The sequence below is a fragment of the Paenibacillus sp. FSL H8-0548 genome (genome assembly GCF_038630985.1).
Lineage (GTDB): Bacteria > Bacillota > Bacilli > Paenibacillales > Paenibacillaceae > Pristimantibacillus.
Genome location: NZ_CP152049.1, coordinates 6,623,529 through 6,681,199, shown reverse-complemented (window position 1 = coordinate 6,681,199; position 57,671 = coordinate 6,623,529). Strand labels below are relative to the sequence as shown.

Sequence of the window (57,671 nt, the reverse complement as noted above, 5' to 3'; positions counted from 1 at the left end):
CAGGATCAGTTGATCTTGGAAGCTTTTTTTTATACGCTTAAGTTGGTAAAGTAAGCACCGGATAGCAAACAGCCAGGCAGATCATAGGATCTGCCTGGCTGTTTTTGTGTTGTTGGAATAGGGCTACTCCGTAACGCCCATCGATTTGTTGATACCTAGGTCAGCAATCCGGGAGAGCTGCAGCGCCATGAAGAAGGAAGAGTAGACCATGTTATTGCTAAACCAGTGTCGGATGATGCCGATTAGCGCAAGCACCGTGTAATCGAGCAGAATATCCATTTGAACCAGAAGCCTTTGCTCCATATCCAGGCTGATGATCCTCTGATACATGCTCTCGCGAATAATGTCGTGCAGTTTTCGGTTAAATTCGGGCAAGCTGTGCTTGAACATTAAACGGAAAAACTTTTCATGCTCCATGAGATATTGAAATAAAGCAACGAGCAAAGGATCGGCGGCATCCGCCTTATTAGGGAGCAGAACAAGTTTACCGATTTCTGGTCGCAAGGATTCGGTGAGCATCGTTAGATTATCTCCGATCATTCTCTCCAAAAAGGTATCCTTATCTTGATAGTGGGCATAAAACGTCGAACGGTTAACGTTCGCTTGCTCCGTAATATTCAATATGGTAATTTCCTCAATGGTTTTGCTCTCCAGCAAGTACAGCAAGGCCTCTTCTAAAATAAGACGCGTTCGAGTTACTCTCCTATCTTCCATTTTTAACTCCTCTCTAGTCAAAGCTGCATAATCAAAGATAATGTCGGATATCCATCATAAAATAAAATAGTGATGTTTTGAGGTATTATCAGGAAAATCCTTTCATATCAAGCCAGACGATTAAAGTAATCATGTTGAACATGAAATAAATAACCAACATAAATGGTATATTTTACACTTTAAACAACAGAATTTGATATTTTGATGGTTGTGTCTGGATTTTGAATTGATATAATGATAGCACAAACCCAAGCATGTTCATAGGAATACATAAAATAGATTTAGGAGGAAAATACGATGCCATTTGTGGATCAATTCGCAGTTCCAGCCACAAATCCTTATATAAGCAAAGCTATTGAACTCGCAGATATATTTGCTCAGGATGCGGCTGAGCGTGATCGTGTGGGAGGTGCGCCGCATCAGCAGATTCAATGGATTAAAGAAAGCGGCTTGCTTAAATTACCCATACTCAAAAAATATGGCGGGGAAGAGCAACCGTGGTCAGTCATATTGCGGGTGGTCAGGGAATTTGCAAAAGCAGACACTTCCATCGCTCATTTATATGGTTTTCATTGTCTGAACGTCATCGGCACGATCTGGAAGTGCAGCCCCGAGCAAATTGCTAGCTTACAGGGCGAGACAGCGCGGAACGACTGGTTCTGGGGTAATTCGATCAACTATCTTGACCGCCGTCTGACAGGTAAGAAAGAAGGGAGCCATTACGTGCTTAACGGCTTAAAGGGCTTCTCCTCCGGTTCACCAGTAGCGGATTATTTATCCGTATCATGGCGGGATGAGGAGAAGGATGAGCTGGTATTCGGATGCGTTCCCGTTACGAAAACGGGTTTGACCGTTCATGATGACTGGGATGGGATTGGGCAGCGGCAAACAGGCAGCGGAACAGTACAGTTCGAGAACGTCATCGTGTATGAAGACGAAATCAGTGGTTCCGACAGATTTGCGGATACAGCCTACGCGACGCTCATTCCGATTCTCTCCAAGAGCGTCATGACCAACTTGTTTATCGGGAGCATAGAAGGGGCGATCAAAGAAGCGAGGGAATACACGCTGCGGCATACTAGACCCTTTATCGCATCAGGGGTAGCCAAAGCTACTGAGGATCCGTGGATTCAGCGCCAATACGGCGAGTTATGGCTGCAATTGCTGGCTGCTGCGGCCCTTGGAGACACGGCTCTGGCAAAGGTGGATGAGGTTTGGGAGAAAGGGGAGGCGCTGACAACGGAGGAACGCGGAGAAGCAGCTGTGCTGGTCGGAGCGGCCAATGTGTTCGCGGGAAATGCCGCTTTGGAGGTTACGAGTCGTATATTCGAGGTTATGGGTGCGCGTTCGGCTACGATCAGTCATGGCTTCGACCGCTTCTGGAGAAATGTTCGCACGCATACGCTGCATGACCCGGTTGAATACAAATTGCGCAGCGTGGGCAGTTGGCTGCTAACAGGAAGCGTCCCTTCATCTGTATACGGTTGATTAGGCTATGCGAAGGAGAATCGACATTAAATGAATCATCGTGGGAAACGGTTTGTAGAGAGCCTAGAGGATGGGCGCAGTGTATGGCTTGAAGGGAAAAAGGTGGAGGGGCTTGCACAGCATGCCGCTTTCAAAGGCACATTGAGAACGATCAGCGGATTGTTCGGCATGCTTGACCGGCCAGACGAACAAGAAATAATCGGATATCGCACGACAGAAGGACATTTCGCCCACAGCGCCTTCCTCGTTCCCTATACGGCTGAGGAGTTGGCGAAAAGGACGCAAGCCTTCCATGTATGGTCGAAGCGAACGAACGGGATGATGAGTCGGCTATCCGATTACGCCCGTTCGATTATTACCGGATGGTATGGTGCACGGGTACAGCTAGGCCGGCTAGACCCGCATTTCGAATCCAAAATTAGCGCGTATTACCGAGAAGCAAGAGATCGGGATCTATTCCTAACTACGGCCATCCTTGATCCGCAAATTAACCGGGCCAGTGGGCTGGAAGAGGAGCGCATTGCTGAGAGGTTTCTCCATATCGTAAGGAAAACGGAAGAGGGCATCGTTGTTCGTGGAGCTAAGATGATTGCGACAGGCGCCCCGTACACTCATGACTTTGTTATCTTCTCGCTTTTGAAATTCGAGCAGAATCAAGAGGATCATGCTCATGTGCTTATTGTACCTGCCAATTCGAAGGGGCTCCATATCGTTTGTCGAGAATCCTATGCGGATGACAGGCCAAAGGAACATATTCTGAGCTCCCAATATGAAGAAATGGATGCCGTGCTGTTTTTTGACGATGTGCTGATTCCATGGGAGCGAGTGCTTCTGCAGGGTAACGTCGCAGCGGTTCAAAAGCTTCGTGAGTATAAGGGAGCGAACTCGCTTGCCTACCATCAGACGGCCGTCCGCTCTATTGCAAAGTTTGAATTCGTGACCGGGGTGACGATGGCTATTGCGGAATCCATTGGGGTGAAAGACTATTTGCATATTCAGGAGAAGCTTGGCGAGCTTCTCTCGCAAGTAGATGTCATCAAGGCGCTAGTCATTGCTTCGGAATCCGAGGCGAAGCTGGATGAGTCGGGCATGCTTGTACCTGAAATCAGCTACATCAATACAGCAAGGAATATAGGGACAAAATTTTATCCGAGAGCCATCGAAATTATTCAACAGGTTGGCGGCGGTGGATTCGTACAGACGCCTTCGGGGATGGAGGACTTTTATGGACCGATCTCCAAGTTTATGCATTTGTATTTTGAAGGGGCAACGGTTAGCGCAGAGAAGAAAGTGCAGCTGATGAAGCTGGCGTGGGATTTGGTCGGTAGTCCGCTGGGATCGCGGCACGAGCTTTATGAGCGGTTTTATGCTGGAGACCCGATTCGCCATTATGCTCAGCAGTATCAGGCAGCCAACAAGGCCTATTTCACCGATCCGGTGTGGAAGCTGATTCACGAAGGCGGCAAATAACGATATTGGCTGCTTTGGCCTAAGCAGAGAAGGAGAAGGTTATGAAAATATATTGGTTTATTCCAACCTCACGCACCGATGAGACCTATCTTGGTTCGTCCATAGAAGCAGTCCCTATCACTTATGACTATCTCGGCGAGCTTGCAAGAACATTGGACAAGAAAGGCTATGAAGGGGCATTAGTGGCAACGGGCAAGGTTTGGGAGGATGCTTGGGTAGTTGCTTCCTCGCTGCTTGCCCACACGTCTAAGCTGAAGTTTTTGGTGGCGATTCGGCCAGGGCTGATGTCACCGACACTAGCGGCACGGATGGCCGCCACCTTTGACCGCTTGTCTGGGGGCAGACTGCTCGTCAATGTCGTCACCGGCGGAGATAAAGCGGAGCTGGCGGGAGACGGGCTTCATTTGGAACACGATGAAAGATATGCGTTGACGGATGAATTTGTAGAGGTTTGGAAGAAAACGCTCAGTGGCGAGACGGTCAATCTGGATGGAAAGCATGTGAAGGTTGCGAATGCGGAGCTGCTGTATCGTCCAGTACAGCAGCCTCATCCTCCGTTATATTTCGGAGGCTCGTCAGAAGCGGCTATGCAGGTCGCAGCCAAGCACATTGATGTTTACTTGACCTGGGGTGAAACACCCGAAGCGGTTTCAGGAAAGATCACGCAGATGAGGGAGCTTGCAGCCCTGGAAGGCAGGCAGCTTGAGTTCGGCATCCGTTTGCATCTGATCGTTCGGGAGACGGATGAGGAAGCGTGGGAAGCGGCCGATCAATTAATCCAATACCTTGATGAGGACACTATTGCGGCAGCACAGCAAAAGATCAGAAAGGCTGATTCGGTAGGCCAACAGAGGATGACCGATTTGCATGGCGGTGATCGCGACTCGCTCATCGTCGGTCCGAATCTCTGGTCAGGCATTGGCTTGGTTCGCGGCGGGGCAGGGACTGCGCTAGTGGGAAGCCCTCAGGTAGTGGCAGAAAGAATCCGTGAATACGCGGAGCTCGGGATTACCCATTTCATTTTTTCCGGGTATCCCCATATGAATGAAGCGGTTAGGGTAGCGGATTTGTTATTTCCTTACTTGCCGATTTCATTGGAAGCCGAATAAGCCTAGCGGCGTGAAGGGTGTGATGCAGCATCGCAGCAGTTTGCCATAAGGGCCGTAGCCATCCTTTTCGAAAAGCGGATATAGATGCTCTGAACGAACTTGAGCGACTTAAGAATAGAGCAAAGCAACAGGATTAAAGAAGCAAGGTAACCAAACAACTAAGGACCAGCTCGCTTCAGAGTGCAGGTCTGTAAAATCTTGAGGAGGAAGAACATGAGAAAATCCACATTTAAAACGGGGTCGCGGCTATTGCTGCTGCTTACTTTGGCGCTTAGCGTCGTCGTAACGGGATGCCAAGCAGCAACTAAAAACAACAACGGGGTAAATCAAGCAACGGTTAGTCCAAGCGCCACTACCAGCACTGAGACGGATGCTGCCACGAACGAACCGGTGAAGGATGGTACATTAATCGTCGCATTATCTACGGACGTTACATTGCTCGATCCTACCCGCCAAGGCGGATGGCAGACATTTCTCGTCAATCGCAACATTCATGAGTCTCTCGTGAAGGAGGATTTGTCCAAAACCTCTGAGGAGGCGGCCGTTGTCGAAATTATTCCAAGTCTCGCGGAAACATGGGAAGTATCGCCGGACGGACTTACGTATACCTTTCATTTGAGGAAGGGAGTCAAGTTCCAAGACGGAACGGATTTTAATGCAGATGCCGTTGAATTTAACGTGCGACGCGCTTGGGACAAGGAATTTGAATTTTTCGATGAAGTAAGCGCAACGAATATGAGCCGGATTTATAACGATTTGAAAAGCATTCAGGCTGTAGATGCGAATACGTTCTCGTTCACCTTCAATCATCCTTTCCAAGCTTTTCTTCGACTGCTTGCGCAAGGCAGCACAGGATCGGGCCTGATTGCGAGTCCAACCGCAATTCGTGAACTCGGCAACGACAAGTACGCAGAGCATCCGGTTGGTACAGGCCCGTTTGTGTTTGTGGAACGCGTTATTGGAGATCACGTGACCGTAAAGCGCAACGATAATTACTGGGGCGATAAAGCGTATGCGCAACAATTGATCTTCCGTCTTATCGCGGACAACAATGCAAGGGCAACGGCGCTTCGCACAGGTGAGGTGGATATTATTCTCTCACCTGCGGGAGAGACGATTAGCTCCCTGAAGCAGGACGGTTTTTCAGTGCCTGCGGCGAATTTGCCATCCGTCTTTTATTTGACGCTAAATACGCAGAACGAGTATTTCAAGGATATCAAAGTCCGTCAAGCCTTTGCTTATGCCATCGACCGCGAATCCCTGTCCAAGGATTTGTTGGAGGGCAATGCAACTCCCGCTTACAGTGCCGCTCATACCGGGAATGAAGCGTACGACGCAGACCACAAGCCGTTCCCATACGATCCGGAGAAGGCGAAGCAGCTGCTTGCGGAAGCGGGTTATCCGGATGGCTTTGGAGTTACGATTCAAACCTACACCGGCAATGAAGCTTACGTGGAATGGGTGCAGCGTGATTTGGCTAAGGTTGGCATTCAATTGAAAATCGAAACGTTTGACTGGGCGACCTTTGGCGCACAGCGCTTCATGAAGCCTGAAGTTGGTGTGAATACGATGTCGTGGGGCTTCGTAACCGCCTATTGGATTTATGTGTTGGGGCACTCGGAGAGCACGGGCCGTTACGGAGGATATACCAACCCTGCGATCGATGAGGTCATTGCTAAGGCAAACAATGAGATTGATCCGGACAAAGCGCTGGCTTACTGGAAGGAAGCACGAGACATTATTGACAATGATGTCGCTATCGTTCCCCTTTTCAGCAGCAATACGTCACTAGCGCAAGGTCGAAACGTTAAAGGACTCATCGTACCTTCGCAAAACTGGTTTGATTTGACCAAGGTTTGGACAGAAAAATAATCGCAACGAAACTGGGAGGGTAGTCTGTGACTGGATATATGATCAAACGCTTGCTGGCTGTCTTTCCCGTATTGCTTGTCGTGACTTTTCTAGTTTTCCTCTCCGTGCACTTCAGCCCGGTTAATCCCGTAGAGTCACTGCTCGGAAATGAAGCCTCTCCCGAAGCTGTCGCAAAGCTCACGCATGAGCTGGGCCTGGACAAGCCTATAATGAACCAATATGCAAGCTGGCTGGGAGCTATTTTCTCAGGAGAATTGGGGGATTCGATCATCCGTCGGGTCCCTGTCGCTCCTATTCTAGAGGAGCGCTTCATAAATACTTTAATATTGGCGGCAGGCGGCCTTGTCGTATGCCTAGGGTTCGGGATAACGGTTGGTATATTTGCGGGATTGAAATCGGGGTCATGGTTCGACCGAGTTGTCATGTTCTTTGTCATGATCGGAGCGAACCTGCCTACCTTTTGGCTTGGAATCGTCTTGATGTGGCTGTTCTCGCTGAAGCTGGGCTGGCTTCCTTCCTCGGGTATGTATGACATGAGAGAAGGTAAATCACTGGCAAGCCTGCTCCAGCACCTAATCCTTCCTTCGCTGGCCATCGGCATTTCATCGGTTGCTATCGTGGCAAGGTTAATCAGGGCAAGCGTTATTGATGTTATGAACTCGGATTTTATGTTGACGCTGCGCTCGCACGGCATGTCGGCAGGCAGAATGCTGGGGAAGCATTTGCTGCGTAATATATTGGCGCCTATTCTTACAATTAGCGGACTTGAGATAGGCTATCTACTTAGCGGTGTCTTATTTGTTGAAACGGTGTTCTCGTGGCCAGGTATCGGTACGCTGCTGTATAACAGCATCATGGGGCATGATATTCCGTTTATTCAAGCGGGCGTGCTGCTTGTCGCCTTCACCTATGTACTTATCAATTTAATAACCGATATTCTTGTCGCTTTTTTAAATCCGCGTCTGAAATGATGGCAATTGGCCGGATGGGAGGCTTAGGCAGCAAATGATCACGAAAAAAAGCATGATCCCTTCATTCCTCGGCAGCAGAGGAAACGCTCAAACCGACACACGGCCAGCAATTAGCCGATTCAAGGCGATATGGCTGCGGGATAAATTTGCGCTGACAGGACTGACGATCGTCGTATTGTCCGCGCTTGTTTCCTTGCTTGCCCCCTGGCTTGCACCGTACGATCCCTATATCGGGGAAAACTTGCTTAGGCTGAAGCCGCCGGGAACGGACGGCCACCTGCTTGGATTGGACGGACAAGGAAGGGATATTTTTAGCCGATTGATCTGGGGCGGCCGCTTGTCCTTGATAGCTGGCATTGCACCGCTGGTTTTATCAGCGCTCACTAGCTTAGTGATCGGTCTTGGAGCAGGTTATCTCCGAGGTAAAATCGGAGAATTGTTGATGCGCGTCGTCGATATTTTATTCGCATTCCCTACGGTCTTGATAGCGATGATGATTGTGACCGTTTATCAAGCAGGTTTGCTCTCCATTATATTAACGATATTTATTGCAATGATTCCCCCTATGACAAGGGTTGTCTATTCTTCGGTTACGGCGGAAATCGGCAAGGAGTATATGGAAGCGGCTCGTATTCTTGGGGCATCGAGGTTAACGATCGTATTTCGGGAGCTGCTCCCGAACGTCGTTACTTCGCTGCTGGTGTATACCACCTCGATGGTTGGCAAAATGATCATTTTCTCTGCGGGTCTCAGCTTTATGGGGCTTGGCATTCAGGCTCCGCAGGCCGACTGGGGCAAGATGACCTCAGAAGGGGTCAGTGTACTAATGCAGGGAGCGCACCATGTGGCGACCTTGCCGGGGCTTGTTATTCTTATTGTTGCCTTGGGTTTTAGCTGGGTCGGGGATGCGCTTCGCAACTATTATGATCCGCACTATAAATAAGAGCGAGGGACCATGCAAGGAGGTGAGCCTAGAATGGCATTATTACATGTTCGCGATCTTAGAACGGAATTCTCGACGTCCCGGGGGACTCTTCGCGCGGTTAACGGTATTGATTTCTCCTTGGAGGAGGGTGAGGTGCTCGCCATCGTCGGAGAATCCGGCTCGGGCAAAAGTATTACCGCATTGTCCATTATGGGGCTGCTGCCCGGCGCCACCTCAAGGACGACAGGTGAGATAAGGTTCCGTGATCAGGATTTGGTGAAGATGACGCCGCAGGAATACCGCAGGGTCAGGGGAACCGATATTGCTATGGTATTTCAAAATCCGCTAACGGCACTGGACCCCGCATTTACGATCGGAAATCAATTGATCGAAATCATCGGGATGAGGACTGCCTCCTCCAGAAAGGATCGAAAGCAGGAAGCGGAGCGGGTTCTACATCAAGTCGGTATTACGGACACGCAGCGCGTGTTGCAGGCATATCCGCATGAGTTAAGCGGCGGTATGAGACAGCGGGTTGTTATCGCAATGGCAGTCAGCCGCCGGCCCAAGCTGATCATTGCCGATGAGCCCACGACAGCGCTTGACGCAACGATTCAGAAGCAAATTTTGCAGCTTCTAGCAAGAATCAACCGCGAATCCAATACAGCGATTATTCTCATCACTCATGATTTTGGCGTTGTAGCCAACATCAGTAACCGAGTTGCGGTAATGTATGCCGGGAAGATCGTAGAATACGGAAAAACGGCAGACATTATTGCCCGTCCGCTACATCCATACACCCAAGGGCTAATCGGCTCCGTACCGGATGCCGGTTTCTCCCGGAGAGAACCGGCAGCAAGGAGGCGGCTGGTGCAAATTAGCGGAGCTCCCCCCGATTTGCTGAATTTGCCGCTAGGCTGCGTGTTCTCTGAACGTTGTCCGGAGGCGAAGGCACACTGTCGTACAGCGGAGCCGCAGTTATCACTGCATGCCAGCGGCAGCAGCACGGCTTGTTTTGAACGGGAGGAGCTAAGCTATGAATCCGTTACTAGAGGTTGAGAGTGTTACAAAGTATTACTACACTTCATCCGGATTGTTTCGCAGCAAGAGCAAAGCATTTGCAGCGGTTGAGGATGTGAATCTCATTATTGAACGCGGGGAAATTGTAGGCTTGATCGGGGAGTCGGGTTCGGGCAAGTCTACGCTCGGAAGGCTAATCAGCCGACTTGCTGATCCAACGTCTGGCCGTATCCGATTTGATGGTCACGATATTACCAAGCTTGACCACCGCAGTATGATGCCCTTCTACCGCAGAATGCAGGTCATCTTCCAAGATAATACGTCCTCGCTCAACCCCCGCAGAACGATTGGCGACCAGATCGTTGCTCCTATGTTGAGGCTTGGCGCAGCTCATAACCGCAAAGAAGCAGAAGCTGCAGCTATAAATCTGCTGGAGCGGGTAGGACTCAAGCCTGAATTTTTTCATCGGTATCCGCACGAGTTTTCAGGCGGGCAGCGGCAGCGAATCGGTATTGCCAGAGCACTTGCGGTTAAGGCAGAGTTTTTGATCCTGGATGAACCGACCTCTGCACTTGATGTATCCATACAAGCCCAAATTTTAAATTTGCTGCTTGATTTGCGGGAGGAATTCGGGCTTACCTATTTGTTCATCGGACATAATTTGGCCGTTATCGAGTTTTTTTGCGACCGGGTAATCGTGATGGAGAAAGGCAGAATTGTCGAATCGCTTGCCGCCGAACGGTTGTTCCAGGATGCGCAGCATACCGTTACGCGAAGCTTGCTTGATTCCGTGCTTACTTTGAACGGGACAGCGGATTTATAACAAATTACGATGGAGTCATAGCTTGAAAAAGAAAGGAGGTCTTCTCAATGAAAGCCGCAAGCAAACAAATGAGTCTGGGTGTCTTTCTGCTCGGCGTTGGCCATCATATTGCTTCCTGGAGAAGCCCGAAGGCCGAACCGGAAAGGCTATTTGATTATAGCTACCACAAACAAATTGCGCAGATCGCGGAGCGAGGCAAGATGGATATGCTGTTCTTCGCGGACAGGCTTAGCTTGGTCGACCGCTATGAGGCTTCCATCAAAAATATGATGAATGTGCATTTAGAGCCGGTCACACTGCTGTCCTCCCTCATCGGAGCAACGGAGCATATTGGGTTGGCCATTACCGTTTCAACATCCTTTGCCAATCCCTATCATTTGGCGCGTGATATCTCCTCGCTAGACCATTTGAGTAAGGGACGAGTGGCGTGGAACGTGGTGACGACAGCCGAAGCGGAGGAAGGGCTGAACTTCCGTGAGAGCCACTTCCCTCATGCGCTGCGTTATGAACGGGCGGAAGAATTCGTTGGCATCGTCAATCAGCTTTGGGACAGCTGGGGGGAGGACGCCCGCATCGTTGACCGGGCTGCTGGACGTTATGCCGATCCGGAGAAAATTGATCGCTTTGTCCATGCTGGCAACCACTTTCGCGTCGAAGGTCCTCTTAATCTGCCGCGAACGCCGCAGGGCAAGCCGGTACTGATTCAGGCTGGAGCCTCAGAGACTGGGCAAAATCTCGCAGCTAAAATCGCCGATGTCGTATTTACCGCTTCTCATACCATTGAAGAGGCGCAGTTGTTTTATAGGAGCGTGAAATCCAAGACGCTTCTGCAGGGGAGGAGCCAAGACAGTATTAAAATTTTGCCGGGCATCTATCCCGTTATCGGGCGGACCGAGAAGGAAGCGCGCGAGAAAGCTGAATACTTTCATGAGCTAGTGCTTCCGCAGGTTGGGCTCGCATGGCTGTCGATCGTCCTCGCTTGCGATCTGACGGGCTGTGATCTCGACAAGCCGCTGCCTGAGCTGCCGGATTTGAAGGATGTTAATGCCGGAAAAGGCAGATTTCAGCTTGTATCGGATATGGCTAAGCGCGAAGGGTTGAACGTAGGTCAGCTGATTAAGCACATGATTGGTTCACGCGGGCATAAAACAGTCTATGGTACGGCTTCCCAAGTAGCGGACGTCATGCAGGAATGGTTCGAGCAGGAGGCTTGCGATGGCTTTAACTTGCTGCCGCCGGATTTTCCGGACGGGCTGGAGACCTTTGTGGATCAAGTTATTCCTGAGCTTCAGGCCAGAGGCATTTATAGGACGGAATATGAAGGTACGACGCTTCGGAACCATCTGGGGATCGAATAAGATCATGGCATTGTGATCAAGGAGGGCGTATAAAATGGGAGACAAACGATTGGATACGATGCTGTTGAGCGTTACTCTCAACGGACTTGGCCATCATGCGGCTGCATGGCAGGCTGTCCCGGCTGACGAGAACGAGCTGGATCTAAGCTTCTATAAGAAGCTAGCCGAACGCGCTGAGCAAGCCGGATTTGATTTATTGCTGATTGATGACTTGCCTGGCTTTCACGATTATGACAAAGAGGCGCTTGCGAGAATACCGTCGGCTAGGATCGAGGCGGTATCGCTGGTCTCTGCCCTCATTCCGTTTACGAAGCGGATCGGCCTCGCTGCTGCTGTGGCTGTTGCAAACAACGAGCCTTATCATGTAGCCCGCAAACTTGCGTCCATTGATCATTTGACCAATGGACGTGCGGCATGGAGTATCGCGGCGGATTATCCGGAGGCGATCAAGCGGCATTTTGGAATACCGATCGATATCCATGATGAGGAAAAAACCGAGCAAACCAAGGAATTTATAGATGTGGTACTCAAGCTATGGGACAGTTGGGAGGATGACGCGCTCATTATTGACAAAGCGTCTGGTTATTACGCCGATCCTGCAAAGTACCATCCGCTGCATCATAAGGGAAAGCATTATGTGGTTAAAGGCGCTCTTAATACGAAGCGCCCGCCGCAGGGCTATCCCGTACTGATTCATGATGCGCACTCCGCGGTCCTCTCGCCATTTGAAGCTAAGGAAGCCAATATCCTATTTACATCCCAATCTGAACTTGGTGAGGCACAGCGCTTTTACGGGGAGCTCCATGCCAAACGGCCCGTCCATACAGCGAAGGTGCTGCTTAATATTACGCCTTATCTTGGAAGAACAAATTCGGAGGCTAAAGCCAAAAAGGCAAAGTTAGATGAGGCAGCCTTCGGTTACACGGGTACGCTCGGCGGGCTTAGCGTGCGGGATGCTGTACCGATATTCGGTTCTGCCGCTGAAATCGCCGATCAGTTGGAGCAATGGTTCGCGCATCGCGGCTGTGACGGCTTTAACCTGGTACCAGCGGTTTCGTCTCAGGACCTTCAAGCCTTTGCGGAGGAAGTGGTGCCGGAGCTTCGGCGCCGCGGTTTGTTCCTCAGTGGACAAGCGGACCAGACGCTGCGCGAGCGGTTGGGTGTGCCGGTGCCAGACAATCAATTTGCTGTAAGCCGTACTTTCGCATAGTGGAAAAATCAAATGAAACCCCGCCGGATCTTAGGAACTGGCGGGGTTTTACTTGCGCTGAAACCGGATGTGCAGGATGGAAAGGGATCGTAAAATAGGTAAAAGTTAAATAAAAAAAGTTTTTGGTTTCACATGGTGTGGCTGGAGTCATGAGCTGTTCTTCATTTTTGGTATGTCTTTGTCGATATAGTTCATTGGGACTATTTGGAATAAGCATATATAAGGGAGTGCAGCTTTGATGCAGCGAGGTTGGAGTACGTGGAGAAAAAGAGGAATAGCAGCGCTATTGATAGCGTCTATGGGTTTAAGCTATGCCGGAAGCGGGGCAGCTGCCGCCGCAAATGAAACCGTCACGGTTAAAGCGGCGGAAGGCAAACCGGTTGGCGCTACAGCCGCAACGGTCAATAAGGCGGAAATCGAATATTGGCGTTACGCAGCTGAAGGAACGCTGCATCCGGCGCTGGCTTTGTCGAACGGAAACCTGTTTACCGCAGCCGCGAATGGCTGGGTGACAATCGTTAGCAGCGCGGGCAAAGAAGTGAAGCGGATCAATACCTATACGAATTTGTCAGCGCCCGTGCTGAACGGGAATCAAAAAATATTTGCTGCCGGCAAAAGCGCGCGGCTATACCAATACGATGAAGCGGGAAACGGCGGTCAGGCCGGTATCTTTTATTTTAAAGGCAAGACCGAGAATCTTCAGCCGTCAGCGACGGTAACGGATGCGCAGGGGCTTCCTTATTTCGCGTATCAGCATGCGATTCTATCGCTGGATGAAGCGGGTGAGAAGCAGGCGGCGCTGCTGCCGGAAGGCGTAAGCGTGAAGGAGCTTGCCGCGGGCAAGAGCGGCGTATACGCGCTTGGCAGCAACGGCGCGCTGTACGCGGTGCGCGGCGGAGCGGTAGTCTGGGAAGCGGCTCTGGAACAGCCGCTGCTTGGGGCTAAGCTGGCCGCCGACCGGGTTAGCGGCGGCGTTCTGCTGTTAGCGGGCAAAGCGGTCGCTGCGTATGAAGAGGACGGTAAAGTCCGATTCACGCGCGAGCTTGCGGCGGCGCCCGCAGGCGGCTGGACATCCCCGGTGCTTCTGCCCGGGGATGCGGGAGCTGTCGTTGCCGCTGAGCTTGGCGGCAACGGCATAGCTGCGTTCCGCCTCGCAGACGGGGCGGAACTATGGCGCATTAGCGCCAGCGGGGCCGGTGGCTTCGGCCCTGCGGCGCTGGCGCCGGATCCTGCAGCCGGCAGCGTGCTGGCCGGCGGGCGCTCCGGCGCTGTGTACGCGATCGACGGCTTCGCCGGGTCGATCCTGTACACCTACGGCGGCCACGCCGCGGTTCCCGCGAGCGGCGTGACGCCGCAAGGCGGCGGACGCTTCGCGTATACGTCCGCCAGCCAGCTCATCGCAGCGGGGCCGCTTCGCCCCGTCGCGATTACCTACGCAGCGGCATCGCTTAAGCTGCCGCTGGATACGAGGCTCCTGCTCACGGACAAGCTGAAGCTGTCCGCTCCCGTCGCCGTCAGCTATCGCTCTGACAATGCGGCGATCGTTCGCATTAATGATAAGGGCGTCGTTACCCCGGTTGCGGCGGGCTCAGCAAGTCTTTATGTAGATGTCACAGCGAGCGGCTACAAAGGCCAGCTAAAGCTGCCCGTTCAGGTTACCGCTCCCGCTTCTAAGCTGAAGGTGAAGCATGAAGCGAAGAAGGTTATCGTTTCGGGTAAATCCTATACGGTGCAAACGGTGGTCATTCCGAAGGGGATGCCGGTAACAGCAGGCTTGGCTAGCCGCAAGATTGGTGTCGTTCAGTCGCTTGCGAACATTGCGAAGGACTATAAAGCGGATGCAGCTATTAATGGAACCTACTTCGAAGCATATGGCGGCATTCCGGAGCCTTATGGCACTGTTATCGCAGACGGTAATGTGGAGCATATTGGCAATACGGGCACAGCGATCGGCTTTACCTGGGACGGAACGGTCGTCATGGACAATTTGCGTGTCAAAATAATAGGAGGAACTGACGGCTCCTACAAATCGCCAAACAACTGGTATGCCTATTTCCTGAACCGTACGCCTACCGCTGCTGGATCATCGGCCATTTTGTTTACACCAAAGCGAGGGACTAAGCTTGGCTTTGCACTTGGCACAGCAGTTACGGTCAGCAAGGGTGTTGTAACCAAAATAAGCAAAAAAGAAAATGTGAGCATTCCAGCCGATGGCTACGTACTCGTCTTTACTGGCTCCGAGGAGAAGCTGGCTGCACGCTTTCAGGTTGGAACCAAGGTTGAGTATAAGACAGAAATGACCAATCTCTCCAATACGCCGATTGCTTGGTCCCGCGTCCATACAGCAATTGGTGCCGGTCCAAGGCTGGTGAAGGATGGGAAGCTAGCAATTAACCCGGCAGGGGAAGGTTTTAGCAGCTCAAAAATATTAACCGATGCTGCAACACGAAGCGGAATTTTAGTCAAAAAGGATGGAACGATCCTTCTTGCCACCGTGCCCAAAGCAACGATTAAGCAATGGGGGCAAATCATGGTACAGCTTGGTGCTGTACAGGCGATGAATCTGGATGGGGGTGCTTCCTCGGGTATGTTTGCGCAAGGAAAGCTCATCAACACGCCTGGCAGACTCATAAGCAACGGTCTAGTATTTGGTACACAGCTTAAGTGGTAAGAGTGAAAAGGCCGTCCTGGTGTTGATATGCTCCCATCATAGTAGACAGTAGAAAAAACAAAACTTCTACTTCTACCATGATAGGAGTTTTTGCTTTGTCAAAAAGGAGTGCAATTTCATTAGATGTAAAACTACAGGTTGTAAAAAGATGCCTTAAACAGGATTCAAATCCTCATCATGAAGCAAAGCAACTGGGGATCGACGATATGACTGTTGTGGATTGGATAAGGAAATACAAAGCAGATGGTTATGAAGGGTTAAAGGAATCCAAAGCTTGGAAAACGTACTCACATGAGCTCAAGCAGACCGCGGTTCGTGACGTTCTATCCGGAAAGTACTCCATCCGAGAAGCGACAAACCAGCATCACATTTCAAGTAAAAGTGTTTTGACGAACTGGATTTCCAAGTATACTTGTGGGAAAGAAATTAAACCTACTCGTAAAGGAACGGTTCACATGAATAAAGGACGTAAAACCACTTTTGAAGAGCGTATTGAAATTGTGCAGTATACCCTTGCCAATCAGTTGGATGATCAGAAATCGATGAAGAAGTACGATGTTTCCTACCAACAGGTGTACGCATGGGTTCGTAAATATCATTCAGGCGGCGAGGAGGTTCTTAGGGACCGTCGTGGGCGCAGTAGACCTGAGGAAGAACTGGATGAGGCTGAACGTCTTAAACTCCGAATCAAAGAGCTAGAAGCGCGTAACGAGTATTTAGAAATGGAGAACGCCTTCGAAAAAAAGTTGGCAGAGATCCGGCGAAAACGTACACGCTAACCCTCGTTCGACACGTAGACTTGTATCAAGCGATTCAAGAACTGCACACGGAAAAGGGCTACGCGATACTAGCGTTATGCAAGCTCGCTAACGTCGCCAGATCTGCCTATTATAAATGGTTAAAATGGACGCCGTCCAATCGAGAACTTGAACGGCTTTCACTAGCAAAAGAAGTGAAGCTTCGCTATGACAAGCGAAAAGGGATACTGGGTTATCGCCAAATGCGTCTCCAATTAAACCGTAAACTGAAAAAGACTTACAACAAAAAGCGTTACTACGGGATTATGAGAGCTCTCGGATTAAAAGCAGTGATTCGGAGGAAGCGTCCAAGCTACGTGAGAGCCACGGAAACACATGTTGCCGAAAACGTCATGAACCGTGACTTTCAAGCCGCTGCTCCGAACCTAAAGTGGTGTACAGATGTCACCGAGCTGAAGTATGGGAACGGTCGAAAGTCCTATTTGAGCGCCATGATTGATGTGCACGATAACTCCGTCGTTTCGTGGGTGCTCAGCCACTCCAACAACAACAAATTGGTCATGGACACGGTAAAGAAGGCATATAGGGGAAAACGTGGAATCACGCCACTTCTGCATAGTGACAGAGGTTTCCAATATACCTCGCATGAATATAATCGCTTGAAGGTGAAATACGGTTTCACAACAAGCATGTCTCGTGTGAGTCGCTGCCTGGATAACCAGCCGATCGAGCGATTTTGGGGCACATTCAAGGCAGAAAGCTTTTATTTGAAGAAATACGATACCTACGATGAAGTTCTTGAAGATGTGAGGAACTATATTCGATACTACAACAACTACCGATATACGGAGCGACTTAACGGCTTGTCTCCCCACGAGTATCGCCGAGCTGCTTAATAAAAATAATCCCCCAGTTCTCTGTACTTGAACTGAGGGATAGGTCTAATCGTTTTTTGTTTTTTTCTACTGTCTACTTGACAGGGAGCACTTCATGTGTAGGGCGGCCTTTAGTTATATATAAGAATTTGTTTCTTCTTACTCTATATATTCTGATTGACTTTTTGTATGAGAAACATTATCATTAAATAGTCAATGATAATCGTTATCATTTTTCGTGTGAAGCGAAATAAACATATAATTTAGAAGGTGTCTGCCTCGGCAGCGGAAGGAGCGTGCATGTCCAATGATTCGTTTGACAACTTCGGGTCTTGATATTGGTTACGATGATCGCCTTATCGTTCAAAATTTAAACATTGCTATTCCACAAGGGAAAATAACGGCGCTAGTAGGAGCAAACGGTTCTGGAAAATCGACCATACTAAAAACTATGGCGCGTCTTATGAGACCATCCCAGGGTAGCGTGCTTTTGGACGGTAAATCGATTCATAAACAATCGACGAAGGAAATAGCGAAGCAATTGGCTATTTTGCCGCAAAATCCAACCGCGCCAGACGGACTTACAGTAGCTGAGCTCGTGTCCTACGGACGTTTTCCATATCAGAAGGGCTTTGGCTCAATGACGAAGGACGATCGCAGCATCGTGCAATGGGCAATCGAGGCAACAGGCATGACTGAATTTGCGGATCGCCCTGTTGATCATCTTTCAGGCGGGCAGCGTCAGCGTGCATGGATTGCAATGTCGCTAGCTCAAGAGACAGACATCCTGTTTCTTGATGAGCCGACGACTTTCCTTGATATGGCGCATCAGCTGGAGGTTCTTCACTTGCTTCAAAAGCTAAATGCAACCAGCAATCGCACGGTCGTTATGGTCGTTCATGACCTTAACCATGCTACACGTTATGCTCACCATATGATCGCCATTAAGACAGGTGTCGTTGTAGGCGAGGGTACGCCTGCAGAGGTTATGACGCCTGATATTATGCGTGAGGTCTTTAATATCGAAGCCGACATCGTTCCTGACCCTCGTACGGGTGTTCCGCTATGCTTGCCTTACGCTCTGGCTGGCCAATCTGCTGCTGAAAACGTAGTCAGTATCAATCAAGAGAAGAAGCTGCAAGCGGCAGGGGCATAGCTGCCTCTGTCTCTAAGCGATACATAAGCGGAATTAGGCAGCTTTCCGAGAGCAGATAGCGTTGTATCGCCTTGGAAGCTAGCCTTCCGTTTGTTTATCATGGGTATTCGAACTGGTAAAAACAGCTGAGCAGAAGATTTAATCTGCTCGGCTGTTTTTCGTTTTACTTATGTCTTCTTAGGTTTGCCCATGCTAGGGACCGCAAATTGGACGGTAAGGGCAGCACGATGGAGAAAATTGCACTCTATACAGGCCTGTTGATTATCTAGTAACAGGGAATGTGATTTGAAAAGAGGTCATCTTTTAGTAGACGATTCCGATTTTATAATGGTCGAGAATCACACTTACGGAAGGATCGAGCGTTTTGATGGTTTTTTTGCCCGGCCGCGGTCATTACTACGCCAATCTGTAGAAGATTGAAGCATCACAAGAGACGCCAGATGCCAATGGGGTACGGAATGATGTCGATCCTAGCGGCACCGGCTATCTCCTAGCGGAATAGGACTAATACAGAGTATTCACACAACTTCCCGCCAAATGGGCACATAATGTACTCTCTACGGTGAAATAGGTCTGATTTTTAGATCAAAACCTGCCAATTCAGCTTAAAATGCTGGAATAGATCTAATAAATAGATCTATTCACACAAGTATCCGCCAAAGACGGCACATTTTTCCTTAACCGAATAATTGGATAATCAACAGGCCTACACTCTACGCGTGGGTGTACCCACGCATAGGCTCATTTAATTGTAGAAAGTACAGTGCGAGCCAGCAGATGTGGTAAATTATTCGCACAGTTAATGATTCATCGCCTTAAATTATCTGAACTGATCTCAGCATCCAGCTGATTGGTTATAAAGCATTTTATGATGTTATTTATAAGGAGCGGGATGATTAACGCCGAAAAATAATGACGATCCGCATTATAGCAGAAACGTTGTTTTCCGCGTCATTACTGGGTTTTCATAAGCAGAGTTGGCTGTTGGATTAAGCTTTACAAAAAACTTTGAATTTTTTTTAGAAAAACAGTTGCTTTTTGTTTTCAGGGGTGATATATTATTACTTGTCGCCGCGATGTTAACCATCACAAGCGAGTGATGAAAGTAGCGTGCGGAAGTGGCTCAGCGGTAGAGCATCGCCTTGCCAAGGCGAGGGTCGCGGGTTCGATTCCCGTCTTCCGCTCCATAAATTGTGCGGCCTTAGCTCAGCTGGATAGAGCGTTTGACTACGAATCAAAAGGCCAGGAGTTCGAATCTCTTAGGCCGCGCCATTTTCCCATCATTAGACACAGTTTATTTACACTTCGGGACGTAGCTCAGCTTGGTAGAGCACCTGGTTTGGGACCAGGGGGTCGCATGTTCAAATCGTGTCGTCCCGACCATATTCATTTTATTTGCGGGTGTAGTTCAATGGTAGAACTTTAGCCTTCCAAGCTAATAGCGTGGGTTCGATTCCCATCACCCGCTCCAACTATTTAAACTCCGAAAGCCTTGCGCAGCAAGGCTTTTTTTGTGCGTTATTATAAGTGAAATTCATTGTTGAATAGTCATTAGTATTATTTCGTTGGATGAAATGTATACAGCGTTAATTAAATAAACGGATCACCTACTTGTAAAAATGGAGTATTCCTTCTATACTGATCAAGAAAATGAAAAAAAACTCTTGATGTGGAGAGTGTGGAGAGGATGCAGCGAAAATGTCCAATTGGTCACAAGAAGGCTCCAATACCTTGCTCAAGATAGGCAGTTTGTATAACTCGTTGACACGTACTGAGCAGAAGATCGCTGATATGATTAAACAAGATCCAGATGGGGTCGTTTACGGGACGTTAACAGATTTGGCCGAAAAGTCTGGCGTTGGGGATACTTCAGTTCTGCGGCTTTGCCGCAAGCTAGGCTTTCGCGGTTATCAGGAATTTAAGCTGAAGCTGGCGCAGGAATTGGTACATCCGCTTCAAAATGTAAATGGTGAAATACAAGAAAACGATGATCTAGCTACGATGGCAGGGAAAATTACGACGGAAAATATATTGTTTCTGCAAAATACGTTAGCGCTTCTTGATATGAGAGAGCTTCAACTGGTCGTTGATGCAATTGCCAAAGCGAATAAGCTCATATTTATTGGAGTAGGTTCATCGGCTATTACAGCAGCTGATGCTAGATATCGGTTTATGAGGCTTGGTTTTAATTCGGAGCTTGTCACGGATTCCCATGTTATTGCGATGACATTGGCTTTAACAGGCCCAGACGACCTCGTGTTTGCGGTATCTACCTCGGGAAGCACAAAGGACCTTGTAGATGTCGTGCGAATTGCTAAGGAGAATGGCGCGTTTTTCGTTTGTTTGACAAGCCATGCCAAATCTCCTCTTACTCAATATGCAGATGCAGTATTATTGTCGAGCTCCAAGGAATCGCCGCTTCAAGGCGGAGCATTTCGCTCCAAGATAACACAAATACATGTGCTTGATATATTAACGACAATTATTGCTATACAATGCAAGGAGAAGGCGTATCCAGCGATAGAACGAACTTCGAATGCAGTTAGTGATAAACTATATTAACGGAAGCCTAAAGAACAATACAGCATTCATACATAGTCGCAGTGGTTTAAACCTTCTTTTATTAATATAAAAGTGGAGGATTGCTTTTCTATAAATTTTTATGATATAATCCGTTCAAGTTGATCTTGCAATACACAAACGATAAGGAGTAACGCATATGCATAACGCTGTGTTTGGCATTGATATTGGCGGAACCTTTATCCAGAGTGGTATGGCTCAAACTATAAACCGATAAACCTTATTATTTTATATTTGTATAAAGCGCTTACATATATAGCCAATCATGTTATTAAATATAACATGATTTTTTTGCGTTGTTCATTAATAGTGTAATTCCGGAGAATAAATCGTCTTTAAATACAGAATCGAAGTTTTTTTTCATTATTTACGCTACAATAAAAATATAAAAGAACAGAAGCAAGTGGAATGGGAGGTGAGGGTGTGAACATTTCTGACATAGAAGCATTTCCGTTAATACTTCCAATGAAACAAGATTTTAAGATTTCAAGCGGTTCAGTCGGGGATAAAAGTCAAGGAGCACCGCATGTATATGTGAAAGTAACTGCTGATAATGGTGCAGTCGGCTGGGGGGAAGCGAGACCAAGCCACAGATGGAGCTATGAAACGTTAGAGACCGTAACGAGCACCATCACGAATTATTTACGACCTGTCTTGCTGGGAGCTGATGCAACCGATCTTTATACTGTGCATTCTTTAATGAACAAGGAGATCAAGGCTGGATTAGGAAACGGACAACCAATTGCCAAGGCAGCAGTTGATATTGCTATGCATGACCTCATTGGTACTGCGAGTGGCAAACGATTGGCGGATATGTGGTTTTCTGGATATAAGCCTTCGTCGCAGCTTTCCTATCTCATTAGCACATCGAGCCCAGAGGAAGCCGAGCAGAAAGCTTTATTTGCGAAATCGAAAGGATACAGGGGCGTTGATGTGAAGATTGGCTTAAATACAAGCCTTGATATCGAAATATTGGATGCGGTAAAGGGAGCGGCGCCAGACTTGTTTATGCGTGTCGATGCGAATCAGGCCTATACGTTGCAGCAGGCAGTTAAGCTAGCCAAACGAATGGAGCAAATCGGCGTCGATGTTTTCGAACAGCCTCTGAAGGCCATTGATTTATTTGGACACGCGGAGCTCAGGAGGAAAACATGTATTCCAATTGCGCTCGACGAGAGCATTTGGACCGCAGGGGATCTCATTCAAGCCATTCGAGCAGAAGCATGCGATACCGTAGTTATTAAGATAACGAAGATGGGAGGCTTATCGGGTGCCAAGCTTTGTGGAGATATCGCTCGAGAAGCAGGCTTAGGTCTTCTAGGCGGAGGTTTAACGGAATCGAGACTTGGTTTGACGGCAAGTGCGCATTTGTTCAACTATTTGCAAATTACTGAGCCGGTAGATTTAAATGGTCCGATTTTCCTGCAGGATGATCCCATTCATGCTGGACCAATAATTGACGAGGGCCATGTCATTTTGCCAGATAAACCAGGTATAGGCTGTGAAATATCGATAGAGAAGCTAAATAAGTATCGAATGTAAAAGCGCGGCAAATCGTCATGTTTTGAAAAAAAGAAAATATTCACAATTGTGTTCTATAAAAAAGGTTTTATCCTTTTAATGATTGAGTATTCGGATTTAAGGAGGTGAATGGGCTAAGCGCGATCGTTTATTGTTTGAAGGATAGTCGTAATAAAGCGAGCTTTATTTCTAACTGATTCAATATTAGGGGAGGCGTCTTAAATGTCAATGTTCAGAAAAAAAACGTTAACGTTGGTATCATCTGTTGTCCTGATTGGTTCACTTCTAGCAGGCTGTGGTTCGAATGCAAACAACGAAAATAATACGGCTGGTAATGCAACAAATACTCCGGAGAAGCCAAAGGAGAAAGTGGAAATTTCATTTTGGCACACCTACACGGATGCAGATGCTGGGCCAATTACAACTACAGTAGAGAACTTTAATAAAAGCCAGGATCGAATTACGGTCAAAATGCTTGGCAATCAAGACCCAACGAAGCAATTGACTGCAATATCCGGCGGTGCAGCACCAGATGTTCTGCTCACGTACTGGAACAATATTGGTCCATGGGCTGATGCGGGAGCTGTTCTGGATTTAACTGAAAACATTGCAAGCTCAGGCTTTGATGTAAATACAATTATTCCTGCAGCTATGGATCGTATGAAGGTTAATGACAGCTATTATGCAATGCCATTTACGATGAGTATGGCTAGCTCGCTGATGTACAACAAAGCTGCTTTTGCGGAAGCGGGAATAACTGCTCCTCCAGAGACGCTCGAGCAGTTGTTTGACTATGCAAAGCAGTTGACGAAAAAAGATGCCAGCGGCAGCATCTCACAAATCGGTTTTATTCCTGACTATCCTTGGATCGATAATGTATTCTGGCCAGTTCTGTACGGCGGTTCTTGGTATGACGAAGCAACGGGCAAGGTAACGCCAAATGCAGAGGCGAATGTTCAGTCTATTGCTTACCAACGCTCTTTCTATGAAGAATTTGGTCAAAGTCAAATTGATAAATTCAAGTCTGGAATGGGCAAACGCGGTACGGCCCAAGATCCTCTTTTGACAGGTCAGCTTGCTATGTATGTTGGCTGGGAATACAATTTCATGCCTGAGCGTGGAGAAGATGGACCCATTGGGGTTGCACCATTCCCTTACCCTGCTGATCAGCCTGAGCTGAAGGGCTCCGGTATGGTTAGTCCGCGTGCTGTATTTATTCCAACTAAAGCTAAGCATCCAGAAGAGGCATGGGAGTTCATGCAATATTTGATGTCGGCAGATACACAAGTCCAATATTCACTAGATGGCCATGTTATTCCAACGATCACCTCGGTATTGGATGATAGCCGCCTGCTTGTCGAAGAGAACAAAACGATGTGGTCCTTCTATGAAAGAGCGAAGAGCGAGAATCTAAATGGATTCCCGAACAGCTCTTACATCGGTGAGTACTTGCAGTCTTTATCTGAAGAGACAGAGAAAGCGCTCAAGGGTACGCTGACACCGCAAGCGGCGATGGATGCTGTAGCAGCCAAAATCCAACCGATAGCAGATAAAAAATAATAAACGAAGCGGGTCGATTTATTCGGCCCGCTTATACGATCAAGGAAGGAGGCGGAATGATGACTGAACAACACAATAATACGATTGGAATTCGTAAAAGAGAGCGAAAATTGTTGATTACAGGACTATTATTTACAAGCCCATGGATTATCGGATTTTTGGTTTTCCAGCTATACCCCATTCTGGCTTCTTTTTATTACAGTATGACTGATTATAATTTGTTTTCCGCGCCTACATGGGTGGGATTAGACAATTACACAAACCTATTTAAAGATGACAAGTTTTATCTATCCATGTACAACACCTTATATATGACGATAGTTGGCGTCGTGCCGCATATGGCATTCGCTTTAATTATGGCGCTGCTCCTGAATGCAAAGGTTAAAGGGCAGAGCATATATAGAACCATTTATTTTCTACCGACGCTTGTACCAGCTGTTGCAGGCTCATTGTTATGGATGTGGTTATTGAATTCACAGTACGGATTTATTAATCTGGCGCTTGAGTATGTTGGAATTGCAGGACCGAACTGGTTGATTGATCCAGACTGGACGAAACCCTCGCTTGTCTTAATGGGTTTCTGGGGAACTGGAACGATAACGGTTATGTATTTGGCCGCTCTTCAAGACGTGCCGAAAATGTATTATGAGGCTGCTGATATCGATGGGGCAAGCAAATGGAGACAATTTTGGACGATTACATTCCCTTCGATCTCACCTATGACATTGTTTCAACTAATTATGATGCTTATCGCTTCCTTTCAATACTTTACTGAAGGTATGGTATTTGCCGAGGCGACGCAGTCTACTGGCGGGCCTGAGAACTCACTGTTGTTTTACTCCATTTATTTGTATCAGCAGGCATTTTCGTTCCTCAATATGGGCTATGCTTCAGCCATGGCATGGATGCTGTTCGTAGTGGTTATGTTCTTCGCGCTTGTTATCTTCAAGACATCTGCGAAGTGGGTTTATTATGGAGGTGATAAGTGATGGTGAATAAAGCTGTTTCCGATGGCTCACTACAAAGCCCAGTAAAGAAAAAGAAAGGCTCCATCAAAAGAAAGATGTCGTCTACACTCAAGCATCTTGTGCTTGGTTTAGTGGGGCTATGCTTTCTTGGGCCATTCGCTTATTTGCTGCTAACATCAATCAAATCAATCGATGATATTTTTGCTGTTCCGTTCGTGTGGTGGCCCAAAGAGCTTTTCCTGGAAAACTATTCTAATGCGGTTAACGCTATTCCTTTTTTTCGATATACCTTAAATACGTTGTTTGTTGCCCTTCTCTGTGTGCTCGGAGAGGTGATCGCAGCTCCATTAACAGCATACGGTCTCGCTAGAATTAATTTCAAGGGACGCGGCATTATATTCATGGTTATGATGGGGACGATTATGCTGCCCTCTCAGTCTACGATGATCCCTCTTTATATTTTGTTCAACAAGATGAATTTGGTTAATACGTTTTGGCCGCTTATTCTTCCTGCCTTTTTTGGAGCGGCGTACTATATCTTTTTGCTTAGACAATTTTTTATGGGCATCCCGCAGGAGATAACGGAATCATCCAAAATTGACGGAGCTTCGGAATTCCGGATTTACTGGCAGATGATGTTGCCATTATCCCGTCCAGCCATATTTACAGTGGGCTTGCTCGTATTTTTAAGCTCCTGGAAGGACTACCAGCAGCCGCTGATTTATTTGAATGACCCAAGTAAATGGACGTTGTCCGTTGGATTGAAAGCTTTCATTGGCGAGTACAACGTTGAATGGGGCATGCTTATGGCTGCTGCAGCTTTGTTTACGATTCCAATGGTCGTTCTATACTTCTTCGTGCAAAAAGTGTTTATTCAAGGAATTACAATGACAGGATCTAAATAAGAGAATCTTCAGTCATAGGGAGGAGAGGGCAATATGATAGAGCTTGCGTCTCAGATCGTTGGTGGGATGAAATCTTACTTTGATAGTTTGCTCAGAAAAGATTCGGAAACGGGATTTCTTTATCTATTTGATGATGAGCTAGGTGACCGGGCAAGCTGCTGCACGACGGGCCTGGCAGCATCGCTGTATGTATTGGATGGGAAAATGAATAGCGGCGGAGACGGATTTGAAGTGGCTCGCTTATTGATGGAGGAAGTGAGGAAGCGACAGCTTCCAAGCGGTGCATTCGGTCAGCCCTTTTATGTGAAGAAGGGTGATCCGGATACGATTGATATTGCAGAGATCGGTGCTGTCGCGAATAGCCTTTACCATGTGTACAAAGCTACGGGCAGCGAGGCTGCCAAAGAAAGCCTGCTTGCTTCCGCAAACTATTTATTGACGCAGGTTGCTGCTCAAAACCCGGGAGTTGTGCTGAAGCGTCCTAACGGAGAGTTCGATGTGCTTAACGGTGATATGTATGCAGCGCATACGTTTGGCCGAGCGTACGAGCTATCGGGAAATCCAGCCTATTTAGAAAAGGTTCATCATATATTCACCCATTTGGCTGATCGATTCGGAAAAAATGAGCAGGGCTGGTGGCCGTACATTGAGAACTGGGACGGTTCAGTCTTTATGGGGAACAGCGTGCTCTACCAAGCAACCATACTAGCATTTGCCCATCCAGCATTGCCGCTGCTGGATAATTCATTACGTGAGAGATGGTCCATGGTGTCAGCGGAAGCGCTTAATACGATGGTGCAGGCTATTAAGCAGCCGCCTTCGGAGGAAACGGAAGCAACTTGGTGGACGAGGGATTGGAGCAACGGTTGGGAGCTTTATTTAGCATTTTGGCGCAGCGCGTCTACGCCGGATATTCAGCTTATCGGCAAAGCTAGGTTTATCGAAGTGCTGGAGGATATTGGCGATTACGGCCAAGAACTGTTCCGGCCAAAGATTCAGAACGATGTGCCAGATCGAACGCCTGTTACAACGACCTTCCGCAAAGCAGCCGGTTTTGTAGGAATAGCGGCGAATATCGTACTGGATGATTGGGAGTCTGAGGGGCAAGGCGAAAAAGTTCATTTCGTATAAGGTGGACCTCAACAAATGATTAAACAGCTATAGGATAACAAAGTAGGTGTCATTGTTGACAGCTTCGGACTGCCTATTCGTGAGGGCTTGCAGAAAGCACCGGATGTAGGTGCTGATGGGGTGTAGATTTATGCCGTCAAATTTATCAAGGGTTACAGGCAGCTTTAATGCTGCCTAGGAGGGAATGATCAAATGGCTTCATTGTTTAACAAGAAAGGTTTAATTGTATCCTGTCAGGCGTATCCGGGAGATCCTTTATTCGGAGAGGAAATGATGGTTCGTATGTCGATTGCTGCTGTACAGGGCGGTGCAATTGGCATTCGTTCAAATGGAGCAGCTGATATTAAAGCGATTAAGAAAGCGGTAAATGTACCTGTTATTGGCTTGCTTAAGCGGAAAATTGAAGGCTCAGAAATTTATATTACTCCGGAGCTGGAGGATGTCCAAACCATCTTGGAGGCGGGAGCTGATATTGTTGCTCTAGACGTAACTGACCGCGAAGATCGGTATTCCAAGGTTAAGGTGTTGATTGACTATATTCATCAAGCTGGGGCACAGGTCATGGCTGATATTTCTATAGCGGAGGAAGCCATTAAGGCTGAACAATTGGGTGCGGATTATGTATCTACTACGTTATCTGGATACACGCCTTATAGCCTGCAGCAGGAAGAACCGGATTTAGAGCTGGTAGAGGCGCTCAAAAAAGTACTTAAGGTTTCACTTATTGCCGAAGGAAAAATATGGAGTGCGGATGACGCTGTATTGGCGCTTTCGAGCGGAGCTGACTATGTGGTTGTCGGATCTGCGATCACCCGTCCAGAGATGGTGACCAAACGGTTCACAGCTCAAATGAGTGATTTTCTAAATCAAAAATAAGACATGAATCAACCATAAAAAGGAGATTGATCATAATGAAACAAATCGTAGTGAAGCAGCATGAAGCGGTTCTTCAAGAGGCTGAGATACCGGTAATAACAGCAGCTAATCCTTATCGTGTGCTAGTTAAGGTTAAATATTCTTCTATCAGTCCGGGAACTGAGCTGAATTTGATTCATAACATGGACGTTCCTGATGGATTCCGACTGGGATATAGTGCTTCTGGTGAGGTTATTGCGGTAGGTGAGAAAGTAACGGATTTGAAGCCGGGCGATTTGGTTGCTTGCTACGGTGGACCTTATGTCTATCATGCTGAGCAGTTATCCGTACCACGGCAGCTGTGCGTCAAATTGTCATCAGACAAATACTTGCGTGAAGCAGCGTTGGTGGGATTAAGCTCCGTCGCTATTCATAGTGTGAGAAGGCTTTCCTTGCAATTCGGGGAAACCATTTGGGTGGTTGGCTTAGGTCTTCTGGGACAATTGATTGCCATGTTCAGTAAGCAAGCGAATTATCGAGTGTTTGCAACGGATATGGACCCAGCGCGTGTAGCGGCTGCTAAAGCGTTAGGGGTCGAAGCTTACTTGGCAAATGATGAGCAATTGGGTGAGCATATTGACCGTTTCACGGAAGCTCACGGCTTCGATAGTATTGCGCTTGTGGCACATTCAAACAGCTCAAAAATTATTGCTTCGAGTATGGAAAAGCTAGCTTTTCGAGGCAAGTTTGCACTGGTTGGCAATGTACCGATTGAATTTCCGCGCGAGCTATTTTTCCAGAAGGAAGCAGATTTCATTATTGCCAGAGCTGCTGGACCAGGCCGATATGATGAACAGTATGAGGACCAGAACATTGATTATCCAAAATCATATGTTCGTTGGACGGAAGGCCGCAATATGGCTGAATACGTCCGTCAGCTTGAAGAGGGCTTGATTTCGGTAGAACCATTTATTACACAGGAATATTCCATACATGATGCGCCGTCCGCTTATATCGCTATGAAAGAGGACTTGAGCAAGACACTGGGCGTAATGCTGCGCTATGACTGAGAATGAAGCTGCAGCCAGGCAGAAATAAGTAATGGAACACACTGCAAAGTCAGGTCTAACTAAACTATATGGCAGCTGGGATGGGATCGAATGAAAGAGCAGATGAAAATTGGGATTATAGGTACGGATACCTCTCATTCTATTGCTTTTGCTGAGCTTCTAAATGATAGCATGCATCGTTTTCATGTACAGGGGGGCAAGGTTATTCTTGCTTATCCAGGAGGGTCTCCTGACTTTGAGCTTAGCATTTCTAGAGTGACAGCTTTTGCAGAAGAGATGAATAGCCGGTTCGGTGTTCAAATCGCGGAGCGACCTGAACAGGTGGCTGAGCAATGCGATGCGGTGCTGCTGCTGTCCGCTGATGGACGCGTGCACGCGAAGCTATTTGAAGCCATTGTACCCTATGGCAAGCCAATCTTCATTGATAAGCCTCTTGCCTTGAGTATGAAGGAGGCGGCAGCTATTGCGAAGCTGGCTGAACAATGGTCCGTACCTATCATGAGCTCCTCGGCACTGCGTTATGCGGAGGCATTGACCAAAAAAAATAATGTTGTAGATGATGAGGTCATTTCGGTTGATTGTTATGGCCCCATGTATATGGAGCCGACCCAGACGGGGTATTTCTGGTATGGCATTCATTTGGTTGAAATGTTGTTTACGGTGCTTGGCGGCGGTTGCGACCGTGTTAAGGCTTCAGGCAGCGGCGATCAGGAAACTATTACTGGCGTGTGGAAAAATGGAAAAGTCGGTACGATTCATGGCAGTCGATCAGGTGGATTTCCCTTCGTGGCAGCAATTCATCGAGAGAATAATTCTACATTCGTCGATATTTCCTCGGAGGAGAAGCCTTTTTATGCGAGCTTGCTTGAGCAGGTGATGGCGATGTTCCGAACAGGTATACCTGCCGTTGATATGAGTATAACGCTGCAGATCATTCGGTTTATAGAAGCAGCTAATGAAAGCAGAGAGACAGGCAAATCAGTTACGCTGTAACCTAATAGAGGTGAGCCGATGAAATATATCATCATAACGGATTTAGAGGGAGCGGCAGGTGTTGATGCGTTCGTCCAAACCAGAACCTCGGACAATATGATCAAAGGACCGGGAATGAAGCAGCTCGCGCTTGAAGTTAATGCTTGTGTTGCGGGAATAAAGTCCACGGATTCTAGCGCTATTGTTGATGTGATTGACGGTCATGGCACGGGTGGTCTGTTTCCAGAGGATCTAATAGATAGTCATTATATTAGCTTGATCGGAACATCGGTTAATCATCTGCTTAAGGATTACGATGCCATGTTATTTGTCGGGCAGCATGCGATGGCAGGAACGGTTGCAGCGCCGCTCAATCATACGTACTCCTCTTTGGATGTGATGTATTATCGATTGAATGGTATTTTCATTGGCGAATTTGGCGCCAGGGCGCTGCTTGCAGGCCTGAAGGGGATTCCTGTTATTTTCTTGTCCGGCGACGACAAGGCTGCAGCAGAAGCTAGAATGTTTATTCCGGGAATCGTAACATCGATAACGAAACAAGGTCTAGGATTAGAGTTTGCGGAGCATCTGTCCTCAGAGGAAGCTTGCCGCCGCATTCAAGAGGCTGCGGCGGAGGCGGTTAAGCGGATAGGCCATATTCCTGCGTACACAGATTTGCAGCCGCCATTTATTTTTGAGGCTCGTTATTATGAGCCAATCGTTGATTCATATTGGCTCACTCATCCAACTGCTAAACTTATCGATGAACGTACGGTTCAATTGATGACATCGGATGTAGCTGAGCTGCCTTTTTAATCGACATACTCTCTTGAATCGTTTTAATAGAGAGAAATCATAATGTTGAATACGGTGCTGGAACTGGAAAAAAAGCTGGCGGAGCCCTCCGAACAGCTGCTGAACGATATTGCAGCGATTGATGGAGATATCATGCTGATTGGAATATATATCCTTTGACGCTGCTGAAGGAAGGCAAGCCGATCGACGTGACCATGGGACATGCGAGTATTATCCCAGACGTTCCTGGCTCAAACGCCTACCGCTCAGAAATGGACCATGGAATTGTATGAGTAATGAATAGCAAAGGATAACGATAGAGGGGCCGGGTTGCGTCTCCTTCATAGATGATTCATAATTCAATAAATAGAACAGAATTATAAAGTCGTTGTAGGAGGCGCCTTATGTGGACGGAAGAACGAACGGAAGCTATCGAAATGTCAGAAATACGAATTGCGATTATTGGGCCCCAGACGATTATGCAGAAGATGCAGCATTGTCTGAAGGGTTTCCCTTCCTTTGTTCCAATAATAAAAGGCTACCAACAAGTAGTTGAAGCGATTGAACTGGCGAGAGCGGCAGACACGGAGGCCGACGTTCTGCTCTTTACGGGAACGATTCCTTATGAACTCGCCAAAGCGAATATACAGTTTCAAGTCCCTGCCCTGTTCGTGCCTTTAACGGGATCTGGTCTGTATAGCAGCTTGTTTCGCTTAGAGAGAACACATGGAGTATCATCTCTTTCTGTTGATACATTAACTAAGGCAATGATCGATGCTGCGCTTAAAGAGCTTGGCGGACTAGAGGTAGAACTGACTGTATTTGAAAACGATACGAACTCTACCGAGAATGACATCCTGATGTTTCACCGGGAGCAGCATCATGCGGGGCGTTCACTCTGTGCGCTGACGGCGATAAGCAGCGTGGCTAAGCAGTTGACCAAGGAAGGAATACTGTGTGAATGGATCACGCCGACGAATCAGGATATAATTGTGACGCTGGAGCGTGCGCTCCTGTCGACGGAATGGCGGAGAAAGAAGGAAGCTCAGGTCGTGATGGGGTTGATCCATGTCGATAACTTCTCTAAGCTTGCCGAGTCACAAATTTCCGAGCATGAGGTGCAGCGGCTTCAGCTTGATATTCATCATATGGTATTGAACTTTGTTGAGCATCTGGACGGACATTTAACACAATTAGCTGCTAATGAGTATTTGTTTGTTACGACGCGCGGTATTTTTGAACGTGAAACAGGCGGCTACAAACGAATTCCATTAGCCAAAAAGGTTCAGAGGGCTTATGGCGTTCACTTGAGCATTGGTGTTGGTTTCGGCTACTCTGCGGGAGAAGCGGGCATGCATTCCAGGCGATCCCTCCGCCTTGCGAGAGATGGAGGCGGAGACAATTGTTTTATCGTCAGGGAAGATGAGAGTGTTATCGGTCCGCTGGAGATGACAGAGCCCAAGGGGATTGATCTCTCGCTAGTCGACGCAGCCTTAGTGAAGAAAGCCGAAGCGGCAGGTTTGACATCGATCTACTTAAGTAAGCTCATCTCGCATACGACTCGTTTTGGGAGAGTTGATTATTATGCGCAGGAATTGGCTTCTGTATTAGGCGTGACGACTCGCAGCGTACACCGATTTCTGCTGGCGTGGATGGATGCCGGTTTGATTGATATTATCGGTGAAGAAAAAGGGGCCTCGCGGGGGCGTCCAAGACAAAAATACAGAATGACCTTTTTGAATGATAAAATGGTATAGCCGCATGATGTTAAAAAGAGAAGAAGAGGACGTCTTGTTTTTTGGACGGCCTCTTCTGTATTTTTACCCAGATTGGGATCGGGGCTTCAACCCTGTTGGTTTTTGTAGTATGATAACAGGAGTGAAAAAATCGAAAATAACGTACGTGTATGCTTCAACTAACTATTTTTGCATGTGCACCTATTTTAGGAGGAACAGTTATGTCGGATCAATCTGCATCGACTTTGACGACAAATCGGCAGCAAGCTAACAATCTGCTGCGACGCGATGTCCGGTTTTTAGGCAATATTCTCGGTGAGGTTCTTGTTCATCAAGGCGGTCGTGAGCTGCTGGATATCGTTGAACGAATTCGCGAACAGAGCAAGGCGCTTCGTGCTGAATTTATTCCAGAAATATTTGATCAATTCAAGGGGAATATCTCTTCTTTAAGTCCAGAGATCCGTCATCAAGTCATCAGAGCTTTTGCTATTTACTTTCAACTCGTTAATATTGCCGAGCAAAATCACCGGATTAGACGGAAACGCGACTATGAGGTATCTGCTGGTGAGACGGTTCAGCGCGGCTCGATCGAGAGCGCCGTTCAAGATTTGAAGGAACGTGGAATTGCTATCGAGGACGTTCAAGACATTATGAGCAACATTTCTCTTGAGCTTGTTATGACTGCGCATCCTACGGAAGCTACTCGTCGTGCAGTGCTTGAGATTCATAAACGCATTGCCAACGATGTCATGGAGCTTGATGATCCTACCTTGACTTACCGCGAGCGCGAGAAGCTGCGTGAGAAGCTCATGAATGAGGTTCTTATTTTGTGGCAAACCGATGAGCTGCGTGATCGCAAGCCGACTGTTATCGATGAGGTTCGCAATGGCTTGTATTATTTTGACGAAACCTTGTTCGAGGTGCTGCCAAATGTATACGAGGAGCTAGAGCGCTGCCTAAACAAATATTACCCGGATGAAAACTGGCATGTGCCTGATTACTTGCGCTTCGGCTCATGGATCGGCGGCGACCGTGATGGCAACCCATCCGTAACCTCGAAGGTTACTTGGGAGACGTTGAATCTGCACCGTCAACTAGCCATCCGCAAGTATGAGGAGAAGCTTGAAGAGCTTGTAGAGCTGCTCAGCTTCAGTACAAATTTAATCGAGGTATCGGCTGAACTTGTGGAATCGGTTCGTTTGGACCGCGAGCATGTCGAGCTGAAATGCGTTGATCTGTGGAGAAATACGAAGGAGCCTTACCGTATCAAGCTGGGCTTCATGCTGGAAAAGCTGGCTAATACGCGCGATGAATCGCTTAAAGGTTCGCCAATGCGCTATAACCATCCAGATGAGCTTCGCGAGGAGCTGCTCATTATTGACCGCAGCCTGCGTCATCATTTTGCAGACTATGTGGCAGATACGGCACTAGCTAAGCTTATTCGTCAAGTAGAGCTGTTCGGCTTCCACCTTATGGCGCTTGATGTTCGTCAGCACAGTCAAGAGCATGAGAATGCGATGACTGAGATTTTGGCGAAAATGAATGTTGTTGCGGATTACGCATCGCTTCCGGAAGAAGAGAAAACTAATCTGCTCCACAGTCTTTTGAATGATCCAAGGCCTCTAACCTCTGGTCACCTGGATTATACAGATTCTACCCGTGAATGCTTGGATGTTTACCATACGATTTATCGTGCGCAGCAGGAATTTGGCGTTGAGTGCATATCCAGCTACCTCATTAGTATGACGGAAGCAGCAAGCGACATGCTTGAGGTTATGGTGTTCGCGAAGGAAGTTGGCCTGTTCCGCAAGGAAGCTGACGGCACGATCCGCTGCACATTGCAATCCGTACCGTTATTTGAGACGATCGATGATCTTCATGCGGCACCTGCAATTATGAAACAGCTGTTTGAAATGCCGATCTATCGTCAAGCGGTAGAGGCTCGCGGCAATTTGCATGAAATTATGCTTGGTTACTCCGATAGCAACAAGGATGGCGGCGTGGTTACAGCGAACTGGGAGCTGCGCGTAGCACTGAATGATATTACGGCTGCCGGCAACGAATATGATGTGAAATTGAAGTTTTTCCACGGACGCGGAGGAGCACTTGGTCGTGGCGGAATGCCGCTTAACCGCAGTATTCTGGCGCAGCCGCCTCACACGGTTGGCGGTGGCATCAAAATTACCGAGCAAGGCGAGGTTCTCTCTTCTCGTTATTCCATGCAAGGGATCGCTTACCGCAGCTTAGAGCAAGCGACCTGGGCGCTTATTACGGCAGCTCGCTTGGCGAAATATCCAGAGCAGGCTCCGCAGGAGGAAGCGGCGTGGGATGAAATTTCACGCTCGATTTCGGAAACGGCGCTTGAGAAATATCAGGATCTTATTTTCCGTGATCCAGATTTCTTGACTTACTTCAAGGAGTCTACACCTTTGCCAGAGGTTGGCGAGCTTAATATTGGCTCCCGTCCTTCTAAACGCAAAAATAGCGATCGCTTTGAGGATTTACGTGCGATTCCTTGGGTATTCGCATGGACGCAAAGCCGTTATTTACTGCCAGCTTGGTATGCAGCCGGTACAGCGCTGAACCAATATGCAGGCGATGACAAAGAGAAGATGAAGACGCTGAGTACGATGTACGAGAAGTTCCCGTTCTTCCGTTCGCTGATCGACAATCTGCAAATGGCGCTTGCTAAGGCAGATTTGGTTATTGCGAAGGAATATGCGGATATGATTAAGGATCAAACGGTTCGCGATCGTATTTTTGAGCAAATCGAACAAGAGTACGAGCTTACATCAAATCTTATTTTGAGCATTACGGGCCAAACGGAAATTTTGGATAATGTACCTGTTATTCAAGAATCGATTCGTTTGCGCAATCCGTATGTAGATCCGCTCAGCTACCTGCAAGTTCAATTGCTAACGGAGCTTCGTGCGCTGCGTGATAATGAAGAGGATGATCAAGAGCTGCTCCGTGAGGTGCTTCTGACGATCAACGGCATTGCTGCCGGCCTTCGGAACACGGGCTGATAAGACAAGCCAGCCTCCTAGTAGGCAAACGATATAAAAATAGCTAGTCATGGTGCCAACACTGTGACTGGCTATTTTTTTGTTGCATAGGGAACTATGGATTCTCAGAACCTGTTGATAACGATGCTGCGGCGGCAGCCGGAGAGCAGATAACGAAAGCTAACGGAAATCAGAGACGCTAAAGTTCGATTTTTGGTTAGCGTCACATTTTAACGGAAGTGGGAGACTCTATTGCGCAGAAATGAAGCGAGATTCGGCATGTAGACTACAAATAGAGGCCCGTGTTTCCGTTAGAATCCTGAAATGAAAAATAAAGGCGATTTAGCGTCTGTGGTTTCCGTTAGAAGTGTGACTGACGCGTCTGCGATTTCCAATCACCCTAAGGGTGATTTAGTTCGTGCACGCTGTGCTCAGAAATACGCATGTCCCCATTTTACACCGTCCATTTACGGAACCTTAACGAAAGCTTGATCCTCTCATGATATTTTATCTTTACAATTAGGGATAACTTAGGAGAAATGGGAGTGAGTCATTCTTGAAGATCTATAGTAGAAGGTTGATATCCTTTTTGTTAGCTGCTGAAATTACAGCAAGCATGGCACTGGCGGGCGGACCGGTTATGGCTGCCGCAGGCTTGGAGCAAGCAGGGACCCCTTACACGGCTAACCAAGTTTATAGCCATGCTGTTCCTCATGTGATCATTAATCAAGTGTACGGCGGGGGCTTGGCTGTAGATACTGATGTTCCGATATCCCACGGCTTTATTGAGCTTTATAATCCTACAGATAGTGATATTGATCTCTCAGGATGGTCGTTGCAGTACGCAGACCGTGGCAATAAAGATACTACAGGTCCTACTAAGGCATGGGAAAAGCTTAATCTCACAGGTACGATAAAAGCGTACTCCTCCTTTCTGATTAAAGGAGCCGCTACAGGGAAACAAGCTGCAAAGGTTGATCTTACCAATAAAGGCGATCTGTCATGGGAGCGTTTTATTAATAACAAAGGACTGAAGGTTGCTCTGATGAGTAATCAGACCTTGCTTACAGAGGCTAATCCCTTTTTAACGCTGCCGGACGGCTATGTCGATATGGTTGGTTCCGGAAGCAATGATGCGGGCAGCAATATCGATGGATACGAAAATGAATTTCCAACTGGTGATAATGAAGGTACTTCGAAGCAAAAGGCGATTCGCCGCACCGATTTCATAGATACAGATAATAATAAAAAGGACTTTAAGCAAATTGATTATAAAGGTGCAGCTGTAGAGTCTCTGCCTTCAGTAGCACCACGAAGCGGCGCTGACGGTCCATGGGGGGCTGGAGTCGTTCTGCCGCTTGCGATTAGTACGACGGTGCTTTCTGACGGATATGTCGGGTCGGCCTATTCTGCTGCGCTGCAAGCAACGGGTGGAACAGCACCCTATACCTTTACTGCAACAGGCTTGCCTGAAGGGCTCAGCCTTCAAGCGAATGGCGAGCTTGCTGGGACACCGGTAACAGCTGTATCACAAGCGGCTGTGAACATTACCGTAACAGACAGCACCTCAGGAACCCCGCTGACCGTGGACAAAACTTTCACGCTTACGATTAAATCAGAGATTGCAGCTGCAAACCATCTGCTTATTAATGAAGTATATGGAGGCGGCGGGAAAATCAATAAAGAAACCCCTCCTGTCGCAGCGCCGTTTCTATATGATTTCATTGAGCTTTACAATCCGACAGCCCAGCCTATCTCGTTAGCGGGTTATCATTTAAGGTATAGCAATAAAGGAGCGACAACCGTTCAAGGCTTCGATTTTTCTGAAGATGCGGTCATTGGCCCTAACGATTATTATCTTGTTCGACTAGAAGCGACATGGGGAAATACAGGTGACAAAAATTATGGGTCAGCTTATTATGCCGATGCATATGCAAGTACAAAAGAGCAATCGATAGGCATGTCAGATACCGATGGAACGGTTGAGTTGTTTCAAGGAGCTTACTCTTCTTCAGCAGTCATTGATGCAGTAGGCTTCGGAGCAGTTAAGACTTTGCTGCATGAAGGAACTCCGATAGGCGATGGAGCATCGCTGCCAGCTGCTGTCAAAGGAGTACGGCGCATTAATTATCAGGATTCCAACAATAATGCCGCAGATTTCACGATCGTTGATCCATCGCCGACAAGTTCTGGACAAGCCGAAGGTGACGTAGAGGTGATCACGGACTTCGTTAAGCTCATCGGCTCGCTTCAGAAGCTTACGGCGGATACGAGTGTTACAGTCGAGGGACTGGTGACGACGCCTCCCGTAAAATCCGATAACAGCCAAGCTGAAGCGGTGCGATATATTCAATCGTTCACGGGAGCGATCGCAGTAGAAGGCATGGACCCTTCGATTCCGGTGGGAGCAGAAGTCAGGGTAAGCGGCGTGGCAGGTCTTCATGAAGGCGAGGTTCGTGTGAAAGGAAATCCAGTGGTAGCAAGGCTAAACAACAACGTATATAGTCTGACTGTGGACGATACGTTTGACGGATCGATGCTTGTTGTAGACAAGCTAAGCTCAGTAACGACTGAGAGGTATGGCAGAAGAGTAACGACTACGGGCAAAGTAGAGGTTGTTGATGCGGCAGCCAAAACGATTAAGCTCGACAATGATATGATTTTGTACGTTAACGGAGCTTTCCCTAGCACTGCAATTGGTGACACGCTTGAAGCAACCGGTGTAATTGGCGTGTATAGCAGCAATGTACGACTGGCGATAGCAAACGCAAGTGCTGATTTGGTTATAAAACCTGCTTCTGCCGAGTTTAATGATACATTGAATATTTCCAAGATAGGAGAATATTCCGTAGGTCTCTCCAATAAGGATGGCGGCGTTGCTGAGATCGTTAAATTTAACAAGGATAATGGAAAATTTTATTTGGTGAATGGCTCTGGAAATCCTCCAAGCTTGGATATTGTAAGCTTAGGAAGCGGAAATGGAAATTTGAACAAAGAGAAGACCATTGCGGTGCAGCAGCTCGCTGAGACAGAAGGTTTTCTATATGGAGACTTGACTAGTGTAGATATTAATACGACGACTAAGCGTGTTTCGGTTACTGTTCAAGAGGCGGATGCGCTTAAATCGGGCAAAATACTTGTACTTGACTACGATGGCAATTTGCTTGCGTCTTACATGGCAGGCGTGCAGCCGGATATGATTAAATCGACATCCGATGGCAAATATATTCTGACTGCAGATGAAGCGGAGCCGCGTTCTGGCACGACTGATCCGAAGGGCAGCGTGACGATCGTCAACACGGAAACCAATACGGTTACACAGGTATTGTTCGATGATCCTTCCGTAATTGAGGATGGTGTGCATATTCGCGGACTGGCTGATCCGGCTGACGGGAAAATTAAAACAAGCGGTACGAAAGCGGACGCGATATTTGATTTTGAGCCAGAATACATTACTCTCTCCGAGGACAATAAGACCGCTTATGTGTCACTGCAGGAAAATAACGCAATCGCTATTATTGATATTGCGACAGGTAAAGTGACTGCCGTTAAGGCGCTAGGCTTCAAGGATTACAATGATGTTCGCAATTCGCTCGATCTTGTAAAAGACGGCGCGATCAAGCTGGAAAATGTACCATTTAAAGGGATGTATATGCCTGACGGCATCGCGTCACATACGATCAATGGACAAACGTATCTATTTACTGCCAATGAGGGCGATGTGACGGAATGGCCTAATCGCACGAATGGAAGCACGATTGGGGCATTGAAGGGCAGTCTTGATCCTGCTTCTGCGGCTGCTATTTTCTTAAGTGGCAAGACGGCCTACGATGGCGTCGAAGTAGCGAGCGATATGGGCAATGACAGCATTTATATGTATGGCGGCCGTTCCTTCTCCGTTTGGAATGCGGACACGATGGAGCAGGTCTATGATAGCGGGAATGATTTTGAAACGATTACTGCGGCTCGCCTGCCGGCTTACTTCAATACGAGCAACAGTAAAACAGCGCTTGATGATCGAAGTGGGAAAAAGGGGCCTGAGCCAGAGGATATTAAAACTGGAAAAGTGGGCAATAAAGTGTTGGCTTTTGTTGGACTTGAGCGTATCGGGGGCTTCATGACCTACGATGTGACGGACCCGGCTAATGCAACATTTGCCAATTATACGAATACCCGCGAGTTTAAGGATGGTCAAGGCAAGGATAATTTAGATACCGATACGGGTCCTGAAGGTTTGGAGTTCATTCCTGCAGATATTAGCCCAACGGGAATGCCGTTATTATTAGTCGCTTATGAGGTTGGCGGCAAAGTCGGTGTATACCAGCTGAATGTTACGAAAGTAACGGTTGATAAAAAAGCTTTATCAATGAAGGTTGGCGATGCTTCGAGTAAGCTGAATGCAGTCGCCCGGCCTGCTGCTGGAAGTGCTTCATCGGTCATTTGGTCGTCATCCAATGCAGCAGTAGCGAAGGTGGATGGCAATGGCAATGTTACAGCAGTTTCTGCTGGAAGTGCGGTCATTACGGCAGTAAGTGCCGATGGCTATGGCTTGGCAGAAACGATCGTTACGGTCTTACCTGCCAGCACGGGTACTGGCCCGGATACAGGAACGGTAGTCCCTACACCAACGCCAACCCCGGAACAAGCTGGAACGTCAATTGTGAGCGGGGATACAGTGAAGGCGGTAACGGTTATCAAAGCTGAAACGGATAACGATTCGAATACGACAGCTGAAGTAACGGCAAGCCAAATGGCTGAGACGCTTGCTGCACTGGAAAAAGCGGCAAACGGCAAGCCTGGAGCTGTGGAATTTACAGTAGATAGAAATGCGAATGCCGAGTCTGCAACGATTCGATTCGAGGAGCAGGCGATAGCTCTAATTGCATCAAAAGGACTCGTATCCCTCAGCATAAATGGGGGACTTGGGGCCGTTTCCTTTGACTCTAAGGCTATTGATACATTAACGGCAGCGGCAGCGGCAGGAGCGGGAGAGCTTTCCTTTGCGATAAAAAAAGAAGATGTGTCTAAGTTATCCGATTCAGAGAGGGCAGCCATTGGCAGTCATCCAGCGTATGAGCTTACGATCACAGCGGGCAATACAGCTGTAACCGATCTATTGGGTGGGAAAGTACGTATAAGCATCCCTTACACGCTCCAAGCAGGCGAAGATAGCCAGGCGATTGTGATTTATTATTTTGCGGAGGATGGCCAGCCTGTTGTCGTTTCTAACAGCGTATACGATGCGCTGACAGGACAGCTGTATTTCACGGTCAACCATTTCTCGACGTATGGCATCGGCTACAATCACGTAACCTTTACCGATACGGCAGCAAGCTTTGCGAAGGATTCCATTATGTATCTATCCTCTAGAAATATAATTGGAGGAATGGGCAATGATCGATTTGTGCCGAAGGCAAACATATCGAGAGCAGATTTCACACTCATTCTTGCCAGGATTGCAGGGGCTGAGCTAGATAGCTATACTTCATCAAGCTTTACTGATGTATCGCCTTCCGACTATTATGCGGGAGCAGTGGCGTGGGCTTCTGATAAAGGAATTACTGGAGGTACTGGCAACGGAGTGTTTGAACCGCAGGCTAACATTAGCCGCGAGCAGCTGGTAGCTATGATCGTAAGGTTTGCTGATGTCATGAGCTTTACATTGCCGTCGAATACGAACGCTCAATCGTTTGTAGATGATTCGTCGATTAGCGCATTTGCTAAGGAAGCGGCAGCAGCTGTGCAGCAAGCAGGCATTATTAACGGAAAGCCTGCTGGGAACAACGAAGGCAACAGCTTTGCTCCAAAGGATGCTGCTACCCGTGAGGAAGCTGCTAAAATGCTGGCTAAATTGATACAACTAATGGCATAAAATAATTAGCGTTAGGACCGCATCGCCTTTCATTAAAAGGCGGTGCGGTTTTTTTATTGTATAGGAAATTATTCATTCTCCGTACCTGTTGATAAGGATGCTGCTGCGCAAGCAGCCGGAGAGCGGACAACGAAAGCTAACGGAAACCAGAGACGCTAAAGTTGCATTTTGGGTTAGCGTCTTTGGTTTCCGTTAGAAGTGTGAGCTGATACGTCTGCGATTTCCAATTACCCGTAAGGGTGATTTTGTTCTTGAGATAACGGACCAAATGCGAGACCGCATTGTACTTTATACAACGGAATGGGTGATACTAGGCTCGAGCTTATCGTACGCTGCACTTATTACAACGGATTTGCTGCTTTTATCGTATATTCACTCGTTGGACCACTATTCTACTGCATAATTACATTGTAGCCCGACGAATCTGCTTTCATGTGAGGTTTCTGTTGCATAAAGTACATTGTAGGCGGGGAAGAGGAGGGGGAGGGATAGGGATGAGATGGAGTTATTGAAACTCATATTCTTATGTTTATTTATAAACGGCTTAAGTTTCCTTTAAGGTACATCCTGCATGATAGGTACATAGGAAACAGACACCTACATTTGAGAGGATGATCACCATGAACGAGGAAAACAAACGTATGGATGCCGACCATGACATAAGTTCTGATGCTGACAATGCTAATCATACATCTACTTCCACGAGCCCGAGTGCTTTCACTACTTATATCTATGAATCTACTTCTACTAAATCGACTAACGATATGAAAGCATTATACGAGAAGGAGCTTAAGCTTCAGGAAAATCCGAATGGCTCAATGAATGATGTGTCTGGAAGGAAGAAGAAGCGCTCAGGCGGCGGCTCGCCCAAGACGCTGCTGGCATCATTTTTAATCGGAGCGATGGTCGTTGGCGGCTTCGCGTACATGGCCGATAAAAACAATGTATTCAGCGGAGCAGAGCAGGCAGCCCCTACGTCGGGTACAAGTATTGTGAGCAGCTCTGCGCAGCAGGCTGCTGGCTTATCAACAGCATCGCTTAGTACAAGCGAGGATATTGCCTCTGTTTATGCGGCAACAAGCCCGGCAGTGGTGAAAATAGAAAACTATGCTGAGCCGGAGCGCAGCACCTCCATGTTCGATAATCCGGAATTCCGTCAGTTTTTTGGCGGCGGTCAATCCGGCAGAGGCGGACAACAGCAGGAGCAGCAGCAGCAGCAGGAACAAGAGCAAAGTGCCGCTGAACTTGCGCTTGTAGGCTCCGGCACCGGGTTTTTCTTCGAAGAAGGTGGTTATATTCTGACCAATCAGCATGTGATTGCTGATGCTGCGGAAGTAAAGGTTACGGTGCAAGGCTACGAGGAGCCTTTTACCGCAAAGGTCCTTGGTTCCAGCTATGAGCTTGACTTAGCTGTACTGAAGATAGAGAGCACGGACGGCAAAGCCTTTCCATCTTTAACGCTGGGAGACTCTGATGCAACACAGATCGGCGATTGGGTCATCGCGATTGGCAATCCTTACGGCTTTGACCAAACGCTGACGATGGGAGTTTTGAGTGCGAAGGAACGTCCGATTACCATTGCTGATGAGCAGGGCAATCATGAATATAAGCATTTGCTGCAAACCGATGCATCGATCAACCCGGGCAATTCTGGAGGACCGCTTCTTAACGAGAACGGGGAAGTCATCGGCATTAATACAGCGGTTAACTCGGAGGCACAGGGCATTGGCTTTGCGATTCCGACGTCGACGATTACGGAGGTGCTGGATCAACTGAAAACGAACACGTTATAGTCGTTCAAAAATAATAGCTTGCATCAAGGCTTGGAGGCGGAGATTAGGCGCTCAAGCCTTTTTGCATGTTGAAAACATGGAGCCTAGCCGTAAGTCGAAGCATTAACTAGCCTTAGGTCGATTGCTGACTGCGCATTAAACGTATATAATTGGTTAAATAGATGCTTTTTTGCTAATCGGTTGAACGAACGGAAGGTTTGGAGGAGTTAAGTTGAATATATTGGAAGCACGCCTGGCGCGATTAGCGCTCAAAGGCGATCAGCAGGCATTTGCTGAGCTTGTAGACCTTTATCAAGATAAGCTCTTTCATATGGCATATCGGATGCTAAATAGCCGCCAGGAGGCGGAGGATGTCGTGCAGGACACCTTCCTTCGCGTATACAAAAACCTGGATCGATATGATGATACATTGAAATTTTCGACATGGATATATAGAATTGCTACAAATTTATGTATTGACCGGCTGCGCAAGCGCAAGCCAACCTATTCGCTGGATGCGGAATCGCACGACCATGAAGGACTGGATGGTTATTCGATGGTACCGAGCGATAATCGGACACCTGAATCGGAGCTGCTGCTCTCGGACACTCAGCGCATCATCCATACAGCTATCTCGTCGCTGCCTCCAAAATATAAGAGTGTGATGACGCTTCGCTATATGCAGGATCTATCGCTGCAGGAGATAGGCGACGTATTGGACATGCCTGTAACGACGATTAAGACTCGTGTTCACCGAGGCAGGGAGTTTCTGAGAAAGAAGCTGGAGCATAAATTATAGTTATTTGTGCATGCAGTAAATAGTAATTGATGAGGCCATGTCTGCTTTAGACATTGGCTTATTTCAAAGATTAATGCTAATGGAGAAAGAGCGTAGGAAGAGTCACTTGCATCATTTTTTAAAAAAGTGAAACATCCCCTTGCGAGCAACGTATCCTAATAGCAAGAGTAGAACTTATGCTGCGCGAGCAACTGAAAGAAAGGACTGGCTGCTATGAATTGCAACGTCGCCATCGTTTGGATGCATGATTATTTGGACGGCGAGCTGCCTCGTGAAGATATCGTTACGTTAAAGTCTCATTTGCTTTCCTGTCCGGCTTGTCGCAGTCGGTTTGACCAGCTCCAGAAGACGGACGCCGCGGCGTTCCATACTTTAGAAGCGCTTAAGCCAACCGCGGATTATGACAAGAAGGCATCAGAGCAGCTAACAGAGCGTATTATGCAGCAGCTTCCGAAGAAACGAAGCAACCAGCGGAACCGAATCGTACGTTTTATTTATCGATATCCGGGCGCGACCGCTGCTGCTGTATTTATACTCGTGATGCTGGGTAGCTTCTTCACCATGTGGGAAGGGGATACGAAGCTAATCGTTGCAGGCGAGGATCTTCAGCATGTCATTATAGAAGGCAACACTGTGATTGTTCCGGAAGGTGTTCACTTAACGGGCAATCTAACTGTGGAAAATGGAATAGCTGAGGTTAAAGGCGAGGTAGATGGGAATGTTACAGTTATAGACGGTTCCTTGAATCTGGCTTCCACCGGTCATATCGCAGGACAGATCAGAACGATCGATCAAGCACTCGATTTCTTCTGGTACAAAGTCACGCAAACCTTTGGCGGTAACGCTCGTTAATGCAAGCGGCCTTCCTTTTGCAGGGGGGCGCTTTTATTTTTTTTGAAAAAAAGGATTTCCAATCCCATATATAGAAAATAATAAGGTTGAAACCATAGAAAAAAGAATAAGGGGATCGGCTGTTGGGGGTTGGCATATGAGTTATTTTTCGGATTCGACTTGGCATGATTGGTTAAAGGACATCATCGATATTGGCATAGTGAGCTATATTATTTATAAAATCATTTTGCTTGTGCGGGGAACCCGCGCGGTTCAGCTGTTAAAGGGGATATTTATACTCGTTGCGGTATGGGCACTTAGCACATGGTTCAATTTGTATACGCTAAAATGGCTCATGAATCAAATGTTCACCTTTGGTATTGTAAGTGTGCTCATTATTTTTCAGCCAGAGCTAAGACGAGTGCTCGAGCAGCTTGGACGCGGCAAGCTATTTGCAAGGTCATATTCGCTTGATCGAGATATCGTTAATGAACAAATTGACGGTGTCATTAAGGCTGTCCGATTTATGGCTGAGCGTAAGATTGGCGCGTTAATTGTATTTGAACGGACTACAGGGCTGACCGAGCTCATTGAGTCGGGTATTCGGATGGAATCGCGGATTACATCAGAGCTGCTTATCAATATTTTCACGCCAAATACGCCGCTTCATGATGGTGCGGTTATTATTCGCTCCAATCAGATTATGGCTGCCGGCTGCTATTTGCCGCTGTCAGAAAATCCTTTTATAAGCAAAGAGCTTGGAACCCGACACCGCGCCGCAATTGGCGTAAGTGAGGTAACGGATGCGATTTCTGTAACTGTATCGGAAGAAACGGGACAAATTTCGCTTTCTCTCGGGGGTATGATCGTTCGTGATATTAATGAGGAATCACTCATTTCGAAGCTCTTCGATGAGCTGACGCCGAAGACGACGGGTCTCAAGAAGGAACGTGTGAGCATCTCGTCGTTTTGGAAGCGGAAAGGAGGAAGTGATGGATAAATGGCTAAGTCACCCTACCTCGCTCAAAATTATTTCTGTCCTCGTTGGTCTGCTGCTCTGGGCGGTTGTACATATTGATCCAGGCACGGCACCGCAGACGATGACAACTAACATTGATACGAAAACCATTGAAGCATCCGTTATTACGACGGTAGGTTTAGATAATGAGAAATATATACTTACGGCAATGGAGCCGAGTGTTGTACGATTAGATGTGCAAGGCAAGCTGTCTGATTTGCTTAAAGCCTCCTCTATCGATGATTACGTCGTGAAGGTGGATTTGAAAAACGTGAAAGAAGGCATTCAGGAGCTGCCTTTAACGGTGGACTTGCCTAAAGGGATCTTGCTTGTCACGATGTCACCGCGCACAGTAATGGTGCAAATCGAAGAAATTTTGACCAAGCCATTCGAGCTGCAGGTCGTGACGGAAGGAAAGCCGGCAGATGGTTATGTGCTTGGCGCTTCGACGATTGTTTCGCCAACGGACGGCATTCAGATCACACTGCCTAAGGATGATATGAGCCGTGTCGGACTTGTAGCGACGGAGGTTGATGTTGAGGGTGCTGACAAAACAATTGTTAACAAAAAGTCTAAGGTTATCGTATATGATATAGACGGCATCGAGATGACGAATGCCATTGTTTCTCCATCAACGGTACATGTTGAGGTCAAGGTTACACCACCGTTTAAAAAGCTGCCTTTGCAGGTGCACTATACAGGTACTCTGCCAGAAGGGCTGAGCTTGGTATCGGTTAAGCCGGTAATTGATCAGGTAACCGTATACGGCGATCAGAAGACGCTTGACGGGCTTTCCGTGTATGATGGTGTTGTGCTTGACCTCTCGAAGGTGAAGCAGTCTGGAAGCGTACAGGTGAAGACCGGCCCAGTGGATGGCATCAAATCGATCGATCCTGGTGAGATCACGCTTGAGGTTGTTGTAGCGCCTTATGTTACGCGAACCTTTGCCAGCCTCCCAATCATAATAGAAGGACTCGGGGGCGGAACGTCTGCTCTAATTCGTACACCGGCGGATGGGAAATTTAGTTTGACCGTAAGCGGAGCCGAATCGGTGTTGTCTTCGCTTAAGGCAGATGCGATTAGCATACTTGCGAATGTCGAAGGACTAGGGAAGGGCTTGCATTCTGTAACCCTTCAGGTGGATGTGCCGTCTTATGTACAGACCGTGCTTGCGGAAGGGCAGACATTGACTGTATCTATTGAAATAGTGGAGGATACAGGGGTAGAGCCGAATCAAGATGGTTCAGACGAGGTTAGCGGAACTCCAACGGAGGAGCCTTTAGCGCCCGTGCCAACACCGGAGGAGACGGATGGCAGCGGTAGCGGCAATACCGGTGCAGGCTCAGCGGGCAATGCAAATACAAATCCTTAACTATCATAAACATCATCATATCATAAATGATTAACCACATTATTATCGCAGCATATAACAAAGGAGCCTTTTAAATTATGGGGAAATATTTCGGAACTGACGGTGTGCGCGGCGTAGCCAATCGGGAGCTTACACCGGAGCTAGCTTATAAAATCGGTCGCTGTGGCGGCTATGTGCTAACAGGCAAAGCTAACAAACCAAAGGTAGTTATTGGCTTAGATACACGGATATCTGGTCCTATGCTGGAATCGGCGCTTATCGCGGGTTTGTTGTCTATCGGCGCTAGCGTAGTGCGTCTAGGGATTGTTTCTACACCGGCGGTTGCCTACATCACACGCGAGCTGAACGCTGATGCGGGTGTTATGATCTCGGCTTCTCATAATCCTGTAGAGGATAATGGCATTAAATTTTTTGCGGGTGATGGCTTCAAGCTATCCGATGATACCGAGCTCGAGATTGAGGAGCTGATCGATGCTTTAACCGATGAATTGCCAAGGCCTGAAGGCGGCGATATCGGTGTAGTATCCAGTGATGAAGGCGCTAAGCAGCGGTATTTAAATTACTTGAAAACAACGATCAAAGGCGAGTTCAAAGGTTTGAAAATCGTACTCGATTGCGCTAACGGCTCCGCTTATGAGCTGGCTCCAACTGTATTCCGTGAGCTCGGAGCGGACATCATTACGGTTGGCGCTGAGCCTGACGGTCTGAATATTAATGCAGGCGTAGGATCAACGCATCCTGAATATTTGCGTGAGCAGGTACTGCACCATGGCGCGGATCTTGGGCTTTCTTTTGACGGAGATGCGGATCGTCTCATTGCCATTGATGAAAAGGGCGAAGAGGTAGACGGCGATTTTATTTTGTGTATTATTGGCGATGCGATGAAGCGGGCTGGCAAGTTGAAGGAAGATACGATTGTAACGACGGTTATGGCTAATATCGGCTTCTTCAAGGGCGCAGAGCGGATCGGTCTGAAAACGGCACAAACCGCAGTTGGAGATCGTTACGTCATGGAGGAAATGCGTCGCGGCGGCTTTAATCTAGGCGGCGAGCAATCGGGTCATGTTATTTTTCTGGATCATATTACTACAGGCGATGGCATTCTTACAGCGCTTCAGCTGGTTGATACGATTGCAGCTTCAGGGAAGAAGCTAAGTGAGCTAAAAGGTCTTATGCGCAAATATCCACAACAGCTAGTTAACGTTCGTGTCGCTGATAAGAGCCTATACCAGGGCAATGCAGCGATCGAAGAAGCAGTGAAGCGCGTGGAGCTGGAGCTTGGCGATAACGGCCGGGTGCTTGTTCGTCCATCTGGAACGGAATCCTTGATCCGTGTCATGGCAGAGGGACCGGAGAAGGAGCAGGTTGATGCTTATGTAGCACAAATTGCTGACGTCGTTAAACGTGAACTAGGTTAATCAAATGGAGGGATCATGTCGAAAGCTTGTCGGAATACGTTGAAGACTGGCTTTCGACACCTTATTTTGGAAAATATTTGTTTTTTCTTTCATAGAGTGGTTGCGTAATGGATACAAAATGAATATGATAGGTAGTGTGATTCAAGAAGGAAAGCGAGGATAGAGGTATTTAATCAAGTTAAGCGCCAGAGCTTGCGTGATGAACGATCGGTTTTAAGCTGGAACTTTAAGCTTGAAGCGGGTGTTCATACGGGAAGCTGACGAGGTGAAGGTGTTCGAAACATTCGGCGGGGACCTTCCGGTATTACAAGCCAACCGAAAGTCGTTACGTAAAACGTCCGGGCGACCGGTCATACAATCGTGCGACAGGCTTCTTATTGTTATTCATTTCTCCCGTATGTCCAAGATGCCACCAATGGAGTGGGCATGGGCAGAGGGGTTGCATTATCCGCAACGAATGGGATTACTTAGCGACAACTTCATATTGCCTTTGCCACGCATTGGCATGCATCCGATTTGGATTGGGAAAATAACCTAATCGGAGGCTTATTAATTATGTGTGGAATTGTAGGATATATTGGTAAACGTGACTCACAGGACATTTTGATCGATGGATTGAAGAAGCTTGAATATCGGGGTTATGATTCCGCTGGTATCGCTGTCTTCACGAAAAACGGTCTAGAAATTACAAAATCCAAAGGTCGTTTGGCTAACCTTGAAGGCTTGCTTCGTGAAGAGCCGCTGGAAGGCTTTGCAGGCATCGGTCATACACGCTGGGCAACTCATGGTAAACCATCAGATGTGAACTCGCATCCGCATACGGACAACACAGCTAAGTTTTCTGTTGTTCATAACGGAATTGTCGAGAACTATTTGAAGCTAAAAGAAGAATTGATCATCAAGGGCCATGTTTTTGTATCAGAGACAGATACAGAAGTCATTTCCCACCTTATTGCAGATGAATATAACGGTGATATTGTCAAAGCTGTTCAAGCTGCTGTTAAACGTATGCGCGGAGCGTTCGCACTTGGTGTATTAACAGAATTTGAACCAGATCGTCTCGTAGCTGTACGTTTTGCAAGTCCGCTTGTTATTGGTGTAGGCGAAGGCGAAAACTTCATTGGCTCGGATATTCCGGCTATTTTGGAGCATACGCGTAATGTATACATCCTGAATGATGGCGAAATGGCAATCCTGACACGTGATGCTGTCGAATTAATGACGACTGACGGCGAAATTATTTCCAAGGAAATATATCATGTCGATTGGGATATCGTAACAGCAGAGAAAGCCGGATTTGATCACTTCATGCTGAAAGAAATTCATGAGCAGCCTAAAGCTTATCGCGATACGATGATTAGTCGTATTTCGGAGGATGGCAAGTCTGTACAATTAAATGAGCTGGGTATGTCAGCTGAATATATTAAATCGATTCGCAAAGTGCACATTGTAGCCTGTGGAACAGCTTACCATGCGGGACTTGTCGGCAAATCGGTTATTGAATCACTTGCTCGTATTCCAGTAGAGACGGATGTTGCGTCAGAGTACCGTTACCGTTCGCCAATCATTACACCTGATACGCTTGTGATCGTTGTAAGCCAATCAGGCGAGACGGCGGATACACTGGCAGCACTTCGCGAAGCACAGCGCAATGGCGCTCGTGTGCTTGCAATTACGAATGTGGTCGGAAGCTCGGTCGCTCGTGAAGCAGACCACTTGCTTATTACGTGGGCAGGTCTTGAAATCGCGGTTGCTTCGACAAAAGCATACACTTCGCAGCTGATTGCCTTCTATCTATTCGGCTTGTATCTTGCGGGTACGCTGGAGACTAAGGATGCAGCGTATATCGAAGAGGTTATTACGGCAATGCACCAGCTGCCAGAGCAGGTTGAGAGCATTCTTGAGCAGGCACCCGTGCTTAAGCAAGTAGCAGAATCAATCGCTAAGCACAAACATTTGTTCTTCATCGGCCGTGGCGTAGACTACGCAGTGGCGCAAGAAGGCTCACTGAAGCTGAAAGAAATTTCGTATATTCACTCTGAGGCGTATGCTGCAGGTGAGCTCAAGCACGGAACATTGGCGCTAATCGAGGACGGTATTCCGGTTATTGCTCTCGTTACGCAAGAGGATCTATACGAGAAAACACTTAGCAACATTAAAGAAGTAACCGCTCGCGGTGCGCATGTGATTGGTATTGCAAACTCAGGATCAGAAGTCGAAGTTGCAAAATCTGTCGATGAGCTGTTCGCCATTCCGAAGACGCTGCCGATCCTTTCACCAGCATTGTCGGTTATTCCGCTGCAGCTGATCTCATACTATGCTTCGCTAGCTCTTGAGCATGATGTGGATAAACCGCGGAATTTGGCTAAGAGTGTTACGGTGGAGTAGGGGTTGTAGTTAGGAGAAAACTGTGAGTTATAACAACAAATGGCACAGATTATATTTAATATTGGCATAGAGATATAACATAAAGTGGCACAGGAAATAGGAACCAGTAACGACGAAAGCCTTGTTGTTACTGGTTTTTTTGTGTTCATGTGTGTAATTTCTCATTTGAGTTGTGCTGGAAAAAAGTTGATTATAAACAGCTATCAGTAAAAAATCATTATACTTACTGTTGTCATAAACAGAAAGATTATATAATTACTATTGTCACAAGCAATAAAATGTGTAACTGCTATTGTCATATGCAGTTAAATATATAATTGCTATTGTCATAAGAAGATCTGCCATCGAGATAATAATCTTTACATTTTGACCGATATGGAACCATGAAGGATCTTTGTCATGTTCGCGCCAATACTACCTGGTGTAACAAATTGGTGGAAAATTAGTGTCATCATGTTTAAAGAGTTTGAAATTGGTAATGATAGTAACAATGCACTTTGTGCACTTAATAATTAGGCGTATATCTGATGATATTCTAATTTAACGTTTACCGACTTTATTATTCTGCATAGGTCGGGTACATAAGCACTCCGAGGTCGGGAGAGCTATGTACCCGACCTTTTTGTATTAACGGTACAGGGATTCACTAGGCGAATGGCAAAAAACAAAATCATACACATTGAAAGGAGCACGCATTAATGGACTGGACAAATAGAGATTGGGTGATTGAAGACATGTTATATGAACCCAAGCGAAAAGTCAGTAATAAGGGAAGTCACTTTCATCATCATTTAATTGGCGAGTATCACAGTCACAAAATGAACCGGAACGTAGAATACCAATCTCTGACCGAGTTTTACTTCTTGGCTTTATTAGAATTAGATAGAAGTGTCATTCGATATTATGTACGTCCAATTGAAGTACCTAGGCTGGATGTACGATCGAAATTATTCTACGTTCCCGATGTCCTTGTATTTCGTCAAACAAAAAGTCCATGTCTATACGATATCGAAGCTAAACCAAAAGAATGTAATCAATCGCGATATCAGGCATGCGAAAAAAATGCGGTTCATAACGGATGGGAATATCAAGTAGTATATCCAAGGAATATTCCTAAAGTATTACTAAGAAATATTGAATTTTTGTTTGGGTTTACAAATATCCGATCGGACGTGTCGGAGTATAAAACCGAATTAATATCACGTGTGCGTTTCCATGGCGAAATTAGTATACGTGCTTTAGCCAATAGCTTTCAGCAAAAAGTTCATCCATTACAGGTGATTCCATTGATATATCACCTAATCGCTACAGGAGTATTTTCGACTACCTTGGCGGAACCACTTAATGAAGCAAATCTGGTTACGATTACAAATGGAAACGACTGGATTCAGAATTATTCCGGATGGGAGAGATTAACCATTGGTGTTTAATGAGCTAAAACTAAATATGGAATTAATGTACTTTGGACGAAAGTACACAGTTCTTTCAATCGACCCACCCACCGTTTGTCTCCGACGGATAGAGGGGGATGGGGAATCAATTCGAATTAATTTTTATGAATTGGTGACTAACACTTCATTCTCTCCGGGCAAGTTGATGATCAAAGATATAGAGTCCCAAGAAACTAAGTATCGCTCCATTCTTGATGCACTTGATGAAACAAAACGTGAAAAGGTTACATTTCGTTTTGAGTTAATTAAACCAATTTTGGTCTTGGAACGTGCGAAGCAAAACGATATACGTGCAATATATGAGTTTACACAGTTTTATAAGGAGTACCTCTCCGAAAATCAATCGCCGATGGATCTTAAACAAGAAGAACTAATCGAGAGGATACACGAAAAATACTCGAGACCAAACGAGGACGGTGAAGTTAGGGCTGGTGTAGCTGTTCGGACAATAAAGCGCTTTTTAGCGAAGTTTCGATTGGCAGAACAAGAGTTTTCTTTGCATGGAGAAGAGGCATTGGTAAGTCGAGCGGGTGATGGACATTTATTCCGAACTGACAATAAACAGCTGCATATTTGCCACCCTAAAAAGCGAGAATGGGTGCTAGACAGCTTAAATGTCCGTATAGACGAGAAGTATCTTCCTATCTTGAAGGAAGTAATTGAGAGAGAATTTTTAACGCTAAAAAAACAAAGTAAAACTGCGGCTTATCGTTCAATTTCTATTCGATGCGAGGCAAAGGGATTTGATAAGCCTAAAAAAATTACAATTATGAAGCTACTGAAGCGCATTAATGAGCGTGTGACTATCCGCCTTAGGGAGGGCGCTGATGTTGCGTCAGAAATGTTTGATCAAACCGATCGAGGTTTTTCGAATGAAGAAGCGCAATACCCTCTTCATATCGTGCAAATCGATCATACTCAGTTGGATCTGGATGTGATTGACGACGCCGGTCGCGACTTAGGAAGACCATGGATTACGATTGGGATTGATGTATTTAGCCGCACGGTGTGGTGCTTATACCTATCGTTCGAACCACCTTCAGCAAACGTTGTTCGAAAAGCAATACAACATGGTATTTTTTTCAAAAGAACAAAGGAGCGCTTTGGAACAATGAATGAGTGGGATGTTTTCGGGATCCCCAAAATTTTTTACTTAGATAATGGTTCGGACTTTCGTAGCATAGCTGTTAAAAAGTTAATCAAAGAAACCTTGAAATCTCACGTAAGGTATCGTCCAGTTAGTACACCTAGGTTTGGAGCAACGATCGAACGCCTTTTTGGTACAATCAATTCGGAGTTGATTCATCACCTGGATGGAACACGTAAAAGCAATCCTACTGAATTAGGTGAATATGATGCGTCATCCGAAGCAAAATTAACTTTGCAAGATGTTCGGGAATTACTGACTCATTACATCACTGATATTTATCATATGGATGTCCATCGAGGGTTGCCGATTGATTCCAACACTCCGATTGTTCGCTATTATGAAGGACTTCAAAAAGTAGGATTTCCTGAGTTTGTGAAAGAAGAGCAGGAGTCCGACTTCAGCATCGAGTTATTACCTTCGATGTCGAAATCCTATACAAAAGACGGGGTTCGTATTGATAATGTTTTTTACAAATCGGCAGCACTCAGTCACTTGATTGATACAAGGTCGACGAAACACAAGGTTAAATATGACGATGACGATATTTCCCATATTTATATCATGCCAAATGGGACAAACGAATATGTCGAAATGTATGCAAGTAGCCCATCGGCAGATGTACTTGCAGGTATGAATAGATTTCAATGGAAAATGTTGCAAAAGAATATGCGTCAAGAATCAGATCGAAAGCGTTTGTTGGTACCAGGTACACAACAAGTGGTTAAAGCACAAGCTAAATTAGCCGAAAGCATTCAAGAGCGTTACGGGAAGGGTAGAAAAGCTAGACAGCAAGCAGCACGCATCGGTATGGAAGTTGCACTTACCCCGCCGAAACCAGCTTCCAGACCTGTAGAACATAGTCCGAAAATAACTGATCGATTTGCAGCAGCAAGGAAAGCAGCCCAAGAACGATTTGAAATAGAGAAGGATGTGAATTAATATGCCGAACCAAAAGGAGAAGTTGCTCGAAAGAGTAAGGAGTATTCATATCGCACATCCGCGGTATAAACAAATACACGCTATGCTGGATTCTCTTCGGGAGGATCAAAGGAATGGGGCACCACGTCATATGTTCGTAATCGGTGATTCAGGTGTAGGGAAAAGCCAACTTTTCAAAAGATATAAAGAATTAAATCCTGGAAAAACAATTATCGATGATATGGGGACTGAAATCGACATACGACCAGTATTATATGCCATTCTGCCGGATCCCTTTACTCTTTTAGAGTTTTACCAGACAATTGTTAAGGCACTGGGTGCACCTCAATTTACAGGCGCACGGATAGGTGATGTTAAACGCCAAGCATTCGCACTTATTGAAAAACAAGGTGTAGAACTGTTGATCCTTGATGAAATGAACCATATCCTAATTTCAAGGTATGTAACCAATAAGGAAGCGATGGAGGCAATAAAACATGTGTCTAATATTGGAGATATAGCAATTGTACTTGCTGGAAATCCAAAATCTTTAGAGTTAAGGAAAATCGATTTCCAGTATTTTCGACGCTTTCCGAAACAAGAACTCTATAGATTTAAGGAGTGTGATCAAGATTTTTGTGATGTGTTACGCGCAGTAGAAAACCATTTATGTCTTCAGAAGGAGTTGGGTCTTGGAGACCCTAATACAGAAATCCCCCAACTATTATACAGTTTAAGTTATGGTATTCTAGGCATCCTTACGCCTATTTTGCAAACAACCTTTCGCAATCTAATTGCAGATTACGAGATCGATGACGTAACAAATCCATTATTGTTTCTCGATAAGGTTGAAATGGCACAAAGGGAGATCGTAGGCGATACTTCAGAAGAGGAGTTCAAAAAAATGCTGGATTCTCAATAGCTCCATTCAATCAAAATGAAACATGTATGCCCAATATAGGGTACTAAAAGGATCTCTAATATGGGGTTCTTTTTACTTATGGTTCAGAAATTTTAGTATCGTGTTGAGAATGCAATATATCTAGTTTGACAAGTTGGAAGAGAAATTACATTATTCGACAGCGTGATTCGACAAAATTGAGTCTTGTGCAAAGGTATAATATATACTAATGAATAATATACAGTCGCAAACAGGTAACAAGTAGTTCAATTCTCATACAAAGCATTAATTATAACAGCAGTGGGGGACCAACTATGACAGTAGGCATGGCGTACGTATTCAATGGACGAAAATTAATCGAATACAGCCACTACGAGGTAGATTAACTGCAGATGGAATCAATTTACTGATGGTACGATAGAATCCATTTATAAAGAGATCGTATCGAAACAGCCTACAACATTAATTTTCACTTCGTTGTTTGAACAAACGAATGAGTTAGTCTAGTTGGTGTCTCCGATAAAAGATGTGTATCACTGGAAAAAGGGGTAAAAGGACGAATGATTGAAAAAGTTACAGCAATACTTTCACAATTGGAACATGATGATGATCATCAAAATAATGAATTTATTGAGAAAATTAATGATGGTCGTAGCCTTGACCTTATAGATGAACTCCTAAATCTAAATCCAGACGAAATCGGTGGTCGAACAGCACTTGCCGGTTTTTATTATCAATTTTTAGTTGCTTTGGAATATGTCATTGAGATGCTTGATGGAAAGTGGGATTTTGTGGCTGTTGAGCTTCATGATGATATTATCGTCGGAAAAGAAAATCATATACGATTTATCCAGGTCAAATCAAGCCAGAAAACTCATATGAAAGTGTCTGAAACGGGGCTTATCGATAGAAAGAAAAAGACTATTGAAAATGTTGATATACTAGTCAATAACAGCTGGCTTGACAAATTGCTTTTTAAAGCAAAACATTTTCCACCTTCTAGTTACAAAACTGAATTCGAGCTTATCACAAGTTACATTATTTTAAAGAATGACAGAGGTTTCGAATTAAATCATTACAATAGTAACGTTAATTTCGGCATAGAACTGGCGGATGATGATGGTCTGCTATCATTCATGACGGAAGAAATATATACAAATGATGGACAAAAAATTGATACTGTTAGTGATCTCGGTGAATCTATAAAGGAAGCTCTATCTCGATTTCGTATAGAAAAAAAGGGAGATCTGCCAGGCATACAACGATATATAAATTATCTTCTTGTTGAATTTAGTAAACGTATTCAAAAAGAGTTTCTAATGTCAGAGGATCATTTTTTTTCTCTTATCGGAATATTGATGAACAAATGTGCTCGCGTTGGAAATAACCAGGTACTGGTGATTAGAAAAGAGGAAATGGACGGGTTGCTACAAAATATGCATGATAATTTAATGCATGGAGCAGACCAAGTAGTTAGAAGGCATGGAAGTGTGACAGCAATAGAAAAGGCTTTTGATTCTTTATGTCACCAGCTACAAGCAATAGATCACTATCCGGACATTGAAGCTGATATTTTTAGTTATAAAAAATCACTTCTTGATTGGGTTCAAAATGGGGGATCGATTCGTCAGTTGATTAATCGATATATTGACGGGAAAGAAAATTCAATGATATTTAAATCTATAGATGAAGTTGATCAAAATAATAGATTGATTGAGTTATTTAGTGCTAATTTACTTTTGATATTTATTTATGAGGACATGGTTAAAATATCGAAGAAATACTCTTCTTTTTTAGTCAAAGAGATTAGTAAGAGGCATTTATCATTTCTTAGTTTAGGTCGAATGGATACGTTGGAAGTTGGTGTGAAAAAGATCGAAGATATCATTCTCAATCACACAGAACCACTGCAGCAACTTGAATTGATTCATCAACCACTAAAAACAGTATTGCAAGGTGAGTTTCGTGGTCGTAATAGCGAAAAATTAATACACGAAATTAAAGAAGTCGAACCTGAAGTCAGTGAATTAGGTAGCACTCAAGATATAAGTAAAGTAAATATCGTCTTGGAAATTATTCCTGGCGGGAAATTGAAGGAAGAGTTTGATGGAATTTTTTTTCAGCCAGATATAGATACAATGCGTCAAGCATTAAGAGAATACTGGGCTACAGTAGAATAGGGTGGGGAAAATGCAAACGTATGAGAAGGTGTACACAACAATAAATCAAACAGGGTTTACCCAAGTTGAACATTTCCAATTCA

40 protein-coding genes and 4 tRNA genes (1 of these 44 only partly in view) are annotated in these 57,671 nt (G+C 46.4%); 43 read left to right on the top strand and 1 reads right to left on the bottom strand.

The genetic code is table 11. The annotated features are described in order from the left end of the window. Window positions 1-123: 123 nt before the first annotated feature. The gene (locus tag MHI37_RS28140) at window positions 124-714 is read right to left on the bottom strand and encodes a TetR-like C-terminal domain-containing protein (RefSeq protein ID WP_076339969.1); all 591 of its coding nucleotides are present in this window, start codon (window positions 712-714) and stop codon (window positions 124-126) included. 297 nt (window positions 715-1,011) lie between these two features. Here MHI37_RS28140 and MHI37_RS28135 point away from each other — a divergent pair, with 297 nt between their 5' ends. From MHI37_RS28135 to MHI37_RS27925, 43 genes are all read left to right on the top strand, one after another. Next, window positions 1,012-2,202 (top strand): acyl-CoA dehydrogenase family protein, encoded by a 1,191-nt coding sequence (locus MHI37_RS28135; protein WP_076339968.1) that lies wholly within the window; start codon window positions 1,012-1,014, stop codon window positions 2,200-2,202. A gap of 30 nt (window positions 2,203-2,232) precedes the next feature. After that, window positions 2,233-3,672, top strand: coding sequence for a 4-hydroxyphenylacetate 3-hydroxylase N-terminal domain-containing protein (locus tag MHI37_RS28130; RefSeq protein ID WP_076339967.1), 1,440 nt, complete (start codon window positions 2,233-2,235; stop codon window positions 3,670-3,672). Between the two features lie 41 nt (window positions 3,673-3,713). Next, a complete protein-coding gene (gene ssuD / locus MHI37_RS28125) occupies window positions 3,714-4,781 on the top strand; it encodes an FMNH2-dependent alkanesulfonate monooxygenase (RefSeq protein WP_076339966.1) in 1,068 nt (355 codons plus the stop codon). Between the two features lie 213 nt (window positions 4,782-4,994). After that, window positions 4,995-6,653, top strand: coding sequence for an ABC transporter substrate-binding protein (locus MHI37_RS28120; RefSeq protein ID WP_083676588.1), 1,659 nt, complete (start codon window positions 4,995-4,997; stop codon window positions 6,651-6,653). A 26-nt stretch (window positions 6,654-6,679) separates the two neighbouring features. Then, window positions 6,680-7,624, top strand: coding sequence for an ABC transporter permease (locus MHI37_RS28115; protein ID WP_076339965.1), 945 nt, complete (start codon window positions 6,680-6,682; stop codon window positions 7,622-7,624). Between the two features lie 34 nt (window positions 7,625-7,658). Next, window positions 7,659-8,567, top strand: coding sequence for an ABC transporter permease (locus MHI37_RS28110; RefSeq protein ID WP_218638961.1), 909 nt, complete (start codon window positions 7,659-7,661; stop codon window positions 8,565-8,567). A gap of 33 nt (window positions 8,568-8,600) precedes the next feature. Next, window positions 8,601-9,608: an ABC transporter ATP-binding protein gene (locus MHI37_RS28105; RefSeq protein ID WP_083676587.1), complete on the top strand. Its 1,008-nt coding sequence runs from the start codon at window positions 8,601-8,603 to the stop codon at window positions 9,606-9,608. Continuing rightward, entirely contained in the window at window positions 9,586-10,392 is an 807-nt protein-coding gene (locus tag MHI37_RS28100) for an ATP-binding cassette domain-containing protein (RefSeq protein ID WP_076339963.1), read from the top strand. The genes MHI37_RS28105 and MHI37_RS28100 overlap by 23 nt, the downstream gene beginning before the upstream one ends. A 47-nt stretch (window positions 10,393-10,439) precedes the next feature. Beyond that, complete coding sequence (locus tag MHI37_RS28095; protein ID WP_076339962.1) at window positions 10,440-11,750, top strand: LLM class flavin-dependent oxidoreductase; 1,311 nt, start codon at window positions 10,440-10,442, stop codon at window positions 11,748-11,750. 34 nt (window positions 11,751-11,784) lie between these two features. Continuing rightward, on the top strand, window positions 11,785-12,960 hold the full coding sequence (locus tag MHI37_RS28090; RefSeq protein WP_076339961.1) for an LLM class flavin-dependent oxidoreductase: 1,176 nt from the start codon (window positions 11,785-11,787) through the stop codon (window positions 12,958-12,960). 238 nt (window positions 12,961-13,198) lie between these two features. After that, window positions 13,199-15,631 carry a phosphodiester glycosidase family protein gene (locus tag MHI37_RS28085; RefSeq protein ID WP_076339960.1) on the top strand — a complete coding sequence of 811 codons (2,433 nt, stop codon included), beginning with the start codon at window positions 13,199-13,201 and terminating at the stop codon, window positions 15,629-15,631. Between the two features lie 95 nt (window positions 15,632-15,726). Beyond that, a complete protein-coding gene (locus tag MHI37_RS28080) occupies window positions 15,727-16,410 on the top strand; it encodes a helix-turn-helix domain-containing protein (protein ID WP_076335446.1) in 684 nt (227 codons plus the stop codon). A gap of 20 nt (window positions 16,411-16,430) precedes the next feature. Next, window positions 16,431-17,285 (top strand): IS3 family transposase, encoded by an 855-nt coding sequence (locus MHI37_RS28075; protein WP_342556523.1) that lies wholly within the window; start codon window positions 16,431-16,433, stop codon window positions 17,283-17,285. A 286-nt stretch (window positions 17,286-17,571) separates the two neighbouring features. Then, window positions 17,572-18,420, top strand: coding sequence for an ABC transporter ATP-binding protein (locus tag MHI37_RS28070; RefSeq protein ID WP_076340171.1), 849 nt, complete (start codon window positions 17,572-17,574; stop codon window positions 18,418-18,420). Between the two features lie 1,112 nt (window positions 18,421-19,532). After that, a tRNA-Gly gene (locus tag MHI37_RS28065) sits at window positions 19,533-19,607 on the top strand. An 8-nt stretch (window positions 19,608-19,615) separates the two neighbouring features. Continuing rightward, window positions 19,616-19,692: transfer RNA gene (locus MHI37_RS28060), tRNA-Arg, on the top strand. A 34-nt stretch (window positions 19,693-19,726) separates the two neighbouring features. After that, window positions 19,727-19,803, top strand: a tRNA-Pro gene (locus tag MHI37_RS28055). A gap of 14 nt (window positions 19,804-19,817) precedes the next feature. Continuing rightward, window positions 19,818-19,891: transfer RNA gene (locus MHI37_RS28050), tRNA-Gly, on the top strand. 227 nt (window positions 19,892-20,118) lie between these two features. After that, window positions 20,119-20,982, top strand: a complete 864-nt coding sequence (locus MHI37_RS28045; RefSeq protein WP_076339509.1) for a MurR/RpiR family transcriptional regulator — start codon at window positions 20,119-20,121, stop codon at window positions 20,980-20,982. Between the two features lie 441 nt (window positions 20,983-21,423). Beyond that, window positions 21,424-22,542, top strand: coding sequence for an enolase C-terminal domain-like protein (locus tag MHI37_RS28040; protein WP_256710697.1), 1,119 nt, complete (start codon window positions 21,424-21,426; stop codon window positions 22,540-22,542). 201 nt (window positions 22,543-22,743) lie between these two features. Continuing rightward, on the top strand, window positions 22,744-24,081 hold the full coding sequence (locus MHI37_RS28035) for an ABC transporter substrate-binding protein (protein WP_076339511.1): 1,338 nt from the start codon (window positions 22,744-22,746) through the stop codon (window positions 24,079-24,081). A gap of 59 nt (window positions 24,082-24,140) precedes the next feature. Next, entirely contained in the window at window positions 24,141-25,070 is a 930-nt protein-coding gene (locus tag MHI37_RS28030) for a sugar ABC transporter permease (RefSeq protein WP_076339512.1), read from the top strand. After that, on the top strand, window positions 25,070-25,954 hold the full coding sequence (locus tag MHI37_RS28025; protein WP_076339513.1) for a carbohydrate ABC transporter permease: 885 nt from the start codon (window positions 25,070-25,072) through the stop codon (window positions 25,952-25,954). Before MHI37_RS28030 ends, MHI37_RS28025 begins: the two co-directional genes overlap by 1 nt. Window positions 25,955-25,987: 33 nt before the next feature. Beyond that, window positions 25,988-27,085 (top strand): hypothetical protein, encoded by a 1,098-nt coding sequence (locus tag MHI37_RS28020; protein WP_076339514.1) that lies wholly within the window; start codon window positions 25,988-25,990, stop codon window positions 27,083-27,085. 192 nt (window positions 27,086-27,277) lie between these two features. After that, window positions 27,278-27,961, top strand: coding sequence for an N-acetylmannosamine-6-phosphate 2-epimerase (locus tag MHI37_RS28015; protein ID WP_076339515.1), 684 nt, complete (start codon window positions 27,278-27,280; stop codon window positions 27,959-27,961). A 35-nt stretch (window positions 27,962-27,996) separates the two neighbouring features. Then, window positions 27,997-29,010, top strand: coding sequence for a zinc-binding alcohol dehydrogenase (locus MHI37_RS28010; RefSeq protein ID WP_076339516.1), 1,014 nt, complete (start codon window positions 27,997-27,999; stop codon window positions 29,008-29,010). A gap of 90 nt (window positions 29,011-29,100) precedes the next feature. Continuing rightward, complete coding sequence (locus MHI37_RS28005) at window positions 29,101-30,003, top strand: Gfo/Idh/MocA family oxidoreductase (RefSeq protein ID WP_076339517.1); 903 nt, start codon at window positions 29,101-29,103, stop codon at window positions 30,001-30,003. 18 nt (window positions 30,004-30,021) lie between these two features. Further along, on the top strand, window positions 30,022-30,798 hold the full coding sequence (locus tag MHI37_RS28000) for a M55 family metallopeptidase (protein ID WP_076339518.1): 777 nt from the start codon (window positions 30,022-30,024) through the stop codon (window positions 30,796-30,798). Between the two features lie 383 nt (window positions 30,799-31,181). Further along, entirely contained in the window at window positions 31,182-32,534 is a 1,353-nt protein-coding gene (locus MHI37_RS27995) for a hypothetical protein (RefSeq protein WP_076339519.1), read from the top strand. A 200-nt stretch (window positions 32,535-32,734) separates the two neighbouring features. Further along, a complete protein-coding gene (gene ppc, locus MHI37_RS27990; RefSeq protein WP_076339520.1) occupies window positions 32,735-35,539 on the top strand; it encodes a phosphoenolpyruvate carboxylase in 2,805 nt (934 codons plus the stop codon). A 535-nt stretch (window positions 35,540-36,074) separates the two neighbouring features. After that, window positions 36,075-41,390 carry a choice-of-anchor I family protein gene (locus tag MHI37_RS27985; protein WP_144023798.1) on the top strand — a complete coding sequence of 1,772 codons (5,316 nt, stop codon included), beginning with the start codon at window positions 36,075-36,077 and terminating at the stop codon, window positions 41,388-41,390. A gap of 620 nt (window positions 41,391-42,010) precedes the next feature. Beyond that, window positions 42,011-43,183, top strand: a complete 1,173-nt coding sequence (locus MHI37_RS27980; RefSeq protein ID WP_076339522.1) for a trypsin-like peptidase domain-containing protein — start codon at window positions 42,011-42,013, stop codon at window positions 43,181-43,183. Between the two features lie 211 nt (window positions 43,184-43,394). Next, on the top strand, window positions 43,395-43,961 hold the full coding sequence (gene sigW / locus MHI37_RS27975; RefSeq protein WP_076339523.1) for an RNA polymerase sigma factor SigW: 567 nt from the start codon (window positions 43,395-43,397) through the stop codon (window positions 43,959-43,961). A 213-nt stretch (window positions 43,962-44,174) separates the two neighbouring features. Continuing rightward, window positions 44,175-44,813 carry a zf-HC2 domain-containing protein gene (locus MHI37_RS27970; protein WP_076339524.1) on the top strand — a complete coding sequence of 213 codons (639 nt, stop codon included), beginning with the start codon at window positions 44,175-44,177 and terminating at the stop codon, window positions 44,811-44,813. A gap of 136 nt (window positions 44,814-44,949) precedes the next feature. Further along, window positions 44,950-45,792 (top strand): diadenylate cyclase CdaA, encoded by an 843-nt coding sequence (gene cdaA / locus MHI37_RS27965; RefSeq protein WP_076339525.1) that lies wholly within the window; start codon window positions 44,950-44,952, stop codon window positions 45,790-45,792. After that, window positions 45,785-47,182, top strand: coding sequence for a CdaR family protein (locus MHI37_RS27960; RefSeq protein WP_076339526.1), 1,398 nt, complete (start codon window positions 45,785-45,787; stop codon window positions 47,180-47,182). Before cdaA ends, MHI37_RS27960 begins: the two co-directional genes overlap by 8 nt. 77 nt (window positions 47,183-47,259) lie before the next feature. Then, window positions 47,260-48,600 (top strand): phosphoglucosamine mutase, encoded by a 1,341-nt coding sequence (gene glmM / locus MHI37_RS27955; RefSeq protein ID WP_076339527.1) that lies wholly within the window; start codon window positions 47,260-47,262, stop codon window positions 48,598-48,600. Between the two features lie 555 nt (window positions 48,601-49,155). Further along, a complete protein-coding gene (gene glmS, locus MHI37_RS27950) occupies window positions 49,156-50,988 on the top strand; it encodes a glutamine--fructose-6-phosphate transaminase (isomerizing) (protein WP_076339529.1) in 1,833 nt (610 codons plus the stop codon). A 698-nt stretch (window positions 50,989-51,686) separates the two neighbouring features. Beyond that, window positions 51,687-52,418, top strand: coding sequence for a TnsA endonuclease C-terminal domain-containing protein (locus tag MHI37_RS27945; protein WP_076339530.1), 732 nt, complete (start codon window positions 51,687-51,689; stop codon window positions 52,416-52,418). Next, on the top strand, window positions 52,411-54,528 hold the full coding sequence (locus tag MHI37_RS27940) for a transposase family protein (RefSeq protein WP_256710698.1): 2,118 nt from the start codon (window positions 52,411-52,413) through the stop codon (window positions 54,526-54,528). The genes MHI37_RS27945 and MHI37_RS27940 overlap by 8 nt, the downstream gene beginning before the upstream one ends. Before the next feature lies 1 nt (window position 54,529). Next, window positions 54,530-55,429, top strand: a complete 900-nt coding sequence (locus MHI37_RS27935) for a TniB family NTP-binding protein (RefSeq protein WP_076339532.1) — start codon at window positions 54,530-54,532, stop codon at window positions 55,427-55,429. Between the two features lie 539 nt (window positions 55,430-55,968). After that, window positions 55,969-57,588: a dsDNA nuclease domain-containing protein gene (locus tag MHI37_RS27930; RefSeq protein ID WP_076339533.1), complete on the top strand. Its 1,620-nt coding sequence runs from the start codon at window positions 55,969-55,971 to the stop codon at window positions 57,586-57,588. Between the two features lie 10 nt (window positions 57,589-57,598). Further along, window positions 57,599-57,671: the beginning of an ABC-three component system middle component 1 gene (locus MHI37_RS27925; RefSeq protein WP_076339534.1), read on the top strand. 473 nt of this gene lie beyond the right edge of the window; only the first 73 of its 546 coding nucleotides appear in the window; the start codon lies at window positions 57,599-57,601; its stop codon lies beyond the right edge, outside the window.

Bases quoted from the DNA above. Each gene is read 5' to 3' on its own strand.
- MHI37_RS28020 (WP_076339514.1), top strand. From the start codon at position 25,988: ATGATAGAGCTTGCGTCTCAGATCGTTGGTGGGATGAAATCTTACTTT.
- MHI37_RS28090 (WP_076339961.1), top strand. From the start codon at position 11,785: ATGGGAGACAAACGATTGGATACGATGCTGTTGAGCGTTACTCTCAAC.
- MHI37_RS28030 (WP_076339512.1), top strand. From the start codon at position 24,141: ATGACTGAACAACACAATAATACGATTGGAATTCGTAAAAGAGAGCGA.
- MHI37_RS28085 (WP_076339960.1), top strand. From the start codon at position 13,199: ATGCAGCGAGGTTGGAGTACGTGGAGAAAAAGAGGAATAGCAGCGCTA.
- MHI37_RS28025 (WP_076339513.1), top strand. From the start codon at position 25,070: ATGGTGAATAAAGCTGTTTCCGATGGCTCACTACAAAGCCCAGTAAAG.
- MHI37_RS28120 (WP_083676588.1), top strand. From the start codon at position 4,995: ATGAGAAAATCCACATTTAAAACGGGGTCGCGGCTATTGCTGCTGCTT.
- MHI37_RS27960 (WP_076339526.1), top strand. From the start codon at position 45,785: ATGGATAAATGGCTAAGTCACCCTACCTCGCTCAAAATTATTTCTGTC.
- MHI37_RS28010 (WP_076339516.1), top strand. From the start codon at position 27,997: ATGAAACAAATCGTAGTGAAGCAGCATGAAGCGGTTCTTCAAGAGGCT.
- MHI37_RS28095 (WP_076339962.1), top strand. From the start codon at position 10,440: ATGAAAGCCGCAAGCAAACAAATGAGTCTGGGTGTCTTTCTGCTCGGC.
- glmM (WP_076339527.1), top strand. From the start codon at position 47,260: ATGGGGAAATATTTCGGAACTGACGGTGTGCGCGGCGTAGCCAATCGG.
- MHI37_RS27995 (WP_076339519.1), top strand. From the start codon at position 31,182: ATGTGGACGGAAGAACGAACGGAAGCTATCGAAATGTCAGAAATACGA.
- glmS (WP_076339529.1), top strand. From the start codon at position 49,156: ATGTGTGGAATTGTAGGATATATTGGTAAACGTGACTCACAGGACATT.
- MHI37_RS28110 (WP_218638961.1), top strand. From the start codon at position 7,659: ATGATCACGAAAAAAAGCATGATCCCTTCATTCCTCGGCAGCAGAGGA.
- MHI37_RS28100 (WP_076339963.1), top strand. From the start codon at position 9,586: ATGAATCCGTTACTAGAGGTTGAGAGTGTTACAAAGTATTACTACACT.
- ssuD (WP_076339966.1), top strand. From the start codon at position 3,714: ATGAAAATATATTGGTTTATTCCAACCTCACGCACCGATGAGACCTAT.
- MHI37_RS28015 (WP_076339515.1), top strand. From the start codon at position 27,278: ATGGCTTCATTGTTTAACAAGAAAGGTTTAATTGTATCCTGTCAGGCG.
- MHI37_RS27930 (WP_076339533.1), top strand. From the start codon at position 55,969: ATGATTGAAAAAGTTACAGCAATACTTTCACAATTGGAACATGATGAT.
- MHI37_RS28130 (WP_076339967.1), top strand. From the start codon at position 2,233: ATGAATCATCGTGGGAAACGGTTTGTAGAGAGCCTAGAGGATGGGCGC.
- MHI37_RS27935 (WP_076339532.1), top strand. From the start codon at position 54,530: ATGCCGAACCAAAAGGAGAAGTTGCTCGAAAGAGTAAGGAGTATTCAT.
- MHI37_RS27970 (WP_076339524.1), top strand. From the start codon at position 44,175: ATGAATTGCAACGTCGCCATCGTTTGGATGCATGATTATTTGGACGGC.
- MHI37_RS28005 (WP_076339517.1), top strand. From the start codon at position 29,101: ATGAAAGAGCAGATGAAAATTGGGATTATAGGTACGGATACCTCTCAT.
- MHI37_RS28135 (WP_076339968.1), top strand. From the start codon at position 1,012: ATGCCATTTGTGGATCAATTCGCAGTTCCAGCCACAAATCCTTATATA.
- ppc (WP_076339520.1), top strand. From the start codon at position 32,735: ATGTCGGATCAATCTGCATCGACTTTGACGACAAATCGGCAGCAAGCT.
- MHI37_RS28105 (WP_083676587.1), top strand. From the start codon at position 8,601: ATGGCATTATTACATGTTCGCGATCTTAGAACGGAATTCTCGACGTCC.
- MHI37_RS28140 (WP_076339969.1), bottom strand. From the start codon at position 714: ATGGAAGATAGGAGAGTAACTCGAACGCGTCTTATTTTAGAAGAGGCC.
- MHI37_RS27980 (WP_076339522.1), top strand. From the start codon at position 42,011: ATGAACGAGGAAAACAAACGTATGGATGCCGACCATGACATAAGTTCT.
- MHI37_RS28045 (WP_076339509.1), top strand. From the start codon at position 20,119: ATGTCCAATTGGTCACAAGAAGGCTCCAATACCTTGCTCAAGATAGGC.
- MHI37_RS28000 (WP_076339518.1), top strand. From the start codon at position 30,022: ATGAAATATATCATCATAACGGATTTAGAGGGAGCGGCAGGTGTTGAT.
- cdaA (WP_076339525.1), top strand. From the start codon at position 44,950: ATGAGTTATTTTTCGGATTCGACTTGGCATGATTGGTTAAAGGACATC.
- MHI37_RS27945 (WP_076339530.1), top strand. From the start codon at position 51,687: ATGGACTGGACAAATAGAGATTGGGTGATTGAAGACATGTTATATGAA.
- MHI37_RS28035 (WP_076339511.1), top strand. From the start codon at position 22,744: ATGTCAATGTTCAGAAAAAAAACGTTAACGTTGGTATCATCTGTTGTC.
- MHI37_RS28070 (WP_076340171.1), top strand. From the start codon at position 17,572: ATGATTCGTTTGACAACTTCGGGTCTTGATATTGGTTACGATGATCGC.